Genomic DNA, 57,671 nt, shown 5'->3' on the forward strand with positions numbered 1-57,671 from the left:
AAGAGTTAAGTTTATTTATGAAGAAAGTTATAGTAATTGGGGCAGGATTTGCTGGACTCTCGGCAGCAACTAAATTGGCTGATGAAGGGTACGATGTAACCATTTTAGAAAAAAACTCAATGGCAGGTGGACGTGCAAGAGTTTTTGAAGAGCAGGGTTTTGTTTTTGATATGGGGCCAAGCTGGTACTGGATGCCTGATATTTTTGAAAGGTATTTTGCTGAGTTCAATAAAAAACCTTCTGACTATTATCAACTCACTAGGCTCGACCCTTCCTATAAAGTTATCTTTGATACGCAAGATGAGATTTCATTGCCTGCAAATATGACCGCACTCGAAAATCTATTTGAGAGTATTGAAAAAGGTAGTAGTAAACGTTTGGCTGATTTCCTTTCGGAGTCTAAATATAAATATGATGTAGGTATTGGTGAGTTTGTTTGGAAGCCAAGTATTTCGATTACAGAATTCTTTGACTTCCGTTTGGTTTCTAAAGCTTTTAGTTTGGATTTGTTTGCTTCTTTTGGAAAACACATTCGGAAATTTTTCAAAAATGAGCGTCTTTTAAAATTAATGGAGTTTCCGATTTTGTTTTTAGGAGCTACACCACAAAACACTCCTGCCTTATATAGCTTGATGAACTATGCCGAAATCGCTCTTGGAACTTGGTATCCGATGGGTGGCATGCACGAGATTATAAAAGGAATGGTAGCTGTGGCAGAAGAGAAAGGTGTGAAAATCAAATTAAACGAGGCAGTGACTCATATATCAGTAGAAAATGGCATAGCCAATAAGGTAATTACTGATAATGGTACATATAATATAGATGTAGTAGTTGGTGGGGCAGATTATCATCATGTTGAGCATAACCTTTTAAATACTGAGGATAGAAATTACAGCAAGAAATATTGGGATAATCGAACGATGGCTCCTTCTTCTCTTTTGTTTTATTTAGGAGTAAATCGTCGGGTTGAAAAATTGATTCATCATAATCTATTTTTTGACGAAGATTTCAATCTTCATGCCGATGAAATTTATGAAAATCCAAAATGGCCATCTAAACCTTTGTTTTATGCTTCGGCTCCATCAAAGACTGATGCGAGTGTCGCACCTGAAGGTTGTGAAAATCTATTCATATTAATACCAATTGCCCCCGACTTGGAAGACAATGAGGCTATTCGTGAGAAATATTATGACATAGTAATGAAACGCCTTGAAAAATATGTAGGACATGATGTCAGAAGTCATGTAGTTTATAAGCGAAGTTTTGCTGTGAGTAATTTCAAAAAAGAATACAACTCTTTTAAAGGCAATGCTTATGGTTTGGCAAATACACTTTTACAAACTGCTTTCTTGAAACCAAGTTTGAAAAGCAAAAAAGTCAAAAATCTTTATTATACTGGTCAATTAACCGTTCCTGGGCCTGGTGTTCCGCCGTCATTAATTTCTGGTTTAGTAGTGGCTCAACAAGTGATGAAGGAATTCAAAAATTCTTAATGTAAATTTATATAGTATAATTCAAAACAGTTTTGAATTTCTATTGTTTATAGAAATAAAGAATTAAATTAGAGCAAAAAAATATTTTACAATGATGCTCGTCATAAAAACTAACAATTCCGTTAGTTTCCTAACAGTTTTGAATAAGATATAATGTTTAATTTGTACGAAAAAACTACGTTTGGTTGTAGTAAGCTCATCACCGAGCTTTACAGTACTTCGTTTACGTTAGGAATAAAAACCCTTGACCGAAAATTTCATGGGCCAATTTATGCTATCTATGGCTTTGTTCGCTATGCTGATGAAATCGTAGATACCTTTCATGATTTTGACAAGAAAGTTTTACTCGATCGTTATAAAGATGAAACTTTTAGAGCCATTGAAGAAGGAATAAGTCTCAATCCTGTTTTGCATTCTTTCCAAAAGGTAGTGCGTCAATATAAAATTGAGCATGAACTAATTGCAGCGTTTTTGCATAGCATGGAAATGGATTTGTTTAATGTTGTTTATGATGATAGTGGCTATGATGAATACATATATGGTTCAGCGGAAGTGGTAGGCCTAATGTGCTTGCGTGTTTTTTGTGAAGGTAACGAAGTATTATATGATAAACTAAAAGCCGATGCTCGAAGTTTAGGAGCGGCATTCCAAAAGGTTAATTTCTTACGTGATTTGAAAAGTGACTTTTGTGACCGTGGGCGAGTATATTTCCCAGGTGTTGATTTCAATGAATTTGGCATTGAATCAAAGCTAATTATCGAGCAAGACATCCAGAAAGACTTTGATAATGCCTATCGTGGAATTATTGGACTCCCAGAAGGAGCAAGAAAAGGTGTATATCTGGCATATGTCTATTACTTAAAATTATTTGATCGTATTAAACGTACATCTGCTACTCGCATTCAACATGAAAGAATTCGTGTGCCTGACCGTATAAAGTTTGCTTTACTTGCCAAAACTTTAGTACAAAGTGGACTGAACGCTTTGTAGAAATGGCAATATTTCATTTGGGTAGATTCAGTTTTTTTGCTAACTTTGCTGACTTATCTCATGCTGAAAAACTTGGCATAGTTTTCGTGAATAAGTTTTTAAAAATGAAGTTTTAAAAGCAAACCCTGATATCAACAAATGAAATTTATTATTTCGTCCTCCTCTTTACTGAAACATCTTTCTACTATTAATGGTGTAATTGCCAGTAATCCAATTGTTCCGATTCTTGAAAACTTTATGTTTCAATTAGATAAGGAAACCCTAACTGTTACTGCATCTGATATGCAAACGGTCATGATTACTGAGTTTGAAGTTGAATCACGTGATAAAGGCTCATTTGCCGTACCTGCCCGCTTGCTGTTAGATACCTTACGTAGTTTGCCTGAGCAACCTATCCAGTTAAATATTGATGAAGAAACTTTCGGAACGGAGTTAGTAACTGCTAATGGCCGTTATAAATTGGCGGGTGAAAACCCAATGGATTTTCCTCGTGTGCCACAAGTAAATCGTAATTTTAGTATTGAAATGGACTCAGATATGCTGGGTTCGGCGATTGCAAATACTATTTTTGCTACAAGTACTGATGATTTACGCCCTGCTATGACTGGTGTTTTTGTGCAGGTGTCTGATAATTCAACAACTTTTGTAGCCACTGACGGTCATCGTTTGATTCGCTACCGCCGTGAAGATATCAAATCACCGAATGCAACTTCGATGATTTTGCCAAGAAAAGCTCTTAATTTATTAAAATCTTCACTTCCTGGTGAAATCTTACCTGTAAAAGCTGAATTTAGCAATTCTAATGCTTTTTTTAGTTTTGGAAACATCAAAATGATTTGTCGTTTGATTGATGAGCGTTTCCCTGATTATGAGAATGTTATTCCACAAAATAATCCAAATAAATTGAAAATTGAGCGGACAGAGTTATTAAGCACTTTAAAACGTATTTCAATTTATTCAAATAAAACTACGCACCAAATTCGCTTGAAGATTTCGTCCAACGAATTGGTTATTTCAGCCGAAGATTTAGATTACTCGAATGAAGCAACTGAGAAGCTTTCATGTGAATATGATGGTGAAGAAATGGAAATTGGTTTCAACGCTAAATTTTTGATTGAAATGTTGAATAACTTGAGTGTTAAAAATATTTCTTTGGAAATGTCACAACCTAATCGTGCAGGTTTGATTATTCCTGTTGAAAAAACTGAAAATGAAGATACTTTGATGCTTGTAATGCCTGTAATGTTGAATACTTATGCGTAAGATTAATGATTGAATGTGTATGTGATAGAATGAATATTTTCAAAACTATAATATCACAACAAAAATTTCATAAAAAAGTCCCGACTTCTCACGAAATCGGGACTTTTTATTTATATTCCTTATAAACTAACTCTTAGTTCGTAGAACCTAAGCTCGCTCCAAGGTACTCACGATTTAAGCGAGCAATGTTTTCAAGAGAAATCTCTTTTGGACATTCAGCAGCACAAGCACCTGTATTAGTACATGTACCAAATCCTTCCGCATCCATTTGAGCAACCATTTTCATTGCACGGTCTGCACGCTCTGGCTGTCCTTGTGGTAAAAGTGCTAATTGTGAAACTTTTGCCGAAACAAATAACATTGCTGACGCATTTTTACATGCCGAAACACAAGCTCCACAACCAATACAAGCAGCAGCAGCAAATGCTTTATCTGCATCATCTTTTGGAATTGGTAATGAGTTTCCGTCTTGGGCATTTCCTGTGTTTACAGAAATATAACCACCTGCTGCAATGATGCGGTCGAATGAGCTTCTATCAACAACCAAGTCTTTTACAACTGGGAATGCCACTGCTCTCCAAGGCTCAACAACAATAGTATCGCCATCTTTGAAGCTACGCATGTGTAATTGACAGGTTGTTACACCTTGCAATGGGCCATGAGGTTGTCCGTTGATGTACATACTGCACATTCCGCAGATACCTTCACGACAATCGTGGTCAAATGCAATCGGTTCAGTTCCTTCTGAAACGAGACGCTCATTTAAAACATCAAACATTTCTAAGAAAGACATATCTTCCGATATACCTGCGACTTGATAAGTCTCTAACTTACCATTTGTTTTTTTATTTTTTTGACGCCAAACTTTTAGCGTCAAATTCATATTTCCTTCAGACATAAAGTTAAATATTTTGAATTCATCTCTAGTAGAGACAAAAGGTTTTACTTATAACTTCTTTGAGCAATTTTGATGTTTTCGTAAATCAATGGTTCTGGATTAAGGCTCCATTTGCTTTCACCTTCATATTCCCATGCAGCTACATACATGTAGTTTTCGTCGTCACGAAGTGCTTCTCCTTCTTCGGTTTGATATTCTTCACGGAAGTGTCCTCCACAAGATTCATTTCTATTCAAAGCATCTACGCACATCAATTCGCCTAATTCGATAAAGTCAGCAACACGACCAGCTTTGTCTAACTCAGGGTTAAACTCATCAGCATCACCTAAAATACGGAGATCTGACCAGAATTCTTTTTTCAAGGCTTGAATTTCAACAATTGCTTCTTGTAAACCTTTTGCATTACGAGCCATTCCACATTTATCCCACATAATTTTACCTAAACGCTTGTGGAATGATTCTGGAGATTGTTTACCCTTAATATTTATCAATTTATTAATTCTTTCCTGAACCGCTTTTTCAGCTTCAACAAAAGCAGGATGGTCAGTTGGAATTGATTTTGTACGAATTTCGCTTGAAAGGTACGAACCAATTGTATAAGGAATAACAAAATATCCATCAGCCAAACCTTGCATCAAGGCACTTGCTCCCAAACGGTTTGCACCGTGATCAGAGAAATTAGCTTCGCCCAAAGCATAAAGACCAGGTACGTTTGTCATCAAATTGTAATCAACCCAAAGCCCACCCATTGTATAGTGAACTGCAGGATAAATACGCATTGGTACTTCGTAAGGGTCTTCACCAGTGATTTGCTTATACATATCAAACAAGTTACCGTATTTTTCTTTTACAACGGCCTTGCCCATTTCTCTGATTTCTTCTTTCGAAGGATTATGCATATTTTTCTTATTCGCTTCGATTTTTCCATAACGGTCAATCGCAGAAGCATAATCAAGGAAAACAGCCATTTTTGAAGCACCTACACCATAACCTGCATCGCAACGCTCTTTAGCGGCACGTGAGGCAATATCACGAGGAACTAAGTTTCCGAAGGCAGGATAACGACGCTCTAAGTAGTAATCTCTTTCTTCTTCTGGAATATCATTTCCTGCACGTTTATCATCTTTTTTCTTTGGAACCCAAATTCTACCATCATTACGCAATGATTCCGACATCAAAGTCAGTTTCGATTGGTGGTCGCCAGATACAGGAATACAAGTCGGGTGAATTTGAGTATAACAAGGATTAGCAAAATTTGCTCCTTTTTTATGTGCTTTCCAAGCGGCAGTTACGTTACTACCCATTGCATTGGTTGACAAATAGAATACGTTTCCGTAGCCACCTGTACAAAGCAATACTGCGTGTCCGAAGTGACGCTCTAATTCGCCAGTTACTAAGTTTTTAGCAATAATCCCACGAGCTTTTCCGTCAATCATTACTACGTCAAGCATTTCATGGCGAGTGTACATGGTTACATTACCGATACCCACTTGACGCTCAAGACCTGAATACGCTCCAAGTAATAATTGTTGTCCAGTTTGTCCAGCAGCATAGAAAGTACGTTGTACTTGTGTACCACCAAATGAACGGTTTGATAGAAGTCCACCATATTCACGAGCAAAAGGCACACCTTGAGCCACACATTGGTCAATAATACTTCCAGAAACTTCAGCTAAACGATGCACATTTCCTTCTCTTGCACGATAATCACCACCTTTAATGGTATCATAAAATAGACGGTAAACAGAGTCACCATCATTTTGATAGTTTTTGGCAGCATTGATTCCACCTTGTGCTGCAATCGAGTGAGCACGGCGAGGAGAATCTTGAAAACAGAATGCTTTTACTTTATAGCCCATTTCGGCTAATGTAGCGGCAGCAGATGCTCCTGCTAAGCCTGTACCAACCACAATAATCTCCAAACTACGCTTGTTAGCTGGGTTTACTAATGGCACAGTAGAACGATACTTTGTCCATTTGTCCGAGATTGGACCTTCAGGAATTTTGGCATCTAATTTATTTGACATCTTATTTCTATCAATTAGTCTATTAAAATCAATTACCCATTAAATGTTGTATGTAAAAATATATCGGCATGGCCGCAAATCCCAAAGGAATAGCAATGGCAAAAACCCAAGTTCCGATAAATTTCACTAAAGGCGTATATTTTGGGTGATTCCAACCTAAAGTTTGGAAAGCACTTTGAAAACCATGATATAGGTGATACGCTACGGCAAACATTCCCAAAATGTAGAAAATCACCAATAAAGGATTTTGGAAAGAAACACCTACCTCTTTGTATAAATCTTTGAGTACGACTGTATGTGTACCAGCAGCCTCATTGCTCATTTCCACCATTTTCACTTCTTGTGAATAAGTGCTTGGCATTTCTTCAGTGGTGACTACACCTGAAACAACATTTTCAGTATATTTTGCATAAGGAAGTGGCTCGTTATGAAATTTGTACCAAAAATCTCCCATGTGAACAACGATATAAACCAAAAGGATTGTTCCGAGAATTGCCATGTTACGACTTGAGAATGAAGATTGATTTCTAACAACCGCATAAGCTATAGGTCTAGCTTTGCGATTTTGGAATTCAAGGTAAAGTCCCCAAAAAGCATGAAATAAAATCAGTGCGTAATTAACATAAGAAATTACTTTAATCAATGGGAAGGTTGTCATAAATACAGCGTATTTATTAAACGCATAACCACCGTCGTTTTTGAAAAGTTGTAAATTTCCAATGAGGTGTACTAATAGAAAAGTACAAAGAAACAACCCTGTCAATGACATGAGAACTTTCTTTCCTATTGAGCTTGATAATGTTTTTGTTAGCCAAGACATAGCCTTATTTACGAATTTTGATTGACAATAGAGGAATTTGTAATTCCTTTGAAAAGTACAATTACTTTCAATGCCCAAAAGTAAGCCACAAATAGCTTAGAATCAATAAAACTTTTCACTTTTTTGATAATTTATTATCGAATTAGAAATTTAACTTCTTGTTTTGTAAAATTGTTTTCAAAAAATCTGTTGATTTATCACACAACGGCGTTGTTTTTTTCGTTTATATTTACAGACAATCCTAATCGTTTGCTTATGAAAGCTTTGAAGTTTACAATATTTACTTTTTTTATCTGCCTTTTGTCGATATTCCACGCAAATGCTACCCATTTAAGAGCAGGCGAAATTACCGCAAAAAGAATTTCAAATACTACTCTCACCTACCGGGTGACGCTCACCACCTATACCGACCAAATCAATGGTGTACAGGCAAATGAAGGACAAAACTTTGTCAAATTTTATTTCGGTGTCACGGGAGTGCCATTATATGATGTCAAACGTAAGAAAAAATTTCTTATCAATGCCTCGACCATGTGTAATGTTTATGATACAACATTTACATTTCCTGCTCAAGGTAAATATACCATTACTTGTGCTATCACCAATCGTAATGCCAATACTGTTAACCTTCCTGGAAGAACAGATGAGATTAGTTTTTTTGTCGAAACAACCATTGTTGTAAATGGTGCTTTAGGACTAAACAATACACCTGTTTTACTAAATATTCCTATTGATACTGCTGGTGTTGGCAAACGTTTTATTCATAACCCTGGTGCTTTTGATGCCGATGGCGATAGTTTGGCTTATCGATTAACGATTCCAAAAAGAGATTTTGGTGAAGGTTCGGGATTGGGAGAGTTTATTACTGGCTACAAAGATCCTGCCTCATTGGGACAACCTCTGCTCACCGAGGATGGTGCTGGAGCATCTATTTTCAAGATTGACCCCATTACAGGTGATTTGATTTGGGATGCCCCTGGTAAATGGACAACACCCCAATATCAAATAAATGTGGCTTTTATTGTGGAAGAGTGGCGGAAAGGCTTTGATGGTAAATATGCAAAAATTGGGGAAATTACACGGGATATGCAGATTATTGTTGTAGAAACTCCAAATAATCGACCCGTACTGACTGTGCCAACCCAAATTTGCGTGGAAGCTGGACAAAAGGTTGAATTTAAAGTTTCAGCAAGAGATAAAGACAATAACAACCTAAAAATAACAACCAATAGTGGGGTTTATAATCGTGATGCTAGTGGTGTAAATGCAAGTTATGTATTTCCGCTTGAAGCTAAATTTAATCCCTTAAATGCCACGCAAAAAAGCCCTGCCGAAGGCACATTTACTTGGGAAACTAACTGTAAGCATGTGCGAGGGCAGGCTTATGATGTATTATTTAAAGTCGAAGATTTCCCGGGGCGTTTTGCTGTGCAATTGACTGATACAAAGACTGTTAAAATAAAAGTTATTCCGCCACGTCCTCGTGGATTATTGGCAAAAAATACTGAAAGAGGGACAGAACTTCGTTGGCAGCTTTATCCTGACTGTAATATTCAGGATGCTGAAATTATTGTTTATCGAAAAGAGGGTTGTTCAAATTATATTCCTTCACAATGTGAACTGGGCTTACCTGCTTCATTAGGATTTGTTGAGGTGGCAAGGGTTTCTGTAAAGGACACTTTTTTCTTAGATAATAAAACTCAAAACGGTAAGATTTATAGTTATAGTATTGTAGCAAGTTTGGCCACTTCTGATTTTGTTTCCATTCCAAGTGTGCCTTCTAATGAAGCTTGTGTTGGAAGCGAATTGCCTCAACTTGCTCCTGTTATGACCAATGTAAGTGTTGATAAAACTGATGCACAGGCTGGTCAAATCACCGTAAAATGGACTCGCCCACTAAACTTTGATTCAACAAGTTTCAAAGGGCCTTATCAGTATAAATTATATCGAGCAACAGGTATTAGTGGAGGAGCCTTTCAACTCATATCTTCAATTAGTACAAAAGTTAATAAGGCTGCCGACACTGTCTTTATCGATAAAGGCTTGAATACCTTCCAAAATGGCTACACATACAAAGTAGCATTTTTGTATGAAGGCGACAAGGTATTAGCAGAAAGTCAGGCAGCAAGTAGTGTTAGACTTACCGTTGCTTCAGATGCTCAAAAAGTGAAATTATCTTGGCAAGCCAATGTACCTTGGAATAATGATAATCGTAAACACAGAATTTATCGAGAAGTCAAAGGCAAACCAGGTACTTTCAATTTGATAGCCGAAGTAGGCGTTCAAGCTGTCAATACTTATGTATATTTTGATGACGGTCTTGACCGTTTTCCAGATGATGGTACAAATACCATTCAGTTAATCATAGATTCGACTTATTGTTATAAAGTTGAAACAGTAGGAGCATACCTAAAACTACCACAATTAGGCCTTTTAAATAACTTATCTCAAGTATCCTGCGGTTCGCCAATTGATAATACACCACCTTGTCCGCCCAATTTAACTTCAGAAGAAATCAATTGTCAAACACTTGACCGCAAAGCTATTTGCGAGGCGAGCAGTTTATCAAATAAATTCAAATGGAGTACACCACTCAGTGCGGCGGGTATTCTTTGTAGAAAAGATATTGTGAAATATAATATTTATTATGCACGATATAAAGACGAAAAGCCTACGCTATTGGCAAGTGTTGCCTCACCCGAAACATCTTATACTCACGTAAGGCCTTTGCAAGATGGTTTTGCAGGATGTTATTATGTAACAGCCGTCAATGTTTTGAATATCGAAAGTGCTCCAAGTACCATGATTTGTAAAGATAACTGTCCAACTGTTGAACTACCAAATACTTTCACACCAAATGGAGATGGTAAAAATGACACTTTCACCCCAATGACTTGTACGGCTTTCATTAAAACAATTAGTATAGAAATATATGATAGGTATGGGACGAAAGTATATGAAGGAACGGGTGATAACTTGAGTTGGGATGGAAAATCAAGCAATGGTGCAGAACTTCCATCAGGCACCTATTATTATTTGGCAAAGGTGTTGATTCAACGATTGGATAAAAACGATGAAACACCAAGTACTATCAAGGGTTGGATAGAGTTGATAAGGTAACGAAGCTCATTTGTTTATAATTGACCATTGCATTGCTTTTTCAATTTTCGTACACTTTTAAAGTATAAAACCCTATCTTTGTGGCTTGATTCTTGGTATAGTTTTTGAGCGTTGATTCAAAAATACCTAAATATCAAGTCCTATGAAAACCATTTTGAATTTGCCAATGAACATTTTGCGTAGTTTTTTCAGTACAATTAACCTATTTTTAACGGCTATAAGTAAACAAATTGTTTCCTTTTTTCATGCTTTTAAACGCCCAATGGCTACTTCCATCAATTCGATGAGAGGCTTAGTTATTTCACTCTTAGTTGGTTTATTCGTTGCTATAGTTGCCGTTGGGGTTCAGCCTTTTGGGCTTTCTGATTTCAACCATGAATCAAAAACATTGTATTTAATTGGTTTTGGTGTGGTGGCTTTTATAGGAATGCTGGTTGCCAAATTTGCTTTACCACAAGTATTGAAAGGTTTTTATGATGACCAAAATTGGACTATTGGCAGGCAAGTAGTTCATTTGACAGTAGTGATGCTTATCATTGGACTTTTGATTCTTACTTATAACAATTATTTTAGTATTGCCTCATTTACATTGATTGAGGTTTTAAAGGTTGTGGCCGTTGGAGTTATCCCTGCAATTGTGATCACTTTTATTCAACAAAAATTATTTCATACCCGATTTACCTCTGCTGCTGATGACATCAATAGCAACCTAAGTTCATTGAATTTGCCAGCCTCTAAGCAAATATTACCTGTATTGGTCTTTGGTGAAAGTGGTCAAAAATTAAGTCTTTTGCCAAATCAATTGATTTATGCTGAAACCTCAAAAGATTCCACAGATTTTTATTGGCAAAATTTAATGGGTGTTGAAAAAACGACTGTCCAAACATCTTTGGATAATGTTGAGAAAGAACTTTCATCACATCCACAGTTTGTGCGTTTACACCGCAATTTTGTGGTAAATATGCGTGGTATTCACAAAGTAGAAGGCAATGCACGAGGGTATCATTTATATGTTGCTCGCAAAAAACATGCAATTCCTGTATCTTGGAAATTTCACAAAAAATTAGAAGAAATTGGCAAGTAACTAAAGAAGTATCTTATACAAAAGCAGCTTAAAGAATGACTTTAAGCTGCTTTTTCTTTATCAAATTTATCTTTAAAATCATAATCTTACATCTCCGCTATCATCTCCCCTACTTCTCTACCTGTTTGCATGGCTGCATTAAGCGAAGGGTATGCTAAATAATCGCCACAACGATAAAGATTGTCACTTAATTTCAAAGATTGTTTTGGAGTTTCTGCACGATATTGCACCAAAGATTCAGGAATATGATAAGTTTTTAAATGCTTCCAAACATTTACTTGAGCTCCAAACCAATCAAACAATTCTCGCTTGATTCTACTCGTAAGTTTTTGTTCATCCACTTTGTCTAATCCTTGTGTACTTACTGAAATTAATGATTTTCCTGCATTACCGTATTCTGGTGAAATATCACTTGGCACACATACGTTATGCACCACACCTCTACGATTAGGGTTCAGTGCTATCATTTTTTGTCCTTTCAATGGCGAAGATTCTGCCGAAAAATAAGTACAAGTGGTGGTATTATAAATTCGTTTAGCTGTTTCTCCCAAAAACATATCAGTTGTATGAGGGTCGGTTGCCAAAACGATTCGGTCAGTTGTTAAAATTTCGCCCCCCTCCAAAAAAACTTGATTATTTTCGATTCCTTTTACACGTGCATTGCGGCGAATCTTAGTACTTGAAATTTTTTCGGCAATTTGGTCAGGAATAGCTTGCATTCCTTCAAGCGGAATAGCTGCATCACCTCTAAAAAATTGTTTGAATGTAAATTGGAAGAAACTACTCGACGTAATTAATTCATTTTCAAGAAACACTCCTCCAAAGAAAGGCTTGAAGAAATTAGTAATCATTTTATCGCTCCAGCCATAATTCTTTAAGAAAGTTAATGTATCAGTGGCTTGCATCTTAAAAAAATCTTCGTCAGGAATTTCTGCTAAATCATTAGCAAATTTTCTGATTTTTAATTTATCACTAAATGAGCCAACCGAAGAGAAAGCCATTGTGAGATAAGCCATTTTTTTTCGGAAAGGATTCTCCATTTTCATAAAGCCTTTGTCTGCTTTAATCAATGACCCCGACTCAAAATACTTTAGGCGTAAATCGCTATAATTCAACGTTTTACGAGCTTCTGGATAATTTGTTAGTAAGACCTGAAAACCTCTATCAAGTTTAAATCCCTCAACTTTATCTGTTCTCACTCGCCCACCGAGTTCATCCGAACCCTCTAGTAGCATAAAACTATATCCTTTTTCATTGAGGTATTTGGCACAAGTTAGTCCCGAAATACCTCCACCAATGATTACTGTTGAAAAGTCATTCATAAACTTTTATGGAAGGTTTAACGTTTTTAAATTAAAAGTTTTGAAAATTCGATTTTAAAGCCCTATTTTGTTTTGTGCTTTTAGCAATTAGTCTTTAGTTGATAGCTATAAAACATTTTTTGTACATTTTCAAAGCTAAATGCTAACCGCTAATAGCTAAATGTTTTTTGCAAATATACACCCTTTTATAATCAAACGGTACATATAGAAATTTACAATTAACGAATGAATTACGAAATAAAACAACAAGGTGAATTCAAATACATTGACGAAGGTCAAGGTGATACTTTACTTATTTTACATGGTCTTTTTGGAGCATTGAGCAATTTTGATGATGTCATTGAAGGTTTCAAACACCGTTGTAGAATAGTTATTCCTGTAATGCCAATTTATGATATGCCCATGCGGGAAGCAAGTTTAGATGGTTTGCAGGCATTTATCGAAAGGTTTGTGGCTTTTAAACAATTAGATAATCTCATTATTTTGGGAAATTCTTTGGGTGGACATGTTGGTTTACTTTATACACTTGCTCACCAAGAAAATATCAAAGCTTTAGTTTTGACTGGCAGCTCAGGTTTATTTGAAAATACGATGGGTGGCTCATTCCCCAAGCGTGGCAATTATGAATACATACGTGAGCGTGTAAGTTATACTTTTTATGACCCAAATACTGCTACAAAAGAATTGATTGATGAATGTTTTGAAATTACTTCTAGCATTCCCAAATGTATGAATATTGTGCAGATTGCCAAATCGGCTCAACGCCATAATATGGCCAAAGATATTTTGAATATTAAAGTACAAACTTGCTTGATTTGGGGCTTGAATGATACCATTACACCTCCTCATGTTGGTTTTGAATTTAATCGTTTGATACAAAATTCAGAGTTGTATTTTATTGATAAATGCTGCCATGCTCCAATGATGGAACGCCCTGTCGAATTCAATATTTATCTCAAGAATTTTCTTGATAAAGTTCAAACAGAAGTAGTGGCATAAGATTTGTTAGTTTTAGGCTATAAGCATTAGGCTTTAAGCTTTTGAATAATAATTGATTTGCATTAAATAAGTATGTAGCCAATTTTTAATATGACAACTGCCGAAATCATCAACCATGAATTGCCCATTTTAAAACTTTCTGATACTGTTGGAGATGCTTTAAATTGGATGGAAGAAAACCGTATTGTGCAATTGGTGGTTGCTGATAAGGAAAAATATGCTGGAATAGTCAGCGAAGAAACACTGATGAATTATGACGAAAATATACAGCTATTTGATGTAATGCTGCAATTTTCTGAAATATATCTATTTGATTATCAGCATATTTATGAATCTTTAGGGCTCATCTCAAAATACCACTTAGATATACTCGGCGTGGTTGATGAAGAGCAAAACTTTGTTGGAACAATCACGGCTGTAGAAATATATAGCAAATTTGCCGAACTTTTGGGAAGTCAAGAACCGGGAGCTGTTTTGGTTATTGCTCTAAAAAGTCGTGATTATTCTTTAGCTGAAATCAGTCGTTTGGTTGAATCTGACAATGCAAAAATTACCAGTAGTTATTTCTCAGGAAGTAACTTCGCAAATGATGATTCAGCAAGGTTAACCTTAAAAATCAATCGAGAAAATATCAATTCTATCATTGCTACACTCGAACGCTTTGGCTATATTGTAGAAGCAAGCTACGCCCACGAACCCATCGAAAGCCTAGAACAAGAACGCTATGATATGCTTATGAAATATTTAAGCATTTAAGATGTATGTCCAGGATTCTTCTTTAAAGTTCTGATAATCAACAATAAACTTATCGCAGTTAAGATAGCTGCAGCCATGAAGGCTGCTCCTGGAAAATAAACAGGTGCATCTTTTGCCGTAAATTTATAAAAGAGAAAAGTCATTAAAATAGGCCCAATAATTGCTGCTACGCTGTTCAAACTTGTAAGTGAGCCTTGCAATTCACCCTGCTCATTGGCTGGTACTTGAGAAGAGATAATGCCTTGCATGGCTGGCCCAGCCAAGCCCCCCAAAGAAAACGGCACCATGATTGCATACATCATCCAGCCTTGGTTAGCAAAAGCATAAGCAAACGAGCCTAAAATTGAAAATGCAAATCCTACATAAATGGCATTTTTAGTTCCTAACTTTGGAATTGCTATTCGGGTAAGTCCACCTTGAACCAAGGCAATCATGACTCCAATAAATGTTAATGACCAGCCAATTTCTTTATTAGACCAATTGAATCTTTCTTTGGTAAAATAAGACCAAGTGCCTTGTGTAGAAAAATTTGAAATATATACTAAAAATAAAGCCGCTACCAAGCCAATCAACATAGGAAAACGACGTAGATTTACTAAAGCCCCAACTGGATTTGCTCTTTTCCAATCAAACTTCCGTCTATTTTCAAGTTTCAATGATTCTGGCAGTACAAAATAGCCATATAGCCAGTTTATTAATGTCAAAATACCAGAAACCATAAATGGTACACGTGTACCAAAGTCACTTGCAATTCCTCCGATGATTGGGCCAACAATGAATCCTAAACCAAAAGCAGCTCCAATCATACCAAAATTTTGAGCTCTTTTTTCGGGTGTACTTACATCCGCCATATAAGCAGCCGCTGTTGTAAAACTCGCACCCATGATGCCTGCTATCAAACGCCCTACAAACAACCAACCAATGCTTGGAGCAAAAGTAAGTAACAGATAATCAAGGCCAAAACCAAAAAGAGAGGCCAACAAAATTGGTCGTCGTCCGAATTGGTCACTCAAACCTCCTACAATGGGCGAACAAACAAACTGCATCACTGAATAAGCAGCAAATAAAAAACCTCCATACCTTGCCGCTCCACTGACATCGGTATGAGCCAATTCTGAGATTAACGAAGGCATGACAGGAATAATTATCCCAAAACCAATAGAGTCAATTAAGACTGTAATTAAGACAAAAGATGTTGCAGCACTACGTTTTTCAGACATTATTGATGTGTTTTTATTCTATTTTTAACTTATAAAGCTATGCTATCGGTTCTTCGTTGAAAGCTTTTCTTCCTTTTTTTTGCGTAAAGAAAAAAATACTATTCCAGCTCCCCAAATTAAAATTGAAAAGATTGAAACATACGTTCCTTCTCGAACATAAGGTGGTTCAAATTTTAATTCTATTTGGTGTTTTCCTCTATCTAATAAAATACCCATTAATCCTGCATCAACTTTCTCAATGGTTACATTTTTTCCATCTACAGTCGCAGACCAACCTTTATCATGTGGAATGGCAAGGAAAAGTATTTTTGAAATACCCATTTGAATATCTCCTTTAATCAGATTAGGCGAAAATTCCTTGATTTGTAAAGTATCTTGCTTTGCTTTATCTGTCCAATTTTTGAGTGCTTCAAGCGTAATCCCTTCTGGTGGTAAAGTGACAGATTTTACTTCTTTAAAATCTTTGAGTTTTGTTTGAAGCGTTTTGTTTACAGCCACCGCTTGCAATAAAATTGCCTGACGGCTCACCGAATCAAGTTTTTCAAAATTATCCTCCGAAATATAGCTGTCAAAAGTTACACCCAGAGGTAAAGTATCTTTTAATTTAAGTACTCGCACTTCTCCAAAGGCTGCAACAGAATCCATATTCATACCTCTATAAGCAGTAAAGGCATTTGGAGTCTTTGATAAGTAATATTTTACACCGCATAATCTCTGAAGTAAAGGTGAACCTATCAAACCAGCAATCCATCTTGAAGCTGTTTCATCTCTTGGATTCAACAACTTCACGCTTCTCATAAATCGTACATAATTGAGTTGATTAAACGACTGATAAGTTCTTGAACTGTAATAACCTTGTGCTTTTGCATCATTCATGCTTGCATGTATGGATGTGCCTGAAGCATACTCTTTCTCTATTCTATAAAAAGGTGAGGTATCTGTCTTTTTTAAGTATGCCACTGCATCTAAAGTTGCATCTTTAAAGCCACTGCCTACCTCATTCATTTCTTGTTTTGTTGCTTTACTTCTTTTATTTACTGTCGTATTGTTGGAAAAGAAAATCATTTCACTCATACACACTACTAATAAAGAAACGACTCCAACGCTTAACCATGCTTTTTTTGAAAGTAAAAATAAGATTCCTGCATAAAGTAGTATTAAAAAAGCAGCTGTTTTTTGCAAAGATTTATTGATATTCTCATTGGGAGCAAATCCAAAAAGTATAATCAGTAGAATAAGGATGGTTGCTAAAAGAACTATCACACCCATTTTCTTTTCTTCTACAATGCTTTGAATGGCTCTTAAATTCAAAAATAATAAAGCTAGCAATGTAAAAAGACCTAATGTTCGGTAATAATCCCCAGTAAATAGCCAAAAAGTATATCTGAAGTACGGAAATAGCATTACCCAAAAACACATACCTAACAAAATTCCATAGACAATTCTTGATTTTTTATTTCCAAAATAAAAAACTTGTGGGGCAGCAACCAAACTCAATAAACCGCAATAAAACATAGGAGCTTCCATATAATTATTCCAACCTCTGAAAGTTTCAGCATTCCCAATCATATTAGTCGAAAACAATCGCATGAAGTGAGTGCTACGCTGCAAGGAATCGGCCAATCCCAAAATTGGTTGCGAAAGCAATTGATTCGTATAAGCAAATTCTCCACTACCACGTGGACTTTCAAACATTTGGAACACATTACTTCCAAACATAAAAGCTCCAATGCCTACTCCCAAAACTGAAATGAGACCAATTGTGACGAGTCCAATAAACCATTTACCAAAATTCCATTGTTGAATTTCATTAAAACGAAGCGTATAATATATCACTATCAAAATCGTGTAGAGATACAAATAGAATGGCAAATGAATGGCAATCATTGCAATAGGAATTGGAATAAAATACCATTTCTTTTCGCTAATAAATTTTTCTAATGCAAATAAAAGTAATGCTGTATATACCACTTCTGTACCAAAAACAGACATTTGCCAAGTTGTACCAAGCACCATATACCCACTAAAAGCATATAGAAAACCACCTAAAACAGACAAAAACCCTTGAATTTTTAGTGTACGGAGGAATAAGTAGAAGAATATTCCTGCTAACAAGAGTTCAAGTAGAAAAACATAAATGAGATTATTGGCTACTTGTTCTTTTCCTCCTAAAACTAATAAGAATGTGAATGGATCAAACCAATAAGGGTGCATATTTTGCCCTAAACCTTGCTCAAATGACCAGCCAGGCGAACCAAATTTATCCCAATAATCAGCTAATTGATAAAGTTTAGGGTAGTCAAAATTATAAGAATCGCTCCCTATATCTTTAAATAAAAATACATTTTTACCAAAAAGAAAATCTTTATAAAGAATAGAAGCTATGAATAGTAATATAATTGGTAGAATAAAAGCACCATAGCGTTGAAAAAAAGCTAAAAGCGTATTTTCAGAAGTATCTATTATATCAGTGAGCGATGAAGCCATTTGATTGGTTGATACAGATTGAAGAGGAACGTTGGATGAGGCTTTGTTCTTTTTCTTACTCATTGTTTAAGATATTAGGGATTAGTTGCAATTTAAGAACAAGTTTTCAAATCTCATGCCATTTTACACCATGATTTAAAAATAGTAGGCATAAAAAAAGCCTTTGTTTATCAAAACAAAAGCTTTTTACCAGTAATTTTATGAAAACTACACTTTAATTTCCACATCAACACCGCTTGGTAACTCCAATTTCATCAAGGCATCTACTGTTTTCGGGCTTGCCGAGTAGATGTCAATTAGACGTTTGTAAGTACACAATTGGAATTGCTCACGAGCTTTTTTGTTCACGTGTGGTGAACGCAAAACAGTGAAGATTTCTTTGCGTGTTGGTAACGGAATTGGACCGCTAACAACAGCACCTGTAGATTTTACAGCTTTCACAATTCTCTCAGCCGATTTGTCCACCAAATTGTGGTCAAATGACTTCAACTTAATTCTGATTTTTTGTGACATTGGTTCAAGTATTTAAAGTGAGAAAAACCTTCGCCGAAAGAACCATTTGCTTCGACAAAGAACAAGATGCTATTTGCATCGGGGTGCAAAATTAGCTACTTTTTTTTTAATTTGAAAGTTTTCTTTATAAAACAGAATTTTCTGGTTTGCCACCGAGCTTATAAGGATAGTCAGTAGTAAAATGTAAACCTCTACTTTCCTTCCGTTTCATGGCACATTTGATAACCATTTCGGCACATTGAACTAAGTTTCTCAACTCACACAATTTCATTGAGAGCTTCGTTTTTTTATAAAATTCCTCCGTCTCATCTTTAATTAATTTCAATCTTCTCATAGCACGCTCCAAACGAAAATCTGAGCGAACAATTCCGACATAATCAGCCATCATTCTTTGTAATTCTCTGAGATTATGTGTTACCAAGACTTCTTCATTCGATTGTTCAGTACCAAATTCGTTCCAATCTGGCACGTTTTCCTGAAAACTCAAATTATCAAAATCATGCAATGCTTCTTGAGCAATTCTATGTCCAAAAACGGCCGCTTCGAGTAAAGAATTGGATGCCAAACGATTGGCTCCATGCAAACCTGTTGATGAACATTCGCCACAAGCAAACAAACGATTGATAGTAGAGCGTCCCATTTCATCAACCAAAATTCCTCCACATAAGTAGTGTGCTGCAGGAACTACTGGAATTTGGTCTTTGGTAATATCAAGACCAATGCTCAAACATTTTTCATAAATATTCGGAAAATGTTGTAGAATTAACTCTTTTGGCTTGAACGAAATATCTAAATACACATGGTCATCTCCCGTTTTTTTCATTTCTGCATCAATCGAACGAGCAACAATGTCACGTGGAGCAAGCGAGCCACGAGGGTCATAACCGTGCATAAATTCTTCGCCTTTTTTATTTTTCAACACACCTCCTTCGCCACGAACAGCTTCGGTAATCAAGAAACTTGGGTATTCTCCAGGGTTATAGAGTGAAGTTGGATGAAACTGAATCATTTCCATGTCACGTACTCTTCCTTTGGCACGGTAAACCATCGCAATACCATCGCCAGTGGCTATGACAGGATTGGTTGTGGCAGAATAAATATGCCCTGCTCCACCTGTTGCCATCACAGTCATTTTTGATAGGATTGTTTCTACCTCACCTGTTTGTAAATTTAGAGCATAGACACCATAACAAGTTACATCATTGGTTTCACGGTTTACTTCGATGCCCAAATGATGCTGTGTAATAATTTCCACCGCATAATAATGCGTCAAAATTTCAATATTTGGGTTTTTGCTCACCTCTTCGAGCAAAGCACGTTCGATTTCTTTACCCGTAATATCTTTATAGTGTAAAATTCGTTTTTCTGAATGCCCGCCTTCACGAGTGAGGTCATATTCTCCATCATGTTTATCGAAGTTTGTGCCATAATCAATTAATTCTTGAATACGATCAGGGCCTTCTTTCACAACAATCTCCACAATTTTTCGGTCGCAAAGTCCATCACCAGCAATCAACGTATCGCTGATGTGTTTTTCAAAAGAATCGGTATTGGGGTCAAAGACGGCAGCAATTCCACCTTGAGCATATTTGGTGTTGGTTTCATCGGCGTTTACTTTCGTTAAAACCAAAACTTTTCCTTTCGCCGAGGCTTTGAGTGCAAAACTCAAACCTGCAATGCCCGAACCTATAACTAAAAAATCTACTTTTGTCATTTTCAATGAGTGAATGAGCGAATATAATGAATGAGTGAATTATATGATTCAAAGTTAGTCGTAAATTTCCTCATTCTACATTCTTAATTCTAAATTCTTAACTACCAACCTACTTCTCCCAATCAAAAGACCTCTTAATGGCTTTCTTCCAACCTGTGTAAAGCTTTTTACGTTCGGCGGCTTTCATTTTTGGTTTCCAGGTTTTGTCTTTTCCCCAGTTTTTCAACAAATCGTCTAAATTTGCCCAAAAACCAACTGCCAAACCTGCCGCATAAGCTGCTCCTAAAGCAGTAGTTTCAATCATTTTGGGGCGAATAACTGGCACTTTAAGCATATCTGACTGAAATTGCATCAATAATTCATTCACAACCATTCCTCCATCAACTCTTAATGATGTAACCTCAATACCCGAATCTTTTTCCATTGCCTCCAATACATCTCTGGTTTGATAAGCTGTTGCTTCCAAAACCGCACGGGCAATGTGTCCTTTATTTACATAGCGAGTCAAACCTGCAATGACACCACGAGCCGATGATTTCCAATAAGGTGCATAAAGTCCCGAAAATGCAGGAACAAAATAAGCCCCACCATTGTCTTCAACAGTTTTTGCTAAAGCCTCAACATCGGTACTTTTCTCAATCATACCCATATTGTCACGTAACCATTGCACCAATGCACCTGCAATTGCCACCGAACCTTCGAGTGCATAATGCACCGGTTGGTTTTCAAATTGATAAGCAACTGTTGTAAGCAAACCTGCCTTTGAAGGAACGATCTCTGTGCCAGTATTCATCAACATAAAACAACCTGTACCGTAAGTGTTTTTGGCTTCGCCAGGTTGGTAACAAGTTTGTCCGACAAGAGCAGCTTGCTGGTCGCCCAAGATACCTGCCAATGGCACACCTTTCATAGCATCTGAAGTAATGTGGCCATAAACTTTACTACTTGGCTCTATTTTGGGCAACATTTGCAATGGAATATTCATAATTGCTGCCAATTCCGCATCCCATTGTACAGTTTCAAGATTCATTAATTGAGTGCGACTGGCATTGGTCACATCTGTAATGTGTAAACCTCCGTGAATACCTCCTGTCAAATTCCACATCAAGAAGGTATCCATATTACCAAAAATCGCTTCACCTTTTTCTGCGTCTTCACGCACACCAGACACATTATCTAAAATCCATTTGATTTTTAAGCCACTAAAATAGGTTGCCAAAGGCAAACCTGTACGGTCTTGAAAAAATTGTGAACCATGACTTTTGGTGAGAGCATTGACGGTTTCTCCCACACGTGTATCTTGCCAAACGAGTGCATTATAATACGCTTTCCCTGTACGTTTGTTCCAAATTACTGCCGTTTCTCTTTGATTTGTTATTCCGCAAGCGGCAATATCTTCGACCTTGATATTTTTATTGATGCGAGCCAAAGCGATTACTTCGAGGGTATTTTTCCAGATTTCTTCTGAATTATGCTCAACCCAACCTGGTTTTGGATAAATTTGCTCATGTTCTTTTTGTCCTACCGAAACGATATTTCCTTTTTTATCAAAAATAATGCAACGTGTGCTGGTAGTGCCTTGGTCAATTGATGCGATGTATTTCATAGGTTTTGTTGAATATGGTATTTTTATAGGGTTGAATTTCTTGGTCAAATATATGAATAAATATTTTTAATTTTTCATCTTGACGGATTAGGAAGTCCGTCGTACAAAAAGGTTACTTCCTTTGTATCAAAGCCATATAAAAACCATCAAAACCATCATTGGCTGGCGAAGTACGTTTTTCTTCGATTAATTGATATTCGGGATTTTGTGCAATGAACTTTTGTACTTGCTCTTCACTTTCAGAAGGTAAAATGCTGCACGTGGCATATACCATTTTTCCACCATGTTTGAGCATTTTTGAATAATTTGCAATGATTTCTGCTTGTGTTTGTTTAATTTTTTCTAGAAAATCGCTTTTCAGTTTCCATTTAGCATCAGGATTTCGGCGAAGTACACCTAAGCCTGAACAAGGCACATCTAGCAAAAGTCTATCAGCACTTTCTCTCAATCTTTTGATGGTTTTTGATTCTATGAGTTTGGTTTCTACATTACCAATGCCATTTCTTTTGGCTCGGCGTTGCAGTTCTTGAAGTTTATAATCTTCCACATCCATCGCAATGATTCGCCCTTTATTTTCCATCAAAGTTGCCAAATGAAGGGTTTTTCCACCTGCACCTGCACAAGCATCAATTACTCGCATTCCTGCTTTTACGTCTAAAAAAGACGCAATCAACTGACTACCAGCATCTTGCACTTCAAACATTCCTTTCTTGAAAAGTTCGGTAGCAAAAACATTTGCTCTTTTAGGAAGCACTAAAGCATCAGCCACATTTGGCAATGTTTCAGTTTCAACACCAATTTCTCGGAAAGCCTTTTTTAAATCTAACTTATTGATTTTCAATGTATTTGTGCGTAAAACCACATTGGCTTGATGATTCATCGCATGGAGTTCGGCCTCCCATTTATTACCCAGTTCTTGCTCGCCAATCGCATCCATCCAATCAGGAATTGATTCACGTACTTTTCTTATTTCTTTGGCTTCTTCTTTACGAGCTAAAATTTCTTTTGGATTTAGTTTAGAAAACTCGCTCCATTCGGGTAATTTATCACCTTGTAACACCCTCCACGAACCAAAAAGTTGCCAAAAGAGAGCTTCTTCCTCCACTCTTACGCAATTGATATTTGAGACGAATTTTAGTAAACGCCACCAACGAACAATCTCATAAGTATTTTCGGCAATAAAAGCCCTATCTCGACTGCCCCATTTTTTATTAGATTTCAAAACCTGCTCAATTACCTTGTCGGCTTGACGATTTTCGTTGAAAATCTGTTGCAAGGCAAAAACAATGGCTTCAACTAAAACTCTATGATATTTCATGTAAATGTTGTTTCTTTTAAACTTTGTCCCAAAATTAACCTTCTTTCTTGTAGCAATGAAAAAATATTTCAAATACGCCTTTTTGTTGATAGTTTTTATACGGATTTGCCAAACTTAACCTTAAATAGCCATGTATAACAGGTATATTTACATAGATGTGAATAAACACTAATTTCTTTGAACTAGCTTATAAATATTGAAAAAACTCACCTTTTACAAACAAATCTTCAATAAACCAATAATATCTTCAAAAACTCTTTTCTTTTTCAAAATAAAAGCCGTACCTTTGCAGCCCTAATTGGAAATTAGTATCTAAACGAAAACAATTTTTTAACAAAATGCCTACTATACAGCAGTTAGTAAGAAACGGCAGAGAACAAATGACTTGGAAGTCTAAGTCGCCCGCTTTGGATTCATGTCCGCAGCGTCGTGGCGTTTGTACTCGTGTTTATACTACGACCCCAAAAAAGCCAAACTCAGCACTTCGTAAAGTAGCTCGTGTTCGCTTAACAAATCAAAAAGAAGTCAATGCCTACATTCCAGGTGAAGGACACAACTTGCAAGAACACTCAATCGTATTGATTCGTGGTGGTCGTGTAAAAGACCTTCCGGGTGTACGTTATCACATCGTTCGTGGTGCTTTAGATACCGCAGGTGTAAACAACCGTAAACAAAGCCGTTCAAAATATGGTGCAAAACGTCCTAAACCAGGTCAAGTTGCAGCTCCAGTGAAAGGTAAAGGCGGTGCTAAGAAAAAGTAATTTCCAGTTGACAGTTTTCGGTTAGAGGTTAAACATTAGTTTTTCAATTAACAACAAATAACTTGACAACAGGGTAGTAATCTCGAACAGTTCGAGGTGAATTAGTTTTCTAAAAACGAAACCTTATTTATTTAAGAAAATGAGAAAATCAAAACCAAAAAAGCGTTACGTGCTTCCTGATCCAAAGTTCAGAGATGTAACTGTAACCAAATTTGTAAATAACTTAATGTATGACGGGAAGAAAAGTACCTCGTACAGCATATTCTACGGTGCTTTAGAATTAGTTGAAGCTCGTACAAAAGACAATGGTTTAGAGCTTTGGAAAAAAGCTTTGGCTAACGTTATGCCAACAGTAGAGGTAAAAAGCCGTCGTGTGGGTGGAGCAACGTTCCAAGTACCACAAGAAGTACGTGCTGACCGTAAGCAGTCAGTAGGTATGAAATGGTTGATTAGCTATGCACGTAAACGTGGCGAAAAAACGATGACTGAGCGTTTGGCAGGTGAAATTATCGCCGCAGCTAAAGGTGAAGGTGCAGCAGTGAAGAAAAAAGATGATACGCACAGAATGGCAGAAGCTAACAAAGCATTCTCGCACTTTAGATTCTAAAATAGTCGACAGTCCACGGACAACAGTCGATAGTTTTAATAATCATCAAAATATAAAAAAACCGCAAAAGCTTTTCAGTTTTTGCGGTTTTTTGTTTTTATCGGCAAACAAAACCTGCAAGGTCTTTTCAGACCTTACAGGTTTTAGACGCTAACGATTGATATATTTTTTACCATTAGAATATTTAAAATCAACCCCATTACTAAACTTTGTATTATCAAAATTAGTATCATCTTTAAAATCAGCATATTTAAAATCAGCTTGATTCTTAAAAGTTGAACTTTTGAATGTCACACGGTCATTGAAATTGCTGTATTTGAAGTCGGCATAATCATTGAAACGAACAGCGAAGAAATCGGCATCTTGCTTAAACTTTGAATATTTAAAATTGGCATATTCATTGAAATCGCATTTGGCAAAATTGATTTCTTGATTGAAATCGGCATATTTAAAATTAGCACTTTGGGCAAATTTTGTTCCTGAAAATGAGGCTTTCTCAGCAAAATCCGAATACTTAAATTCACTTTTTCCTTGAAAAGTACAGTTTTCAAAGATTACACTTTTCTCAAAATCAGTTGTATAGGTTGTCCCATCGCCGATACTCCAACTGATATTTCCGTTGCCCAGCTTTCTATTTTTTTCTTCTTCAATATTTTTGTAAGCAATAAAATTGCCTTTAAAAACACAATTTTTGAAAGAAACAGGCACTTCTACGTTACTTTTGAATTCTTCGTAATCAGACTTGATTCGTTTGATACGTTTTTTATTAGAAAGTTCGGTTAAATCCAAATCTCCAACAATTGTAGCATCTTGATAATCAACCGATTGTCCTTTATCAATCGCATCAAAGATAACTTTTGCAGAAATCTCTTTTTGAGCTGACACTTTCGTTCCTACGAAAGCACAGAGCATTATTATTAAAATCTTTTTCATCGTTTTAAGTAAATTTCTTTTTTCTATTGACTGGGCGGCATTCAGCCATCAACTAACTATTCATTGATGTAAATACCACCAGAGTTTGCATCCATTGATACTGCAACCCCACCACCATTAACTGAGCCTCTTACTCGGTCTTTTTCAACTCTGCCACTAAAATTTTTCAATTCAGGTATTCTTACACGGCTTCCATCTAAGTCCAAGTCCATTCCTTTGTCCATTGGCATTCTTACATGAATACTTCCTGCACTGGTCGAAAGAGAAAGGTATTTTCCGAGTGATTTTATATCGGCATCAATACCACCGCCCGAAGTTGAGGCTTTGATACTTGCCATCATATCTTCCAAATGAATCGAGCCACCCGACGTTGAAGTAACAAAATCGCCTTTGATATTCTCAGCCCTTACACCACCGCCACTGGTGGTAGCTTTTATAATGCCATCTAAGTTTTTAAGTACAAGTCCACCACCAGATGTACTGAGATGAATGTCTCCTTTGCAATCATCAGCATCAATGCCACCGCCACTTGTCGAAACATCAATCATATCACGACAACCATTGATATGAATACCGCCCCCTGATGTGCGTCCTTTCACATTTCCACCTAAATCTTGTAGTCGCAAACCGCCACCACTGGTAGTGAAATTCAAATTTCCTGTAAGGTTTTTAAGTGTAATACCACCACCGCTGGTTACTAAATCTGTCGAAATTTTTTCAGGAGAATAAATTTTAAATGAAATACTCAAGCCATTTCTCCAATTACCCCAATCGTTCTCATTTTTGCGTTTGGCAATACAATTAATGGTTTCTCCATCTTTTTTTACGCTTAATTCATAATCTTTCAAACGGTCTTCAATTTCTTCTTTGCTGAGTTTTGTAATACCATTATTTCCTTTTACATAAATCTCCACACGAGCTTCATCGCCTGCCATGCCCGTAACAGCAATACCTCCCCCTGAAGTACGGACATATAGATTCTTCATTTCTGAAGATTTGTAAGTTTTTACGAAGTAAGGTGTTTCTTTGTCTTGAGCAAAAGTAGTGTTGGTAAGTAATAGGCCTAAAACGAATAGTGAGAATAGCTTTTTCATAATTGATTGTTGTTAAGATGTCATAATTCTATGTAAACAACAATAAGATGCAGAATTCTATATCAGCGTTGCAAAAAGTAAAGAATAATTTTTAGCAAGACGCTTTTTCGTCTATTTCTCCAAAATAATCCAACGATTTAATATATTATATGGCATTTCTATGACAATTTTATAAAAAGAAGAAGGTATTTTACTCACATCAATCGTAGTTTTTTCAGACTCAACAGCGACTTCGTTCATCAATTGATATTTATCTTTTTCTCCAGTTTTAAAGTTGTTGGTTGTTGTTAACCAGATTTTGGCTTTTCCTTTCTTGTCAATAGCTTTCCATGACAAATCAATTTTCCCATCTTTAAATGTAGCTTTAGGTAAAATAGCTGAAGTTTTACCAGTCAATGAAACACCATCTATTTCAAATAATTGTTCACGAGGCAATGAAACCTTCAAAAAAGAAGCAATTGAAGGCATAATATCAACAATAGCTGGTTGGTTTTGGTGAAAATAGGTATTCAAATCTTTGGTATTTGTTACAATCCAAGTGGAACGTTCTCTGTCAGATTGACCACCATGACCTTTTCCTGTTTTGGCATCACGACCATGGTCAGTTGTAATATAGATTACCCAATCTTCTTTAAACTTATCTTGACGATATTTGATGGCTTGCCAGATTTTCCCAATCTGCTTATCCATTGTTTCGATGGCTGCATGAAACTCAGGGCTATCGCCGTACTTGTGTCCCATGTCGTCAGTAAATTCCAAATAAACCCAACTTAAATCTGGTGCATCATTTTTGATAGATTTTGCAGCAGCTTCAGTTACTTGTTCGTCAATCAAATGGATATATTTACTTTGTTTATCATGCGGATAGCGAGTTGTATCAAGCTCTAAACCATCAAAATGATAATCAGTCACAATTTTTCCAGTTTGGGGTAAGTTATCACCTACGAGTTTTGTACGATTATCAAGCCATGTAGAAAAAATGGCGGTTTTCTTTTGTGGATATTGTTCTTTAAAAAATCGAAAAATTGTCCAATAGTGATAATTAGGAGCTTTGATGTCATTTCCCCAAACATTGTGTTTATTTACCCAAGTGCCTGTCAATAAACTATTATAGCCTACTGCTGAAATTGTAGGTGTTTGAGAATACCCATTTTTCTCGCCACCTACATAAGCACGAGTATAAGCCCCTATATGAGCAATAGAATCAAGTGTAGGTTTGTTGATTTTTTCAATTACATCGGCTGGGATTCCATCGACAATAATAAAAACAGCCTTTTTCTTAACCTGAGCAGAAGCATTTAAAGCGAAAAAGACAAGAATTGAAAGAAATAATTTGTTCATTGTTTATGGAGAATATACTGTGTTATTATCTGCAAATATACATATACACATTTGCTCGTAGTGTGAAATATTTGTTAAATTAGTAAACAATCCTTTTGTAGTAACGAGTAACTTAAAATAATATTTATAAATTAATATCCTCATTTAAAGCTGATTTCTTGATGGTTTTTAATATTTTTATCAAAAATATCTTATTTAATGCGAATCCTGATTGCAGATGACCATGAAATCTTTTTAGATAGCCTTTCGCTATTAATTGCTACTTTTCCAGATGTAGAGGTGATAGGGAATTGCAAAAATGCTTCAGAAGCAATTCATTTTATTGAAAATAATGAGATTGATTTATTAATTACCGACTATAAAATGCCTCAAATGACTGGCACCGAACTAACCATATTTATTCGTCAGCATTATCCAGCAATCAAAGTTTTGATGCTTTCAGTATCGGAAGAAGCTGAGATGATTAGAGAAGCGTTTCAAGCGGGTGTGTGGGGGTATATGATGAAACGAGCAGGTAAGGCTGAACTACAAAAAGCGATACAGATAATTAGCAATGGACAAAAATATTTTAGTGAGTCTGTTGTATTAGAATTAATGCGTTTAGGTTTAACTGACAATATTCCAAGGGAAGAAATAAGCCAAGAACTAAGTCAACTTACTGAAAGAGAAATTGAGATTATTAGACTGATAACGAAGGAGTTATCTTCGCAAGAAATTGCCAAAAAGTTATTTATTGCCCCAAAAACAGTTGAAACTCATCGCCATAATATTTTAAAAAAACTGGCTGTAAAAAACACAGTTGGCATTATAAAATATGCGATCAAAAATGGCATTGTGGATTAAATGGGTATGCTCATTAATACATTCGTTCCTTCATCGCTTTCAATTTTGATGTTTCCTCTTAATGATTCGATCCTGGAACGAATATTCTTTAAGCCTAAATTATCAAAGCTAAATGCTTGATTATCAAATCCTTTTCCATTGTCTTTTACTGAAATTTTTAATACTTTTTCATCCTCTATAATCGAAATCATAGCATTTTCGGCGTGGGCATGTTTCAGCGTATTATTGACTAATTCAAGAATAATGCTGTAAATTTCATATTCCAGTCTTGCAGGAAAACGCTTTTGATGAGTCTGAATCTTAAAATCGAAGTGTGTTTTACCTATTAAATTGAGTTTTTTTACAAGATTTTCAATGGCTGTACCTAAACCATTTATCTCTAATTCTTCGGGTAATAAATTATGTGAAACCAAACGAATATCTGTGTAAACTTCTTCAATAAACCCTAAAGTAGCGTTATAATTAACCCTATCTTTTTCCGTAAAATGCTCATTTTCAAGCAATTCCACTCGCATTTTTACGCCCAAGATTTTGTTTGAAATATTATCATGCAATTCCGAAGCCATGCGTTTGCGTTCCATCGTTTGCCCTTGCAGCAATGCTTTTTGAATTTCTTCGTTTTTCTTTTTCAGTTTTTGGTTATTCCAAAAAATATAACCAATTATACCCAAGCCTAATAACCCAGCCAATAAAAGAAAGTTGCGAGTTTGCGTAAGTTGTTGATTTTCAAGATTTTGTATTCTATTTTTTTGTTTTTCATCTTCGTACTTTAGTTGCAAATCTAAAAATTTACTCATCGTTTCTTTGGTCTGTTCTTCTTGGTCATAAGCTTGCACTTTTTCAAAATACATTAATGCTTCCATTGGCTTTCCTAAGTTTTTATATGCTTGATAAAAAATCTTATTTAGGATATAATCAAAATTAGGAAGTTTTAAACTTTTGAGAGCTTGTTGCCCTATTTTAGCTTCTACGAGGGCATTTTGATACGCCTTTTTTTCGATGTAATAATTACCCAAATATAGCCCATTTGCTGCCAAAAGGTATTTTTCCATACCATCTTTTCGGGGGTGCTGACAAATTTCTTTTGTTTGATTAATTAAATAAATACCCTCTTTTTGTTTCCCCAAATAGAGTAAATTCAGTCCTTCAGCCCATTTACCTGCTTGGTAATAATAGAAATATTTTTCGGGGTTAGTTTGGGTTATTTTCCACGAATTAATGGCACATTTTTTTGCTTCTTCAAAGTTTTTGTGTTTTATATAATATTGCATCAAACACAAATTCATATTGGCAATTTGAATGGGATTTGCCTGTTTTTTTGCCAAAGCCAAGCCATCTGTTAAATAGTTTAAATATTTTCTCTCTGTGGCATCATCAGCCAAAGGTTTTACTAATAAGAAATTAGTAATAATAACCGCTAAACCAGAAAAGGCTGTAGCATACATTTTTTCGTTACAGAATTGCTTAAATAACCAAGCGGCAGCCTCGATTTCTTTAAAAGCTAATGTAGTAAACCCTTTAAAATGATAATTTCTGCTAATCGCTAAATGACTGTATGCTATGCTTTGTTGCCAAGTAGAAACTTTAGCAAACTTACTCAACGAATCCGTCCATGTTTGCCGAAGGCCTGGTTCTGCTAAAGAAATTGAGCTACAGATTTCGTACATAGTCGTTGTCAGAAGTGAATCTCGTTCTATCGAAAATGAACGTGCAGATTGCCGACTCAATACATTTTTGAGGCTATCTAATTTTGGCGACTGAGCCCAAATGTTAGTTGGCAGTATCAAGAGCAGTATGAGTATTGTTCTTCTCATTTTATACAAAATAATAGTCGAATGTAGGGGTATTTTGCAGAATTTTCCAAATTTTCAATAAAAATACAGATTTACCACTAAGCCTACTAAGGGTTTTTACTTAGATAAAATACAGACTTCTCCCGATTTACATTTGATTTTTTTACAAGGAAATTTGTGATGTATAAAAACATTTCTCCATGAAAAAGATACTCTTTTTGCTCATTTTTATTTCAATCCATTATAATCTATTCGCCCAAACAGCTACTTGGCAAAATCCTCTACCACAAGGAAATAAATTAAATGATGTTTATTTTATTGATACAAACGTTGGTTGGGCTGTTGGCGATGGTGGCGTTATTCTGAAGACCTCTAATGGTGGAACAAGTTGGTCGGTAACAAATCATACATCTTGTATCGGTTTAAATAAAGTTTTCTTTGTCAGTAACTTGGTCGGCTGGGCAGTTGGTTTTTATGGGACAATTATAAAAACTACCGACGGAGGGCAAACTTGGGTAGTACAAAATTCAGGAATACAAACCAATCTTTTTGGAATACAGTTTATAAATGCTTCTAACGGTATAGCAGTTGGTGATCTTGGAGTTACATTACGCACGAGCAACGGCGGAGCCACTTGGACGCTTGGTGGTTCGGTTAGCTTAAACCCAATATTAAATGATTTATATTCGGATAATTCAGGAAACTCATGGGTTGTAGGCACTGCTGGGCGAATTGCGAAATCAACCGATGGGGGTACTACATGGGAGGATATGGTAAGTGGTACTAACGTTACTTTGAAAGCCATCCAATTTAAAACCTCCTTGATAGGCTGGGCAGTAGGAAATTTGGGAGTGATTTTAAAAAGCGTAGATGGCGGAGCAACATGGACAAACTCAAATGTTGGTATTTCGAATGCTTATAATTTTGCAGATGTTACTTTTTTAGACCAAACCAATGGTTTTGCCTTAGATTTTAAGGGATTTATCTTTAAAACTACTAATGGTGGGGCTAATTGGAACATTGTGTTAAACGGAAATCTCTCATCGACTATTACTATTTTGGGAGCGGTTTCACTTCAAAATATAAATAATATTATTGCCGTAGGTAATCGTGGAAATATTCAGAAGAGTACCGATGCTGGAGTATCGTGGACTTCTATCTCTTCGGGTGTATCGATTAATAACACCAGTAGCTCTGTATTTTTTGTTGATGCCAACAATGGATGGGTTGTAAGTAGAGGGTCAACTAACGAAAAAGTATTGAAAACTACCAACGGTGGAAATACATGGACAACTAAATTGAGTAATGCGAACCTTCAACTCAATAAAGCTTTTTTTATAAACTCTACCACAGGTTGGGTTGTGGGGGATAATGGGGTTTCGGCTAATGGTAAAGTTTTTAAAACTATTGATGGCGGTGAAAATTGGTTCGAACAATCCCTTGTTGGTTCTTCAGTTGTGTCTTTATACGATATTCACTTTATCAATCCTACGACTGGCGTGATAGTCGGAGCAGGCGGAAAAATATTTTCCACTACCGATGGCGGAAGCACTTGGAATAGCCAGTCAAGTGGCATCACAGACCATATTTATTCAGTCTTTTTCTTAGATGCAAATACAACTTGGTGTACGGGTGCCAACGGGAAAATTCTGAAATCTACGAATGGTGGTATCAATTGGTCACAACAAACAAGTGGTATCGCCTCAAATATTAGGGATATATTTTTTTTAGATGCAAACAATGGATATGCAGTTACCGAAAATGGCAATTTCTTGAAAACAACTAATGGCGGTACTTCATGGACATCTCAAAATTTAGGTCCAAGTAGTATAGGTGGTACAATTACATTACTTAACATCAAATTTTTTGATACAAACAATGGTATTGCTCTTGGTTTTGATTATTTGAGGGGCATTTATTTTACAACAAACAATGGTGGTACAACCTGGACACCTAAATATATACCAATGCTAGGCGGTTTATCTCCAACAACTTCATTTATCAAAGATTATTTTGTTTTGAATCAAAGCACGTTTTTTATGACAGGAAATTTTAGCTCGATTCTTAAATATGGGATTACAAATTGCCCCAATACACTCACACCAACTGGCCCAATCACGAGTAATCAGAAAGCTGCCAATAGTGTTAGTACCACTGGCACAAATGCTATTCCTAATGCCTCAAATGTGATTTATCAAGGCGGAAATTTTGTGCAACTCAATGCTGGTTTTTCGGCTGTAAGCGGCAGTGTTTTTACAGCCAGAATCTTAGGAAATTGTCAATAACTAAAAATAACAAACAGCTAAAATAAAAAAGCCAATACCAAGAATCACCTATGGCATTGACTTTTCTCGATATCAAAAAAACTTTAAATTAGCAAAATCTCCATTAGAACTATCGCCCACCCATAGTCCAATTTTACCTGATTTTACATTTGGGTTGAGTGTTGGTACATCTAAACATGGTGTAGTAGCATTATTAACGAATACTTTTATTCGACCATTGCGAACTTCTACTTTTGCATGAAACCAATCGGTGGCTTGCACATTAGCAGGCTGAATTTCTTTCTCAAACTCACCGTTTCGGGTTTCACGCAACATTTTCCAAGCATATTTTGGGTGAGAAATATACTGTACCGCATGTATGTGTCGCACAGGGTCAGTAGTTTGAAAATTGAACGGGCGAAAGTAAATGGCCTCATAAGTGCTATCGTTTTGCCCATGAAAAGCCACGCCAATAAAACTTCTTTGTAGTTCGTCTCTTCCTTTGGCATCAAACTCAATTGTTCCCTCCGCAAATGTTTTACCATTTAACCACGCCAAGCCTTCTAATTTTGCTTCGCTAAATCGAATGATTGATTTCCCATTTTCACTCACTGTCGAAATGCTTCGATTGAAAACTGTAAAGTCAGAAACCTGCGTTTGAGCCATTAATCGACTTGATAATAGCCATGTAATAATGATAGCTTTTTTCATAATTTGAGTAATTTATTTTATTTTAAAACTGGCTGTTGCATTCTCCCAAGTCAATGAAACCACGCCTTTGTCAGATATTTCATAGGTCAATTTTTCTGTGAATGCTTTGGCTTTCTTTACGGGTACATTTACTCGCAATACATCTTCTTCTTGTTTGTAGCTGAACGCTCCCCATTTGATGGTTTTGTTGAAAATGATAGTCCACTCTTTTTCGTTTGGAATTACAAAAAAAGCGTATTTCCCAGCAGCTAATTTTTTCCCTTCCACCGTTGCATCAGCCGATAATGTAAAAGCAGTTGTTTCATTGGCTCCCGCACGCCATACTTTTCCATAAGGTTCGAGCTTACCCCAAATTTCACGACCTTTGACCGATGGCTGGCTGTAGTCGATTGTAATAGTTTTGCCGTTTATGGTAGCTGTTGCTTGAGCTGGTGGGCTTGGACGACTCGCTTTGTCTTGGGCAGAAAGATTAAACACCACAAATAATAAAGCAATAAAAAAAACAGTTCTTTTCATTTTAGTATATAATTTTGGTTTGTAAATATTTTGAACAAGCCAAAGTTGCGAAATTTATCAAAACTAAGCTTTTTCAAACCTTATTCAAGTTTGTTCAAATCATAACATACTGATTTTCAATGACTGACGAGCGTATCTACATAGAACAATGCAAAGAATTGATTGAGTCTCAATTGTCTTGGGGCAAAAGTGCCACATGGCAAAATCAAGATTTTGAGGAATTGAGCGAACGAATTTTCGAGAAAACGAAAGTCTCACTTAGCAGCAGTACACTCAAACGAATTTGGGGAAAAGTAAAATACGATAGCTCGCCCAATTTGGCTACGCTCAATGCTTTGGCTCAGTTTGTGGGTTATGAAAGTTGGAGAGAATTTAGAAACAACGGAGGCGAAAAAAAGAAAGGTTTCGACGACGAAATTATTATCAAAATCAAACCTAAAAGTATTTTTAAAAAATTTCAATGGTCGTTTTTAATTGTTTTTTGTTTGGGCCTAATAGGTATTTTATGGGCATTTCAAAGACAAGAAAAAAAACTCGAATTCAGCAATATTCATTTCACAAGTAAGTCCGTAACATTGGGTGTACCCAATACCGTTATTTTTGAATACAATGCTGTCAATTCTAATGCCGACTCGGTATTTATTCAACAAAGTTGGGACCCAAAACGCCGTTATAAAGTTGATAAAAACCTCCACGAATATACCAGCACCTATTACACACCAGGATATTTTAGAGCTAAATTGATTTTGAATGATTCGATTGTAAAAGACCATGATTTATTCATAGAATCAGATGGGTGGTTAGGTACGCTCGAAACAGAAAAAATACCAATTTATTTCCATAAAAATCAGATTCAAAAAGGCAATGTTGTTGGTATCAGTGAGGCAGATTTACGCAGTCAAAATATAGATTTACAAACCGAAAATATTTGGACAGATTTACATAATATTTCTACAAAAAATGTGGTCAATAGCAATGCTTTTGTGATGGAAACTGAACTGCGAAATACTTTTTCGAGAAGTAGTGGGGTTTGTAAGCAAAGTCGAATTTTATTGTTAGGTTCGGAGGGAATCATTGCCATTCCATTGAGTATTAAGGGTTGTGTGGGAGAATTAAAAATGACAATTGCTGATGAAGAAATCAATGGTAAAACACATAATTTATCAGCTTTTGGAGTAGATTACAGCACTTGGGTAAAAGTAAAATGCGTAGCCAAAAATCAGAAGATACAGATTTACATCAATGATGTACTTGCATACCAGAGTGATTATACAAAAAACATAGGCAAAATTGTAGGTACTCGTATACGCTTTATGGGTACTGGTGAAGTGAAACGTTTTGAATTAAAGCTATAAAAAAAGAGGCCATAAGCCTCTTTCAGTCTTAAATATCTTTGTTTATTCATCCAAAATACTCTCTTCCATTGTAGAGCTACGGTTGCCTCCGTGCATGATTTCGATGAGACTTTTTACATTATAAACTGAGCGATTGTAGCGATTATTGACTAAAATAATAACAAAATCTTCTCGTGGGTCGAAAAACATGATGGTATTATAACCTTTCCACCAGCCTGTATGATAGACGTATTCAGTCTGTTGTTTTGAATCGACCCAAAGACGAAAACCATAACCATAATTTCGTAGTCCAGGAAACTCAAAGCTACGTGGTGTAATCATTTCTCGAAAAGATTCTTTATTAATAATGGTATTGTTTTTCAAAGCTTTATACCAATTAAACAAATCTCCCACAGTTGAGTAAACCCCTTTATCTCCTGTAATATCATCATAATAATCTTTCGGTAAACGTTGCCCAAACTGGTAGCCAAAAGTTCGATTGATATTAATTGAGTCATTCTTGGTAGTCACAATAAATGAGTTTTTCATACCTGCTGGTTTGAAAAGGTTCTCTCTCATATATTCATCGAAAGGTTTGCCTGAAACCTTTTCTACAAGTGCTGCCAAAATAGCAAAGTTTGTATTATTATAGCCAAAATAATGGTCTGGCTGATTAAACATTTTAGGCGTTGGCTGTGTAGTAGCAAACCATTCCATCATTTGCTGATTGGTTGGATAAACTTTATTTTCTCGAACAACCTTATCGAAAGTATATTGATAGAATGGCAAACCCGAACGATGACAAAGCAAACTTCGAATCGTAATGCCATCATAAGGAAAATTTGTAAAATAGTCTTTTACGGTATTGTCTAAGCCTATTTTACCTTGCTCAGCAAGCTTCATTATGGCAACTGCCGTAAATGTTTTTGAAAGAGAAGCTAATTGAAATTTTGATTGGAGATTGTTTCTGATGGTATCTTTAAAATCAGCAAAACCATAGCTTTTTTGGTAAATAATTACTCCTTTTTGGGCAATTAGTACATTACCATTAAATCCTTCTGTGATTTTTTTCTGAATAACCTGCTCAATTAGAGCTGCTTTTTGGTCAGCATTTATTTCTTTTCTGATGCGTGCTTCTTCTTTCTTTAAAGCAACACTATCAACCTCAGTAATACCCGAAGAAGACGTTTTTTTACAAGAAAAAGTAAGTAAACAACAGAAGAAAAGTAAAATATAGCAAAAACTATGTAGGGAAAAGTAATTTCTTAATTTCATAATAATATCATCTCACAATACTCGTCGCTACGAATACTTCATATCCGTAGCGACGAGTATTCTTAATTCTTAACGCTCAATTCTAAATTACCATTCGCCATTGCGATATTTAAACATTTAATTTCCTCTCAAATATTGTAAAATTATAATCATAAACGTGGTAAACACAACGCTACAAATAATTTTCAATATGGTAATAAGAAAAAATTGAAAACCGCCAGCTTCTACAAAAAATAGGGTTGAATGATGTATCAATGTAAGTACTGCCACATAACGCACAAATCTTTCAGCTCCCATATCTTTGAGAGTAATAACGATTTCATTTTCGACTCCTTTGGTTGGAAACAAAAACTTGATGATATAACCTCTCAAATAACCAATCAGCACACTAGCCGAGGCGTGAATTCCAGCAGTATTATAAAAAATATCTACTAAAAGTCCAATCAAGAAACTTATTAAAATCACCCAAATAGGAGCAATTTCGTCGGGCAATAATAAAATACAGGCAATATACACAAAACAAAACGCCACATCGAAAAATACAAAATTGCGAATAACCACAATTTGCAAAATCAAATAAATGACGAAAGTCAGCACTAATCTTATGACAGTTTGAGAATTCATTTTTTAATTTCGGTGGTTGCTTGCTCTATTAATTCTTGTTCTTTTTTGAGCTTATTGTTTACAATATACACATAAGACAAATTTTGAAAATCGGTTGCTAATTCAACCTCAATATCAAAAAAAGCTTGGTCTTGTTTGGCACTTAGTTTACGAATTTTGCCCAGCATTGTTCCCGATGGAAAAATAACATTTTGCTCGGAAGTAATAACTGAATCGCCTTTTTTGATTGGTTTAAAACGGTCAATGGTAGTTAAATCAATTACGCGTGGATTCAGTCCACCCCATTTAGCAATTCCTAATGCTTTATCGTTTTTGGTACGAAGTATTTGGTTTTTAACCTCCGTAGAAACATTGAAATTGGCATGTAAGATTGAATACACACGAGAAAAATGTTCCGAACATTGCATCACTTGCCCAACAACACCTTGTGGACAAATAACACCCATACCAGGTTCAATACCATCCAATGTTCCTTTGTCAAGTGTTAAATAGTTATTTGTCAGGTTCACTGTATTATTGACAACTTTCGCAACTTTGAACTCAAATCGTTTAGCAAACGCCGAGTCAACTTTATAATAATCTCCTTCACGCCCTTTAAACTGCTGCATTGATACAACAATTTTCTTTAATTGAGCATTTTCAGCTATCAATTGATCATTTACACTCCCTAAATTCATGTAATTTTTTACATAATTTGAACTTTCAAGTGTTTTGGCAGCGTAATAATTGGAAGTATTAAAAAAAGACACATCCCAGTAAAGGTTGTTTTTTACAATCAACCAAAAACTGACAAGTTCTAAGATAACAAACAAAAGAAAATTTCGTATGCGAAATATAAGTCGGAAGAGTTGCGACATTTTTAAAGGAATTATGAATTATGAATTATAAATTATGAATTATGAAATTAAATGTATCCTCCTAATGGCATTAGGAATGCTACTCTCATAATTCATAATTCATAACTCATATCTCAAAAAATTATTGAACAATAACTGCTCTATACTTTTCGATATTTTTCAAAATCTCACCAGTTCCACGAACAACGGCACGAAGCGGATCGTCAGCAACGTGAATTGGCAATTTTGTTTTAATAGCCAAGCGTTTGTCTAAGCCATGAAGTAATGCTCCTCCACCTGTCAAATAAATACCATTTTCATAAATATCAGCCGAAAGCTCTGGTGGCGACATTTCTAAGGCACGCATGATCGCTTCTTCAATTTTTGAAATTGATTTGTCAAGAGCATAAGCAATTTCACTATAAGTAACTTTAATTTCTTTCGGAATACCAGTCATTAAGTCACGACCACGGATTTCAATATCAGCAGGAGGATTATCCAAATCTGGTAATGCAGCACCCACTTGAATTTTGATAAATTCGGCCGAACGCTCACCAATAAGCAAGTTATGCTCACGACGCATATAATCAACAATATCTCTCGTAAACAAGTCACCTGCGATACGAACCGACGCCTCACAAACAATACCCGAAAGGGCAATCACAGCAATCTCAGTAGTACCACCACCAATATCGGCAATCATTGAACCATTAGGCTGCTCAATGTCAATACCAATTCCAATCGCTGCAGCAATAGGCTCATGTACCATATACACTTCTTTTGCACCAGCATGTTCGGCTGAATCTTTTACCGCACGTTTCTCAACCTCAGTGATACCAGATGGAATACAAATGACCATTCGGTGTGAAGGAGAAAAAAACCAACTACGACCCGTCTCAATCATCTTAATCATGCCACGAATCATCAATTCAGCAGCAGTAAAGTCAGCAATTACACCATCTTTGAGTGGACGAATAGTCTTTATATTTTCGTTAGTTTTCTCGTGCATTTGCATTGCTTTGTGTCCTATCGCTAACACTTTTCCGGTAATCTTATCCAAAGCAATAATAGAGGGTTCATCTACAACTATTTGGTCTTTGTAGATAATGAGGGTATTTGCAGTACCCAAGTCAATCGCGATGTCACTCGTGAGGAAATTAAACAGTCCAGCCATTTTGAGCTTTATGGGTTAAAAAAATTGATTTGCCCGCAAATTTACAACTATTATTTGCAAAATATTCCTAAAAACTTGAAAAAGTATTGAAAAAGAAAAAAGTATTTAACTTTTATACCTTTACATATCAGTTCCACTTATAATAGTTGAGAGTAGTAAAAAACTATTATCTTTGCCAAATATCTTCCTGTATGCTATTTATTTTAGGCTTTTTATGAATATTTCTAAGGCCTCAATTATAATTATTTATTGAAAATGGGAATTCGTTCTATCCTTAGTAAACCATTAGCAGCATACGTTGTTGCAAAACAAAAAAAGTGGATTAGTCGCTCAGCAGAGGTACAAACCAAATGGCAACAACAACTTGTTAATCAAGCTGTTAATACAGCTTTTGGCAAAGACCATTATTTCAAAGATATTCATAATTATGATGATTTCAAACAGGCAATCCCTGTGCGTGATTATGAGGATTTAAAACCTTATATTAATCAAATTTTAGAGGGAAAGGAAAATGTTCTTTGGCAAGGAAAACCACTATATTTTGCTAAAACTTCGGGCACCACTTCGGGGACAAAATATATCCCCATCTCAAAAGATTCAATTCATAACCATATTGATTCTGCCAGAAATGCTCTGCTTAATTATATAAACGAAACAGGTAAGGCAAAATTTTTAGATAACAAACTTATTTTTCTTTCGGGAAGTCCTGAGATGCACGAAAATGCAGGAATTAAAACTGGACGACTTTCTGGAATTTCTACCCACCATGTGCCTGCCTACTTGCAAGCCAATCGTTTGCCTTCTTACGAAACCAATTGTATAGAAGATTGGGAAACAAAATTAGAGAAAATCATTGACGAAACGATTGACCAACCGATGAGTTTGATTTCGGGAATCCCACCGTGGGTACAAATGTATTTTGATAGAATTCAAGCACGTACAGGCAAAAAGATAAAAGATGTTTTCCCAACTTTCGATTTGTTTGTATATGGTGGTGTAAATTTTGAACCTTACCGAGCAAAATTGCTTGATTCAATTGGTAAAAAAATTGACTCCATTGAATTCTTTCCTGCATCCGAAGGTTTTTTTGCCTACCAAGATTCGCAAAACCATGAAGGGATGTTGCTCTTATTAGATACAGGTATTTTCTATGAATTTATTCCTGCCGAAGAGTTTTTTAATGAAAAACCTACACGTTTAAGCATTGAGCAAGTAGAAATAGGCAAAAATTATGCTCTTATCATTAATAATAACGCCGGACTTTGGGGCTACTCGATTGGGGATACAGTAAAATTTGTTTCGCTAAATCCTTATAGAGTGATTGTTTCTGGTAGAATCAAACATTTTATTTCAGCCTTTGGCGAACACGTCATTGGAGAAGAAGTAGAAAAAGCCATGAAGTTTGCCTGCCAACGACACCCAGAAGTAGAAATTGTAGAGTTTACTGTCGCTCCGATGGTTGCACCAAATGAAGGTTTACCTTACCACGAATGGCTCATCGAGTTTGCCGTTCCACCACGTGACATGCAACAGTTCACCAATGATTTAGACAACAAAATGACGGAGTTGAATGTTTATTATGATGATTTGATTGCTGGAAGTATTCTGAAAAAATTGGTCATCACCCCACTCAAAAAAAATGCTTTCATCGACTATATGCGTTCAGAAGGTAAATTGGGCGGTCAGAATAAAGTTCCTCGCTTGTCAAATGACAGAAAAATTGCCAATAAACTTTAAAGAATGTTGGGCTTAAAGTGCTGAATTATGAGTTACAATTAAGATTGCCACCCCCTAAACTCAACATTCAGCACTCAGAACTCAGAACTCATAACTTATATCCCCCTTTTATCAAACTCTTTAAAAAAATTACTGTATCTACATATATTTTTGTAGTCATAAAGAAAACTAAACTTATAACCGTATTATGTTACAATTTTTGAAATACGTTTTTGCTACTATTGTCGGAATTTTCCTGTTCACTCTTCTTAGCTTTTTCCTATTAATAGGAATCGGTGCTGCGATGTCGAGTTCAGACACTAAAACGACTGTCGCTTCTAATTCAGTTCTAAAACTTGACTTGAATCAAGTAATTAGAGAAAATGCTGCTGAAGAAGACCCATTTACTGAAATTTTGTCGGGCGGCAATTCTCCTGGGCAAATTAGCTTACCACAAATCAAAGAAGCCTTGGCAAATGCTAAAATCGACCCAAATATCAAAGGGATTTATTTGAAAGCAGAATATCCAATGGGCGGTTTGGCTACATTGAAAGAAGTCAGAGAATATCTTTTAGATTTCAAAAAATCGAAGAAATTTATCTATTCTTATGGAGAAACAATGACTGAAGGTGCGATTTACCTTTGTTCGGTTGCGGATAAAAGCTATCTAACTCCTCAAGGTGGTTTAGATTTTAATGGTTTAAGTGCTGAATACCCTTTTATGAAAGGTTTATTTGACAAAATTGGTGTGAAACCTGAGATTTTTAGGGTTGGTGAATATAAAAGTGCTGTTGAACCATTTTTCCTGACAAAAATGAGTGATGCCAATCGTGAACAAACACAGTCATTTATTTCTGACATGGCGAATAATTTTTATGGAGAAATTGCCCAAGCTCGTCAAATTCCGATGGCAGATTTGAATAATATTTTAAATAATGCCTTAATTCAAGAACCAGCAGATGCTGTCAAATATAAATTGATTACAAATGTGGGGTATTGGGATGAGTTTGAAAAAGAACTACGCAAAGCAATAGATAACAAAGACGACAAAAAAATAGAGTATATAGGCTTAAATAAATATTTGAAAGCTGATAAGTTAGTAAAAGAAGGTAATAATTCTAATAGAATTGCCGTCATCGTAGGAGAAGGAGATATTGTTTCGGGTGAAGGCAATTCCGAAAACATTGGTTCGGAGAAAATTGTAAAAGAACTTCAAAAAGCTCGTAAAGATTCAAAAATCAAGGCCATTGTACTTAGAATCAACTCAGGTGGTGGAAGTGCCTTGGCTTCTGATGTTATGTGGAGAGAAGTAGAATTAACCAAAAAAGTGAAACCTGTCATCGCATCAATGGGCGACTATGCTGCTTCGGGTGGGTATTTTATGGCAATGGGTTGCGACACGATTGTGGCACAACCAACCACATTGACTGGTTCGATTGGTATTTTTGGTGTAATATTCAATGCGGAGAAGTTAATGAACGAAAAACTTGGGATAACTTTTGATGGTGTTGTTTCACATAAATATGCTAATTCCCCATCAGCCACTCGTACCATGAATGATGCCGAAAAGAATATGATTCAAAATGGTGTGAATAAAGGTTATGAAAACTTTACCTCAAAAGCAGCAAAAGGTCGCCACATGAGTATCGAAAAACTAAAATCACTTGCTGGTGGCAGAGTTTGGACAGGAACCCAAGCAAAAGCCAATGGTTTGGTTGATATTTTAGGGGGAATAGATGTTGCAATTGAAGTAGCTGCTAAAAAGGCAAAATTGAAAGAGGGCGATTATAGAGTAAAATATTTGCCTATCAAAAAGTCAAGTTTTGAAACAATCATGGAGAAATTCAGCAATGACCAAGAAGAGTCAAAATTGAAAGCATATTTGGGTGACTTTGCTCCTTATGCTAAACAATTGAAAAATCTTCAAAATTTGGATAAAATTCAAGCAAGAATGCCTTTTGATGTAGTCATAAAATAAGATTCGAGAAGCGAGATAAAAGATTTGAGAAAACAGATTGATTAGCAATAGTCAATCTGTTTTTTTGTAACATTTCTATAAAATTAAACAAAAAAATACATTTAGAAACCTGTTTTATAAATTGAACTAATTTATTTGCAATGATGTTGCATATTTACTTTATCTTTGCAGCAGCATTGCAAGGGCATTACGTTTGTTTAAATTTCTATGCGAAAAATTATCACTCATTATCATACACTCAATAAAGTAGGCTTGTGGCTTTCCATTCTTTGTACAATTCATTGTATTGCTATGCCCTTTCTTATCACTGCTATTCCTTTTCTGAGTGGTAGCTTTATTAGTGAACGTTCGGAGATTTATTTGATAGGAGTCAGTGCTATTATCGCAGTTTTTTTATTGGTAAAAGATTATAGAAATCACCAAAACGCTTTACCGCTTATACTACTCGCTTTTGCTTTTTCTTTTAATCTAATCGGTTTATTTTTGGCAAAAGGTATTTATGAAATTACCTTCAATGTCATTGGAGCCTTGACAATGGCTACTGCCTATTGGATAAATTGGAAAGAACATCGCCGTGTTTTTCACAGCCACGACCACGCTCATTGATTAGCTCGTTTGTAGTAAAAATCAAGTGGGTTTTCATAAATGAATTGATAATCCGAATATTCTAACCACTTTTTAGGGCTAATTATTTTAAATGGCGGAGCTTCGTTTGGTGTTACAAATTCGGGCATTTCAAAGCCTAATTCTTCACAGTTTCTTGCATAAATTTCTTTTCTGGTGGGGTGAATTGGCGACACAATATTGAAGGTTTCATTCCAAATTTCTTTATCTATAATTGTCTCTACTACTTTTATCACATCATCACGATGCACATAATTTACTTGAATATCGCCTGTGGTGAGTCCTTTCCAGCCTGAAAAATATTTAGCTGGAATACGGTCATAACCCATCAAACCGCCGCAACGTAATATTGTCAAATTAATATTTGAATTTTTACAGAAATCTTTTAGTAAATTTTCGGCTTTCACCATTGTTGAGCTGGCTGATTGTTCGGGTGTTGTTACATCATCTTCAAATACTTCTCTATTCAATTCTGGGTAAACTGAAGTTGAACTTATATAAATGATATTTTTGATAAAAGCGTTTTTGATGAGTGAAAGCAAATTAGAAATTTGCTCTACATGGGCATCTGTTTTTTGTAAGCTGATGCGTGGCGGTATATTTATCAAAAGTGTTTGTGTGCTTAGAAAGTTATCCACATTTTCGCCAACAACTTGTGGATTAATTTGAATGCGAAACGCTTCGATGCCATTTTCTGTCAAAATAAGCAATTTTTCTTCGTTAGTTGTACTACCTTTTACGATATAATTGTTTTCAGAAAAGTGCTTCCCGAGGGACAAACCCAGCCAACCACAGCCAAGAATACTTATTGATGGTTTACTCATTTTGTTTTAAATAAATTATTGAAGGAATTATGCAAACCCAAACGTGGCACATCATTGCGATTGTTTTAAAAGTCGAAGTAACATATCAGATCTGCCATGTTTAAAGAATTGAAGGTTAAAATAGATTTATGGTTTACTATTGACTTGTGGGCTGCCGACTGTGGACTGTCTTTCCTCACTTTCAATCTCAAAAATCTTCACATCAACTACAAATCTAAACCAAAGTGCTTGCAAGAAATGAAAAATCAAACCTTCTTTTCCATCTAAAATCCCCAATTGAATAAAATATCTATGGAAAAAGTAGATAAATGGGCGAACAAAAAGAGGCATTCCCCACCAAATTTTCTTTAAAAATGCCGTACGCTGGTCTGGACTACCAAAAAACTTGGGTTGAATTGTTTGGTTACGTAGTTGCTTTTTTCGTTCAACTTCTTCTTTTGCTGTTTGGTCGCTATAACGGTTATGTTTTTCAATCCAAAAACTTATGCGATTTTCTTTGAGATTTTCTTCTTTTAAATAGCCCTTTTCCCAAACAATATTTTTTCCTGGGGCTACAAAACGATGATCCATGTTTTCATTCAAATCTGAAAAACCGATACCCGTGCGAAACATTTTCATTAAATATTTCGGAAAATATCCACCATGTTTGAGCCAACGCCCCTTGAAGTAATTTTTACGATTAAAGAAAATACCATTTACATCGGCTGGTGTTGTTGAATTTTTAAAATGCTGTAACATTTTTAATAATTCGGGCAAAACAATATGGTCAGAATCAAGCCCGATCGTCCAAGGCGTACTGACTGGGAAGTTTTTTAAGGCAAAATCCCATTGTTTTGGGTGATTTTCAAACTTATTATATTTTACAGTAGCTCCATAATTTGCTGCTATTTCGAGCGTGCGGTCGGTACTTCCCGAATCTAAAATATATGTTTGGGCATCAAGTGCCTTGATTGATTCAAGCAAGCGAGGAAGATGCTGCTCTTCATTGAAAGCTAGTATAATTATGGTAAATTCTGTATTCATTTTGTATTTCAGCCCCCTATATTTTCTTTTGATTTGTAGGCACAATTTAGAATCGGCGTTGCGAACAACATTGTGTTACATTAAAACTTAAATTTTTTGCTCAAACCCAAGCTTTTTCTTTCCAAAACAACAATACCAAATAAAAACAATAAACTTAGGACAATATGTAAAGGAATAGCAATGTATGGATTCTCTATTTTGATTTGCCAAGAAGCAAAAATCAACAAACCAGCAGCGATAAGATAAATGCTCACCGATTTGAGTTCATAAGGAATTGGATAATATTTTTGTCCATAATAATAACACAAAAACATCATTATGAATGAAGAGAAGGCGAAGGTAATAGCACAGCCAACATAACCCAAAATCGGAATCAAGATGATATTTAAAATAACCGTCAGAATCATTCCCAAAATGGTGAAATATGTCCCAAAATGAGTCTTATCGCTCAATTTGAACCACATCGACATATTTTGATAAACTCCAACAAATAGATTTGCCAATAGTAAAATTGGCACAACAACAATTCCTGAACGATAGTTTTTACCCAAAATCAAGCTAATCAAATCTATATTGATACTGACACCTACCCAAATCAAAATACAAGCAATCGTAAACCATTTGGTGGCCAAAGCAATCATCGAAGGCGAGTTTTTATCTTCAGCTTTTGAGAAAAAGAAAGGGTCGGCGGCATAGCGGTATGCTTGCACCACGAGCAACATAAAAATTGATAACTTATAGACATTTGCATAAATACTAAAAGCGTCGTCGGTACTAAAACCTTTGTAGAAACCTTCGGGGAGTATTTCTCGAAACATCACACGGTCGGCTGTTTGATTGATTGCTCCAGCAATGCCCATAATAAGTAGCGGATAAGCATAAACTAAAACAGGCTTAAATTTCTCGAAATCGAAACTAAATTTAAAGTCAACAAATTCTCGCCATAAAAGTAAAATTGTAATTAGGCTGGCAATGAAATTTGCCCAAACAATATAATCTGGGCCGATTGCAGGGTTATAGAAGAAGTCGGCAAAAGGTTTCCATGAACTAAGAAAAAGTCCTTCATGGATATATTTACAAAACATCAAATAAAAAGCATTGAGTCCGATATTGATGAAAATATTCGTTAATCGAATAAAAACAAAACGTTTTGCTCGATTTTCAGCTCTTAACTTCACAAATACAATAGCTGCGATGGCATCAGTTGCTAAAATAATAGCAAACCAAACAATCAGTCTTTCCTTGCCTGGAAAACCCATCCAATTGATAATAGGTGTAGCAAAGAAATAAATGATTGTAGAAAAAGCAACACTTGTCAGAATGATATATGAGAGAATAAGGTTATAATATTCTTGTCGATTTTCCTTTTTGTTGGCATATCTAAAAAATGCAGTTTCCATGCCATACGTGTAGAAAATATTCAGCAAAATTACATAGATATACAACTGATTATTATCAGCAAGAAGTTTGGGCTGATGAAAAACCCGTGTGTGAACTGCTACTAAAAGCCAATTCAAGAATCGCCCTGCAATACTACTAATACCATATAGAGCAGTATCGCTCGCTAATTTTTTTACTACGCTCATATATTAGTCGATGGTCAATAGACCGTAGTCGATAGTTTTTTCTTGAAGAAAAATGATGATAATTAACAAAATTCATAGTAGTCGAGTATCTGTGAAAAACACTCGACTATTAGAAATTTCCTGCAATTTCAGCACTTATGGAGTTATATGCAAGCGAAAGCATTAGAATCAACAAATTGCAAATAAATATTTGAGAAAAAATCAAAATAAATCAGGTAACGTATAACCTATATTATAATCAACAAAACCAGCATTTTTACAATCCCAAAGCGGAGCATCTTTGTAGCGAATATTATGGAAATTTGCATAAAACTGTACTTTTTGGAGTATTTCAGGAGTAATTGCATTAAATCTATCAACTGTTAGTCGTTGTTTTATAACGCCTCCAACCAGAAATATTCCCAAAACTTCTTGGCTTGCATTATTGGTACATTTCAAATTACCGATAATTTGAGCAGGAATTTTATCGAAAAGTCCTCCACCTATGACTCGTTGATCTTCTTGGCGTTTCCAATAATTATAAGTTTCTTTTGAAACTGAAAAAACATCCAATTGCACAACCCAGTCAGGAAAGTCTTGTAAATTTACGCTTCCGAGAGAAAGTGGTATATTTTTCCCATTTACCAAAAAATCATTGACTAAAATTGGTTGTGTATTGAGTGGAGCTCGCCAACATTTTGAATAACAAACAGGCGTTGGAGCAGGTGGTGGCGGTGGCTCAGGGCAAGTTGTCAGGAATTGAACAAAATCTTGGCGTTTAATAAAATAATAATCTTCGGTTTCTTTCGAATCTTTTATGGCTGCTTTCAAATCAAATCGCATATCTTCAACTTTTTCGGCATTGATAAATTTGTACGAAAACTCGCTCAAAGGTGTAGGTAATTTGAGTTCTTCAGGTGTTGACTCGATTTCTATGCCATCAGAAGTTTTAATTTTTAATTGGTATTTTTGGTTGGCTACCCCTTTAAACAAAGGGCTTGTTTGGTAAAAACCCGCACGAATTTCGGTCAATTGCGTCATTCTTCCTAAACCATCAACAATTTTCACATCGGCATTTTTGATAACCTGTCCTTGAAACTCGGTTACGTCATAAGGTGAGTACGAACTTGTGCGATTTAATCTTACGCTATATGGCCCATTTTGATTGGTCATTTCGCCATAAACAACAATGGCATTGCTTAAATTTTTTGTTTTGAAGTCATCTATTTCTGTTTCACAAGAAAAAAATAACGAACAAAGTATGAGAAAGAAAGCTATTTTTTTCATCAGAATTTAAAATTATAAGTTAGTGATGGAATGGCTGCTCCCAAAACGGAGAGTTTATAAGTACGTGCTAAGTTTCTTAAACCCGTTGATGAGCGAAAATAAATGGAATAGACATTCTGGCGATTCAAAATATTATAAATCGAGAAATTCCAACTGCTATTCATTTTGCTTTTTTCCTTGGGGTCGAGCGTTAGTCCTACATCTAATCTAAAATAGTCAGGTATTCTTTCGGCATTTCGGAGGGTAAAACTTGGCGAAGCATAGCCATCAAGGTTTTCAATAATGGTAGCATTTTCTAAAAAAACATACGTTTGACCATTATATACATAAGACCTTTTGTCAAGTCCTTGTCTTGGATTCAAACCTTTGGCAACCATGTAGTCATAAACATCATTATACGCATAAATTTTATAACGACCATTCGGGTAGGTGATTGGGCGACCAGTATTATAGGTAAAATTGGCATTAAACGTAATTCGCTTGCTCCAACGGTTATTCAACACAAATTTGATGTTATGTGGCGAATCAAAATTGGCAGGAAATCTAAGTCCAAAATTTGCTCCAACTTGATTTTCATTTGCCTCTATTTGACGGAATGTACGAGAGTAAGTATATGATAACCAACCTGTTAGCTTTTTTCCTCTTGCTTTTTTGATGAAAAACTCAGCACCATAAGCATACCCTTTTCCAACCAAAAGTTGTGTTTCTACAGTTGGATTGAGGTAAAGTGCCGCTCCATCCACATAGTCAATAACATTTTTCAGGTTTTTGTAATAAACTTCGACCGAAGTTTCAAAAGTACTATTTTGTGCATTATTGAAGTTTTTAAAAACACCAATCGAAAACTGGTCGGCAATTTGTTGTGGCAATTGAGCATTACTATTTTTCCAAATATCGGCAGGCGAAATCGCCATTGTATTGGAAAGTAAGTGCATAAATTGTTGCATCCGATTGAAACCTAATTTGACAGAAAAACTCGAATCAATCTTGAAGGCAAATGAGAAACGAGGCTCAAAACCACCATAAGATTTAATGACTGAGCCTTTTTTATAAGTCAATGTATCGGTAATTGTTTCGATTTCTCGGGGTTTTCCAAGTTGATAGTTATAGACATTGTCAGGGCCAACAAGTTGATAAAAAGCATATCTTAGTCCATAATCAATACTTATTTTTGGACTTAAAGTTAGGCTATGCCCTGCATAAACCGACATTTCTCTTGATTGCTGCACAGGCATTTTGAATGCCTCAATGATTGATTGCGGAGCATTTGGAAGTAAACTTCCTGCATCATTTCGGTAAAGGCTAAAATCACCACCAAAATCAATTCGGCTTTTATTAGATACTTCATAACTTAAATCTTCTCTAATAGATTTTTGTATAATCGAAGGTTGCCATTTGTATTCAAATTGAGGCTTTAGACCTGTAATGCCATATTGGTATTTGCTCAAAAAAACTGTTAAATTATGGGAGATTTTATTGCCAATCAACGCATTGTGTTTGAGGCTAACATTGCGTGTATTCCAAGAATAAAGTGTGTCTTGTGCAAATTTAAAAGCATCATCGCTAGTGTAGGCAGCCAAAGAAATGCGTTGATTTTTGCCAAATTTATGCGTGATTTTTGCATTGATGTCATAAAAATTTGCTTTACTTTGTTTCAAAGCAGGGTTATTGAAATATTTCAAATAAAAGTCTGATAATGAGGCTCTTGCACCAACAATAATAGACGTTTTTCCTTTAAAAATTGGTCCCTCCACAAGCAAACGGCTGGAAATTGGCCCTACACCACCTTGCAAACTCCATTTATCAAAATTTCCTTCTTTCAGTCTAACATCCAAAACTGAAGATGCTCTTCCGCCATACATTGATGGGATGCCGCCCTTAAAAAGGCTGACATCTTGCACCATATCGGCATTGAAACCTGTGAAAAAACCAAATAAATGAGAGGTATTAAAAAGCGGAATACCGTCTAAAAGTACTAGGTTTTGGTCAACATTTCCCCCTCTGACATTGAAACCAGAAGCCCCCTCTCCTACTGTTGAAACGCCTGGCAAAAGCATGATACTTCTGATGACATCTGCTTCACCCATCAAGTTGGGAAGTTTTTTTAAGGTTTTTCCAGAGATTTTTTCGACACCCATAATGGTCCGATTGACATTAGCATCGGCTTTTTCGGCAGTAATTACTACCTCATCAAGCAAGCGAGGGACTTTTTCTAAAAGAAAATCGAAATTAAGGTTTTGGCTAAGAGAAAATCTTTCAATTCTGATTTTATAGCCCAAAGTTCTGACAACAATTTGGTAAGATTTAGGCGGTAGCAATATCGAAAAATAACCTAAAGAGTCGGTAGAAACACCAACTGTCATACCCGAAAAAAGGATACTGGTATTTTCGAGTGGTGAGCCAGTTTCAGCATCTTTTACAGTTCCCGAAAGTAAGAATTGTTTTTTCTGTCCGAAAGCGTCTTGACTAAAATAAGTTGTGGCAAAGCTACATAAGCAAAAGAGTAATAAGCGTATTTTCATTTATAGGTTTTTAGTATTTTAACCATAAAGATAGATAGATTCAATTATTTTTTTAAGTTAAAATAGAAGAATGGTACATAATAATTGACAGACGGAGTAAGAAGTGCGATGAATCAGGCAAGTGTATTTAAGATTTGGAGTCCTGTTAAAAAGAAAGTTTTATTTTTTTCTTTGAAGTAAGCAAAAATAACAAAACTTTGTCTTAGAATTGTACAATAATATCGCTCTCAACAAGGAAGAGAATTTTATCTAATTACACATCACCAACAAATATATTAACATATCAACCACTCATGAATAGAAGAGATTTTGTAGCTATGGGAGCTACTTCCCTTTGTGCCGTACCTTTTATTGGCTTTAGTACTTTTCTCCCAAAAACAGATAATAAACCTATTTGGCTTATCGAATGGATAAAAATCCATGACCAACAACTTCCCAATTTTAAAGCACTAAAAGTTACAGACCCTAATCATAAGTATTGGGGAGGTTATATGGATGATGTTGAAATACCCAACCCTCATACAACCAGTGGTTTTATTGGCAAAGCCTGTATGCTCATGTCATGCCCAGAATCTTCATTTTATCAATCAAAAGATATATTGAAAGAAGTAGAAGATGCGACAAAGGCTATGTTAAAATTTCAGCACATTGATGGTACGATTGATTTATTGGCAACCAATTTCCACTCAACACCCGATACAGCTTTTGTTTTAGAAAACATCGTTCCTGCATACAAGTTTCTGAAACAATCAAATACAAAAGGCATTGAAAATACACTTGATTTGCTACAAAAATTCTTGAAAAATGCAGGTGAAGCTCTAATCGTTGGTGGAATCCATACGCCAAATCATCGTTGGGTGGTTTCGGCAGCTTTGACTAAACTCAATGAATTATTCCCTGATAAACGCTACATTACTCGCATTGACGAATGGTTGGCAGAACACATAGACCTCGATCCAGATGGGCAATATACCGAGAAAAGCACCAATAGCTATTCGCCTATTGTCAATCGTTCGTTGATAATAATGGCAAAAGGACTTAATAAACCTGAATTATTAGAACCTGTGCTTAAAAATCTCGAAATGACATTGTACTACGTTCATCCCAATGGCGAGGTTGTTACTGAGGCATCGAACAGACAAGATAAAGGTACAATAGGTAATATGTCGAAATACTATTATTGCTATCGTTTTATGGCTTTACGAAAAAATAATGGTGAAATGGCTGCAATGACTCGACAAATTGAAAAGACCAGCACCAAAGAACAATTGGCAGGCTTTCTTGATTATTTTTTAGAAGATCCTACACTTTGGAAAGAATTACCCGCCGATAAATCTTTGCCGACAAGCTACGCAAAGGCATTTCCATATTCAGGTGTGGTGCGTATTAGACGCAATAATTGGGATTCAACCATTTTATCAAATAATACCAGTTGGCTGACCTTTCACAAAGGCAATGCTGTTTTGCAGGCAATGCGTGTAGCGGCCTCATTTTTTGGAAAAGGGCAATTTGAGTCAGAAAAAATTGAGCAACAAGGTGATACATGGATTTTACGAAAATCACTCGAAGGGCCTTATTTTCAACCGCTTGATAAAGAAAAAATCTCACCCGATGGTGATTTCGATAAAATGCCAAGAACACTCAGGAAACAAAGTGAAATTCAACAACTTGAAACAATTGTAAAAATTAAAGAAGCCAACAATAGTCTTGAAATTGTAATAGACATGAGCGGAACTGAAGGTGTACCTGTTTCTTTAGAATTAATTTTTAGAGTAGGCGGTACTTTTTCGGGTGTTACAAAATCAAACAAAAAAGAAAATGCTTATCTTTTTTCAGACGAAAAAGGCACATACACCGTTGGCAATGATAGCATTAATTTTAGCTCAGGGAAAGTCGAGCATAAGAATATTCTGCTGAGAGGAGCTTTGCCTGCAATGGATGCTCCAACGGTTTATTTAACTGGTTTTACACCTTTCAAACACACCATAAAACTCTCTTGATAATTTAAAAATAAGTTGTTTTCAAAAAGAATTTCTAAGTCCTTGAGCAACTATTATCGACTTTCCGTTGATGAAATTTATAAGAAGTTGGGATATTCAACAGTATAAATTTTGATAAAACCCAAGTAACATATTTCCGATTGAGCAACGAAAATCCGCAAATTTTGCTTTTAATTTCAACAAAATTGACCTAAAATGCAATTTCCTTGTAAGAGATGTTTGGCAACTAAAAGATTTAGGTAATTTTAAAGATTCTTTTAAAACAAACATCCGTCCTCAAGGAGTTATTATATGACGAATGTTTCCTAAAAAAACAATTAAAAACCTTAACAGACATGACTACGAAAGTGCCATTCAAAATTGCATTTGCCTCACTATTAATGCTTTCCATCTTTATTGTTGGTTTCAAAATCATTTCTTTCAAAGAACCAAAAGTTTCGCTTGAAGGCTACCAAATCGAAGATGGCTTTGAACTTAGTGTAATTGCCTCTGAGTCTTTATTGAAAGCCCCTGTAAGCATGGATTTCGATAATAAAGGGCGAATGTGGGTCGTAGAAATGATTGGCTATATGCCCAACCTCGAAGGCATTGGAGAAGATGAGCCTAACGGTAAAATAATAATTTTGGAAGACCTTGATAAAAATGGTGTGATAGATCATTCGAAAACATTTTTAGATAAACTCGTTTTGCCTCGTGGTTTGGCTCATGTCTATGGTGGACTTTTGTACGTGGATGGACCAAAACTCTGGTTTGTTGAAATAAAAAACGATAAACCTGGAAAAAAAACATTGGTTGACCCTGTGTATGCAGAAGGTGGCAATGTAGAACACTCATCTAATGGCTTGATGATGAATATTGATAACTGGATTTATAACTCTAATTATAATTTTAGGTATCAGTTAAAAAATGGAAAATGGATAAAAGAACCTACAAGCTATCGTGGGCAATGGGGCATTACGAAAGACAATTTTGGACGACTTTATTATAACAATAACAGCGTCCAACTGCAAGGCGATTATGTTTTGCCAAATAAAGTTATCAGAAACAAATATTTTAAACCTTCCATTTCTGAGGGTCAAAAATTAACAAATAATAAGGTGTTCCCGATTCATCAAACATCAGTTAATCGTGGTTATCAAAAAGGTGTATTAGATGAAAGAGGGTTTTTAACAGAAGTTACGGCTTCTTGTGGTCCATTGATTTATCGAGGTGGAGCATTCCCCAATGCTTATGATCAAAACGCTTTTGTGTGCGTGCCAGAAGCTAATCTTATCAAACGAAACATATTAAATTTTGACAATACGCAAACCCTTGCAAATCAAGCCATTGCGGGCAAAGAATTCATTGCTTCAACCGACGAAGGTTTCCGCCCAGTCAATTTATTTAATGGGCCTGATGGTGCCATGTATATCGTAGATATGCACCGAGGTATTATTCAACACAAAGCTTATATCTCACAGTATTTAACAGAGCAATTGGCCAATAAGAAGTTAGACACTTTGCAGAATGCAGGACGTATTTTGAAAGTCGTCAACAAAACAAGCAAACTCAACTCGATTCCAGATTTGACAAAAGCGACTAATAAAGAATTACTGGCTTTATTAAGTAGTCCAAATGGTTGGTTGAGAGACAGATGTCAACAAATATTGATTCAGAAAAAAGATCTAACTATTAGCAAAGATTTGATTACTTTGGCAAAGAGTAACAATGAGTTTTCAAAGGCTATTCATGCACTTTATGTTTTAGAAGGCTTAAATGCTCTTCCTTTTAGCGTCCTTTCTGATGTTATTGAGCAATCAAAACAACCCGAAACTATTGCTCATGCTTTAGGACTTTTAGAACGTTTTGCAACACCTCAGTTGCAAAGCAAAATGATGGCTATTAGTACAAAGTTATTAGCTCAAAATAATGAAGCCATTGATCTTTATTTAGCATTTTCTTTAAATAATTGGCTAAAATCAAGTGATGCTTTCTTGCCTATTCTTGCTCAAATTGAAAAAAAATATGCTGATAAAAAAGTATTTCAAGAAGCAATCGTGAGTAGTCTTGATGGAAAAGAAGAACAATATCTAAATACTCAAAATCCATCAGCTTTGCTCAAAAACAATTTGACTTTGGCTATTACCAATCATCAGAAAAAAGAGTTAAATCCAATTTTTGTTAAGGAGAAAAATGTAGTTGATAATCGAACCAAAGGCTTACAACTATTCCGCTCGATTTGTGCAACCTGTCACGGTGCTGATGGTAAAGGTATCCAAGATTTAGCACCGCCACTCAAAGGCTCAGAGTACGTGGATGGTTCAATGAAACGCTTAGCATCTATTATTTTACATGGTTTGAGTGGGCCTATTAATGTAAACGGGAAATTATATCAGTTAAACAACGAAATGCCTGGTTTGATTAATAATAAAGATGTCAGCGATGAAGACATCGCTGATGTTATTAGATTTATCCAAAACGCATTTGCAAAAGAAGGGAAAGGTATCTCGGCAAGTGAAATCAAAAAATTGAGAGATAAAAAACCGATAGGTGGCTTATTCAACGAAAAACAATTGCTCGAAACTGATTTTGAGAAATAATTTTAAATCTATGACCAAGCAATTATTTCTCAAGTGTCTTATCAAATCATTCATTTTTACCATCATCATGATAGTGATTTGGATGGGCTTAAATACTTTTTTAAATGGACATATCTGGGACGGAATGACAATTAGTAAATCGGCCCTAACCGTTGAATATTGTGAGTTTAATAATGTAGAAAAGCTTTTTCACCAGTCAATGAATACTTATTCCAACCTGACGTATTTCTTTTTTGGAATGTTGATTATTCAAATTGCTTGGGAAGATTTCAAAAATAAAGCAGCAATCACACAAAATCTGCTTGAAAAGTTTCCAATATTGTCAGGTTTGATGGGTATTTGCTTTATTTATTTGTGTTTTGGAAGTGCTTTTTTTCATGCTTCGCTTACCTATTTGGGACAGAGGGTTGATATGAATGGTACTTATAGTATTTCTATCTCTTTATTGGGAATAGGCTTTTATCATGTTTTTCATCAAATAGACTTTTCCGAAAGGGCAAAAAAACTTTGGTTTGGAACTTTAGTATGTATCATTATTGGTTTTTTAAAAATTGCTTTAATGATTTCAAGTAGTCAATTGCTCCCAGCCATGATTTTACTTTTGATGATACTCATAGCCACCCATTTTTTTCAATTTAGAAAAGAAAAGTCGCTAATTTTGGGCATTTTGGGCTTTATATTAATGTTTGTAGCTGTTAAGATTCGTACTTTAGATGTACAAAAAATAGGCTGCGACCCTTATTCATGGTATCAAGGGCATGCTGTTTGGCATTTGCTTACGGCAATGAGTAGCTTTTGTAGTTACGCCTTTTTTAGGTTTTCAAAAAAATAAAAATTCAACCTTTAAAGTGTTTTTTTTAACCATCTATCAAATGAAAACAAACAACTGGCTTTGAGTGGTCTACAAAGTTTTTAAAGCAACTTTCTACCATTGCATTCAATAAAATATTTTCCATAAATACTTCTTAAAAATGAACCTTAACCGAAGAAAATTCATACAAAGTTCGACCCTTGCAAGCATGGGATTGTTTTTCAATGCGAAAGCTTTTGCCACGCCATTTCCTTCCGTCAGAGTATCGCTCGAAAAAAGAAATTTCAATAGCCCAATTATTGAAGCCACTATTGAGCGAATGAAAAACAAAATAAAAGACCCTGAATTGGCTTGGCTTTTTGAAAACTGTTTTCCTAATACTTTAGATACAACGGTTGAATTTAAAATGAAAGGCAACCGACCTGATACTTTTGTGATTACAGGCGATATTCACGCCATGTGGTTGCGTGATAGCACCGCCCAAGTAACGCCATATTTGTCTTTAATAAAAGAAGATAAAAAACTCAAACAATTGATTGCTGGAGTCATTAATCGTCAGTCGGAGTGCATTTTGATTGACCCTTATGCCAATGCGTTCAACGATGGAGCAGGGAAATCAGAATGGTTAAGCGACCATACAGATATGAAACCGGAACTCCATGAGCGTAAATGGGAGTTGGATTCTCTATGCTACACCGTTCGTTTAGCATATAATTATTGGAAAATATCGAATGATACAAGTGTTTTTGATGAAAAATGGTTAAAAGCTGCTCAAACAATCATCGCCACTTGTCGTGAACAACAAAGGCTGAATGGCAGAGGAAAATATAAATTCGGACGAACAACTTCATGGTCAACTGATACTGTTCCCGGAAATGGTTATGGAAATGTTACGAAACCTAATGGCTTGATTCATAGCATTTTTCGCCCTTCTGATGACGCTACAGTTTATCCATTCTTAATTCCATCTAATTTGTTTGCCGTTGTTTCTTTTCGACAAATCGCT

General features: G+C 35.7%; 45 protein-coding genes (1 of these 45 running past the window's edge). 20 read left to right on the forward strand and 25 right to left on the reverse strand.

The genetic code is table 11. The features are described 5' to 3' along the window. Nucleotides 1-17 precede the first annotated feature (17 nt). The 3 genes from ACQUQZ_RS22440 (at nucleotide 18) to dnaN (ending at nucleotide 3,746) form a co-directional block, all read left to right on the forward strand. Nucleotides 18-1,493, forward strand: coding sequence for a phytoene desaturase family protein (locus tag ACQUQZ_RS22440; protein ID WP_435357324.1), 1,476 nt, complete (start codon nucleotides 18-20; stop codon nucleotides 1,491-1,493). A 153-nt stretch (nucleotides 1,494-1,646) separates the two neighbouring features. Next, entirely contained in the window at nucleotides 1,647-2,483 is an 837-nt protein-coding gene (locus tag ACQUQZ_RS22445) for a phytoene/squalene synthase family protein (protein WP_435357325.1), read from the forward strand. A gap of 138 nt (nucleotides 2,484-2,621) precedes the next feature. Further along, nucleotides 2,622-3,746: a DNA polymerase III subunit beta gene (dnaN, locus tag ACQUQZ_RS22450; protein WP_435357326.1), complete on the forward strand. Its 1,125-nt coding sequence runs from the start codon at nucleotides 2,622-2,624 to the stop codon at nucleotides 3,744-3,746. A 133-nt stretch (nucleotides 3,747-3,879) separates the two neighbouring features. On the opposite strand, the gene ACQUQZ_RS22455 is transcribed toward dnaN, so the two are convergent. The 3 genes from ACQUQZ_RS22455 to ACQUQZ_RS22465 are packed head-to-tail and all read right to left on the reverse strand — an operon-like array spanning nucleotide 3,880 to nucleotide 7,491. Continuing rightward, a complete protein-coding gene (locus tag ACQUQZ_RS22455) occupies nucleotides 3,880-4,629 on the reverse strand; it encodes a succinate dehydrogenase/fumarate reductase iron-sulfur subunit (protein WP_435357678.1) in 750 nt (249 codons plus the stop codon). Between the two features lie 59 nt (nucleotides 4,630-4,688). After that, entirely contained in the window at nucleotides 4,689-6,671 is a 1,983-nt protein-coding gene (locus ACQUQZ_RS22460) for a fumarate reductase/succinate dehydrogenase flavoprotein subunit (RefSeq protein WP_435357327.1), read from the reverse strand. Between the two features lie 28 nt (nucleotides 6,672-6,699). Continuing rightward, nucleotides 6,700-7,491, reverse strand: a complete 792-nt coding sequence (locus ACQUQZ_RS22465; RefSeq protein ID WP_435357328.1) for a succinate dehydrogenase cytochrome b subunit — start codon at nucleotides 7,489-7,491, stop codon at nucleotides 6,700-6,702. 255 nt (nucleotides 7,492-7,746) lie between these two features. Here ACQUQZ_RS22465 and ACQUQZ_RS22470 point away from each other — a divergent pair, with 255 nt between their 5' ends. Together ACQUQZ_RS22470 and ACQUQZ_RS22475 are read left to right on the forward strand one after the other, a co-directional pair. Beyond that, nucleotides 7,747-10,611: a gliding motility-associated C-terminal domain-containing protein gene (locus ACQUQZ_RS22470; protein WP_435357329.1), complete on the forward strand. Its 2,865-nt coding sequence runs from the start codon at nucleotides 7,747-7,749 to the stop codon at nucleotides 10,609-10,611. A 142-nt stretch (nucleotides 10,612-10,753) separates the two neighbouring features. Further along, a complete protein-coding gene (locus ACQUQZ_RS22475) occupies nucleotides 10,754-11,695 on the forward strand; it encodes a LytTR family transcriptional regulator DNA-binding domain-containing protein (protein ID WP_435357330.1) in 942 nt (313 codons plus the stop codon). Between the two features lie 86 nt (nucleotides 11,696-11,781). Here the strand turns inward: ACQUQZ_RS22475 and ACQUQZ_RS22480 are convergent, their stop codons facing one another. Continuing rightward, the gene (locus ACQUQZ_RS22480) at nucleotides 11,782-13,017 is read right to left on the reverse strand and encodes an NAD(P)/FAD-dependent oxidoreductase (protein ID WP_435357331.1); all 1,236 of its coding nucleotides are present in this window, start codon (nucleotides 13,015-13,017) and stop codon (nucleotides 11,782-11,784) included. Between the two features lie 225 nt (nucleotides 13,018-13,242). Here ACQUQZ_RS22480 and ACQUQZ_RS22485 point away from each other — a divergent pair, with 225 nt between their 5' ends. Together ACQUQZ_RS22485 and ACQUQZ_RS22490 are read left to right on the forward strand one after the other, a co-directional pair. Continuing rightward, nucleotides 13,243-14,016 (forward strand): alpha/beta fold hydrolase, encoded by a 774-nt coding sequence (locus tag ACQUQZ_RS22485; RefSeq protein ID WP_435357332.1) that lies wholly within the window; start codon nucleotides 13,243-13,245, stop codon nucleotides 14,014-14,016. A gap of 90 nt (nucleotides 14,017-14,106) precedes the next feature. Continuing rightward, nucleotides 14,107-14,772 carry a CBS domain-containing protein gene (locus ACQUQZ_RS22490; RefSeq protein ID WP_435357333.1) on the forward strand — a complete coding sequence of 222 codons (666 nt, stop codon included), beginning with the start codon at nucleotides 14,107-14,109 and terminating at the stop codon, nucleotides 14,770-14,772. Here ACQUQZ_RS22490 and ACQUQZ_RS22495 read toward each other — a convergent pair. The 6 genes from ACQUQZ_RS22495 to ACQUQZ_RS22520 form a co-directional block, all read right to left on the reverse strand. Further along, a complete protein-coding gene (locus tag ACQUQZ_RS22495; RefSeq protein ID WP_435357334.1) occupies nucleotides 14,769-15,992 on the reverse strand; it encodes a TCR/Tet family MFS transporter in 1,224 nt (407 codons plus the stop codon). The two genes, ACQUQZ_RS22490 and ACQUQZ_RS22495, sit on opposite strands and share 4 nt — an antisense overlap. 42 nt (nucleotides 15,993-16,034) lie before the next feature. Next, nucleotides 16,035-18,542, reverse strand: a complete 2,508-nt coding sequence (locus tag ACQUQZ_RS22500) for a YfhO family protein (protein ID WP_435357335.1) — start codon at nucleotides 18,540-18,542, stop codon at nucleotides 16,035-16,037. Nucleotides 18,543-18,686: 144 nt separating this feature from the next. Then, nucleotides 18,687-18,992, reverse strand: a complete 306-nt coding sequence (gene rpsJ, locus ACQUQZ_RS22505; protein ID WP_015028736.1) for a 30S ribosomal protein S10 — start codon at nucleotides 18,990-18,992, stop codon at nucleotides 18,687-18,689. Nucleotides 18,993-19,116: 124 nt separating this feature from the next. After that, complete coding sequence (gene nadB / locus ACQUQZ_RS22510) at nucleotides 19,117-20,706, reverse strand: L-aspartate oxidase (protein ID WP_435357336.1); 1,590 nt, start codon at nucleotides 20,704-20,706, stop codon at nucleotides 19,117-19,119. A gap of 109 nt (nucleotides 20,707-20,815) precedes the next feature. Continuing rightward, on the reverse strand, nucleotides 20,816-22,312 hold the full coding sequence (glpK, locus tag ACQUQZ_RS22515) for a glycerol kinase GlpK (protein ID WP_435357337.1): 1,497 nt from the start codon (nucleotides 22,310-22,312) through the stop codon (nucleotides 20,816-20,818). A 112-nt stretch (nucleotides 22,313-22,424) separates the two neighbouring features. Further along, the gene (locus ACQUQZ_RS22520) at nucleotides 22,425-23,630 is read right to left on the reverse strand and encodes an RsmB/NOP family class I SAM-dependent RNA methyltransferase (protein ID WP_435357338.1); all 1,206 of its coding nucleotides are present in this window, start codon (nucleotides 23,628-23,630) and stop codon (nucleotides 22,425-22,427) included. Between the two features lie 338 nt (nucleotides 23,631-23,968). On the opposite strand from ACQUQZ_RS22520, the gene rpsL reads away from it, so the two are divergent. Both rpsL and rpsG read left to right on the forward strand, forming a co-directional pair. Beyond that, a complete protein-coding gene (rpsL, locus tag ACQUQZ_RS22525; protein ID WP_435357339.1) occupies nucleotides 23,969-24,391 on the forward strand; it encodes a 30S ribosomal protein S12 in 423 nt (140 codons plus the stop codon). A 139-nt stretch (nucleotides 24,392-24,530) separates the two neighbouring features. Then, nucleotides 24,531-24,998, forward strand: coding sequence for a 30S ribosomal protein S7 (gene rpsG, locus ACQUQZ_RS22530; RefSeq protein WP_435357340.1), 468 nt, complete (start codon nucleotides 24,531-24,533; stop codon nucleotides 24,996-24,998). Nucleotides 24,999-25,148: 150 nt separating this feature from the next. Here the strand turns inward: rpsG and ACQUQZ_RS22535 are convergent, their stop codons facing one another. The 3 genes from ACQUQZ_RS22535 to ACQUQZ_RS22545 form a co-directional block, all read right to left on the reverse strand. Next, a complete protein-coding gene (locus ACQUQZ_RS22535) occupies nucleotides 25,149-25,931 on the reverse strand; it encodes a pentapeptide repeat-containing protein (RefSeq protein WP_435357341.1) in 783 nt (260 codons plus the stop codon). A 56-nt stretch (nucleotides 25,932-25,987) separates the two neighbouring features. Then, complete coding sequence (locus ACQUQZ_RS22540) at nucleotides 25,988-27,025, reverse strand: DUF4097 family beta strand repeat-containing protein (protein WP_435357342.1); 1,038 nt, start codon at nucleotides 27,023-27,025, stop codon at nucleotides 25,988-25,990. A 111-nt stretch (nucleotides 27,026-27,136) separates the two neighbouring features. Then, entirely contained in the window at nucleotides 27,137-28,366 is a 1,230-nt protein-coding gene (locus ACQUQZ_RS22545) for an alkaline phosphatase family protein (protein WP_435357343.1), read from the reverse strand. A 198-nt stretch (nucleotides 28,367-28,564) separates the two neighbouring features. On the opposite strand from ACQUQZ_RS22545, the gene ACQUQZ_RS22550 reads away from it, so the two are divergent. Next, on the forward strand, nucleotides 28,565-29,209 hold the full coding sequence (locus tag ACQUQZ_RS22550) for a response regulator (RefSeq protein ID WP_435357344.1): 645 nt from the start codon (nucleotides 28,565-28,567) through the stop codon (nucleotides 29,207-29,209). On the opposite strand, the gene ACQUQZ_RS22555 is transcribed toward ACQUQZ_RS22550, so the two are convergent. Further along, a complete protein-coding gene (locus ACQUQZ_RS22555) occupies nucleotides 29,206-31,023 on the reverse strand; it encodes a sensor histidine kinase (protein WP_435357345.1) in 1,818 nt (605 codons plus the stop codon). The genes ACQUQZ_RS22550 and ACQUQZ_RS22555 overlap by 4 nt on opposite strands. A 179-nt stretch (nucleotides 31,024-31,202) precedes the next feature. Here ACQUQZ_RS22555 and ACQUQZ_RS22560 point away from each other — a divergent pair, with 179 nt between their 5' ends. Then, entirely contained in the window at nucleotides 31,203-33,287 is a 2,085-nt protein-coding gene (locus ACQUQZ_RS22560; RefSeq protein WP_435357346.1) for a WD40/YVTN/BNR-like repeat-containing protein, read from the forward strand. A 72-nt stretch (nucleotides 33,288-33,359) separates the two neighbouring features. Here ACQUQZ_RS22560 and ACQUQZ_RS22565 read toward each other — a convergent pair whose 3' ends face one another. Continuing rightward, nucleotides 33,360-33,977, reverse strand: a complete 618-nt coding sequence (locus ACQUQZ_RS22565) for a hypothetical protein (protein ID WP_435357347.1) — start codon at nucleotides 33,975-33,977, stop codon at nucleotides 33,360-33,362. A gap of 12 nt (nucleotides 33,978-33,989) precedes the next feature. After that, nucleotides 33,990-34,493 carry a DUF2911 domain-containing protein gene (locus ACQUQZ_RS22570; protein WP_435357348.1) on the reverse strand — a complete coding sequence of 168 codons (504 nt, stop codon included), beginning with the start codon at nucleotides 34,491-34,493 and terminating at the stop codon, nucleotides 33,990-33,992. Nucleotides 34,494-34,612: 119 nt separating this feature from the next. On the opposite strand from ACQUQZ_RS22570, the gene ACQUQZ_RS22575 reads away from it, so the two are divergent. After that, nucleotides 34,613-35,848: a hypothetical protein gene (locus ACQUQZ_RS22575; protein WP_435357349.1), complete on the forward strand. Its 1,236-nt coding sequence runs from the start codon at nucleotides 34,613-34,615 to the stop codon at nucleotides 35,846-35,848. Nucleotides 35,849-35,890: 42 nt separating this feature from the next. Here the strand turns inward: ACQUQZ_RS22575 and ACQUQZ_RS22580 are convergent, their stop codons facing one another. The 4 genes from ACQUQZ_RS22580 to ACQUQZ_RS22595 all read right to left on the reverse strand — a co-directional run bounded on the left by ACQUQZ_RS22580 (nucleotide 35,891) and on the right by ACQUQZ_RS22595 (nucleotide 39,736). Next, nucleotides 35,891-37,102, reverse strand: a complete 1,212-nt coding sequence (locus ACQUQZ_RS22580) for a serine hydrolase domain-containing protein (RefSeq protein WP_435357350.1) — start codon at nucleotides 37,100-37,102, stop codon at nucleotides 35,891-35,893. 117 nt (nucleotides 37,103-37,219) lie between these two features. Then, on the reverse strand, nucleotides 37,220-37,726 hold the full coding sequence (locus ACQUQZ_RS22585; RefSeq protein ID WP_435357351.1) for a hypothetical protein: 507 nt from the start codon (nucleotides 37,724-37,726) through the stop codon (nucleotides 37,220-37,222). Continuing rightward, nucleotides 37,723-38,583, reverse strand: a complete 861-nt coding sequence (gene mreC / locus ACQUQZ_RS22590; RefSeq protein ID WP_435357352.1) for a rod shape-determining protein MreC — start codon at nucleotides 38,581-38,583, stop codon at nucleotides 37,723-37,725. Before mreC ends, ACQUQZ_RS22585 begins: the two co-directional genes overlap by 4 nt. Before the next feature lie 121 nt (nucleotides 38,584-38,704). Continuing rightward, a complete protein-coding gene (locus ACQUQZ_RS22595; RefSeq protein ID WP_015028530.1) occupies nucleotides 38,705-39,736 on the reverse strand; it encodes a rod shape-determining protein in 1,032 nt (343 codons plus the stop codon). 255 nt (nucleotides 39,737-39,991) lie between these two features. On the opposite strand from ACQUQZ_RS22595, the gene ACQUQZ_RS22600 reads away from it, so the two are divergent. The 3 genes from ACQUQZ_RS22600 (at nucleotide 39,992) to ACQUQZ_RS22610 (ending at nucleotide 44,036) form a co-directional block, all read left to right on the forward strand. Then, nucleotides 39,992-41,473, forward strand: a complete 1,482-nt coding sequence (locus ACQUQZ_RS22600) for a GH3 auxin-responsive promoter family protein (RefSeq protein WP_435357353.1) — start codon at nucleotides 39,992-39,994, stop codon at nucleotides 41,471-41,473. A gap of 187 nt (nucleotides 41,474-41,660) precedes the next feature. Further along, complete coding sequence (gene sppA / locus ACQUQZ_RS22605; protein ID WP_435357354.1) at nucleotides 41,661-43,430, forward strand: signal peptide peptidase SppA; 1,770 nt, start codon at nucleotides 41,661-41,663, stop codon at nucleotides 43,428-43,430. Nucleotides 43,431-43,637: 207 nt separating this feature from the next. After that, a complete protein-coding gene (locus tag ACQUQZ_RS22610; RefSeq protein ID WP_435357355.1) occupies nucleotides 43,638-44,036 on the forward strand; it encodes a MerC domain-containing protein in 399 nt (132 codons plus the stop codon). On the opposite strand, the gene ACQUQZ_RS22615 is transcribed toward ACQUQZ_RS22610, so the two are convergent. The 5 genes from ACQUQZ_RS22615 to ACQUQZ_RS22635 all read right to left on the reverse strand — a co-directional run bounded on the left by ACQUQZ_RS22615 (nucleotide 44,030) and on the right by ACQUQZ_RS22635 (nucleotide 51,275). Next, nucleotides 44,030-44,878, reverse strand: coding sequence for an NAD-dependent epimerase/dehydratase family protein (locus ACQUQZ_RS22615; protein ID WP_435357356.1), 849 nt, complete (start codon nucleotides 44,876-44,878; stop codon nucleotides 44,030-44,032). The two genes, ACQUQZ_RS22610 and ACQUQZ_RS22615, sit on opposite strands and share 7 nt — an antisense overlap. Nucleotides 44,879-45,004: 126 nt before the next feature. Beyond that, a complete protein-coding gene (locus tag ACQUQZ_RS22620) occupies nucleotides 45,005-45,901 on the reverse strand; it encodes a glycosyltransferase family 2 protein (protein WP_435357357.1) in 897 nt (298 codons plus the stop codon). 80 nt (nucleotides 45,902-45,981) lie between these two features. Beyond that, nucleotides 45,982-47,487: a lipopolysaccharide biosynthesis protein gene (locus tag ACQUQZ_RS22625; protein WP_435357358.1), complete on the reverse strand. Its 1,506-nt coding sequence runs from the start codon at nucleotides 47,485-47,487 to the stop codon at nucleotides 45,982-45,984. A gap of 201 nt (nucleotides 47,488-47,688) precedes the next feature. Further along, a complete protein-coding gene (locus ACQUQZ_RS22630; protein WP_435357359.1) occupies nucleotides 47,689-48,753 on the reverse strand; it encodes a DUF4249 domain-containing protein in 1,065 nt (354 codons plus the stop codon). Further along, nucleotides 48,753-51,275 carry a TonB-dependent receptor gene (locus tag ACQUQZ_RS22635; RefSeq protein ID WP_435357360.1) on the reverse strand — a complete coding sequence of 841 codons (2,523 nt, stop codon included), beginning with the start codon at nucleotides 51,273-51,275 and terminating at the stop codon, nucleotides 48,753-48,755. The genes ACQUQZ_RS22630 and ACQUQZ_RS22635 overlap by 1 nt, the downstream gene beginning before the upstream one ends. 293 nt (nucleotides 51,276-51,568) lie before the next feature. Here ACQUQZ_RS22635 and ACQUQZ_RS22640 point away from each other — a divergent pair, with 293 nt between their 5' ends. The 5 genes from ACQUQZ_RS22640 to ACQUQZ_RS22660 form a co-directional block, all read left to right on the forward strand. Further along, nucleotides 51,569-53,275, forward strand: a complete 1,707-nt coding sequence (locus ACQUQZ_RS22640; RefSeq protein WP_435357361.1) for a hypothetical protein — start codon at nucleotides 51,569-51,571, stop codon at nucleotides 53,273-53,275. A gap of 139 nt (nucleotides 53,276-53,414) precedes the next feature. Next, nucleotides 53,415-53,570 carry a hypothetical protein gene (locus ACQUQZ_RS22645; RefSeq protein ID WP_435357679.1) on the forward strand — a complete coding sequence of 52 codons (156 nt, stop codon included), beginning with the start codon at nucleotides 53,415-53,417 and terminating at the stop codon, nucleotides 53,568-53,570. Between the two features lie 40 nt (nucleotides 53,571-53,610). Further along, the gene (locus ACQUQZ_RS22650) at nucleotides 53,611-55,854 is read left to right on the forward strand and encodes a PVC-type heme-binding CxxCH protein (RefSeq protein WP_435357363.1); all 2,244 of its coding nucleotides are present in this window, start codon (nucleotides 53,611-53,613) and stop codon (nucleotides 55,852-55,854) included. Between the two features lie 10 nt (nucleotides 55,855-55,864). Beyond that, on the forward strand, nucleotides 55,865-56,686 hold the full coding sequence (locus tag ACQUQZ_RS22655) for a ceramidase domain-containing protein (RefSeq protein ID WP_435357364.1): 822 nt from the start codon (nucleotides 55,865-55,867) through the stop codon (nucleotides 56,684-56,686). Nucleotides 56,687-56,825: 139 nt separating this feature from the next. Next, nucleotides 56,826-57,671, forward strand: the 5' portion of a protein-coding gene (locus ACQUQZ_RS22660; protein ID WP_435357366.1) for a glycoside hydrolase family 125 protein. It continues 576 nt past the right edge of the window; only the first 846 of its 1,422 coding nucleotides appear in the window; the start codon lies at nucleotides 56,826-56,828; the stop codon falls past the right edge of the window.

The organism is Emticicia sp. SJ17W-69, from assembly GCF_051209875.1.
In the GTDB taxonomy this organism is placed as follows: domain Bacteria; phylum Bacteroidota; class Bacteroidia; order Cytophagales; family Spirosomataceae; genus Emticicia.

What these genes read in the sequence shown, in the direction of transcription:
- ACQUQZ_RS22440 (WP_435357324.1), top strand. Translation starts at nt 18, where the DNA reads ATGAAGAAAGTTATAGTAATTGGGGCAGGATTTGCTGGACTCTCGGCA.
- ACQUQZ_RS22445 (WP_435357325.1), top strand. Translation starts at nt 1,647, where the DNA reads ATGTTTAATTTGTACGAAAAAACTACGTTTGGTTGTAGTAAGCTCATC.
- dnaN (WP_435357326.1), top strand. Translation starts at nt 2,622, where the DNA reads ATGAAATTTATTATTTCGTCCTCCTCTTTACTGAAACATCTTTCTACT.
- ACQUQZ_RS22455 (WP_435357678.1), bottom strand. Translation starts at nt 4,629, where the DNA reads ATGAATTTGACGCTAAAAGTTTGGCGTCAAAAAAATAAAAAAACAAAT.
- ACQUQZ_RS22460 (WP_435357327.1), bottom strand. Translation starts at nt 6,671, where the DNA reads ATGTCAAATAAATTAGATGCCAAAATTCCTGAAGGTCCAATCTCGGAC.
- ACQUQZ_RS22465 (WP_435357328.1), bottom strand. Translation starts at nt 7,491, where the DNA reads ATGTCTTGGCTAACAAAAACATTATCAAGCTCAATAGGAAAGAAAGTT.
- ACQUQZ_RS22470 (WP_435357329.1), top strand. Translation starts at nt 7,747, where the DNA reads ATGAAAGCTTTGAAGTTTACAATATTTACTTTTTTTATCTGCCTTTTG.
- ACQUQZ_RS22475 (WP_435357330.1), top strand. Translation starts at nt 10,754, where the DNA reads ATGAAAACCATTTTGAATTTGCCAATGAACATTTTGCGTAGTTTTTTC.
- ACQUQZ_RS22480 (WP_435357331.1), bottom strand. Translation starts at nt 13,017, where the DNA reads ATGAATGACTTTTCAACAGTAATCATTGGTGGAGGTATTTCGGGACTA.
- ACQUQZ_RS22485 (WP_435357332.1), top strand. Translation starts at nt 13,243, where the DNA reads ATGAATTACGAAATAAAACAACAAGGTGAATTCAAATACATTGACGAA.
- ACQUQZ_RS22490 (WP_435357333.1), top strand. Translation starts at nt 14,107, where the DNA reads ATGACAACTGCCGAAATCATCAACCATGAATTGCCCATTTTAAAACTT.
- ACQUQZ_RS22495 (WP_435357334.1), bottom strand. Translation starts at nt 15,992, where the DNA reads ATGTCTGAAAAACGTAGTGCTGCAACATCTTTTGTCTTAATTACAGTC.
- ACQUQZ_RS22500 (WP_435357335.1), bottom strand. Translation starts at nt 18,542, where the DNA reads ATGAGTAAGAAAAAGAACAAAGCCTCATCCAACGTTCCTCTTCAATCT.
- rpsJ (WP_015028736.1), bottom strand. Translation starts at nt 18,992, where the DNA reads ATGTCACAAAAAATCAGAATTAAGTTGAAGTCATTTGACCACAATTTG.
- nadB (WP_435357336.1), bottom strand. Translation starts at nt 20,706, where the DNA reads ATGACAAAAGTAGATTTTTTAGTTATAGGTTCGGGCATTGCAGGTTTG.
- glpK (WP_435357337.1), bottom strand. Translation starts at nt 22,312, where the DNA reads ATGAAATACATCGCATCAATTGACCAAGGCACTACCAGCACACGTTGC.
- ACQUQZ_RS22520 (WP_435357338.1), bottom strand. Translation starts at nt 23,630, where the DNA reads ATGAAATATCATAGAGTTTTAGTTGAAGCCATTGTTTTTGCCTTGCAA.
- rpsL (WP_435357339.1), top strand. Translation starts at nt 23,969, where the DNA reads ATGCCTACTATACAGCAGTTAGTAAGAAACGGCAGAGAACAAATGACT.
- rpsG (WP_435357340.1), top strand. Translation starts at nt 24,531, where the DNA reads ATGAGAAAATCAAAACCAAAAAAGCGTTACGTGCTTCCTGATCCAAAG.
- ACQUQZ_RS22535 (WP_435357341.1), bottom strand. Translation starts at nt 25,931, where the DNA reads ATGAAAAAGATTTTAATAATAATGCTCTGTGCTTTCGTAGGAACGAAA.
- ACQUQZ_RS22540 (WP_435357342.1), bottom strand. Translation starts at nt 27,025, where the DNA reads ATGAAAAAGCTATTCTCACTATTCGTTTTAGGCCTATTACTTACCAAC.
- ACQUQZ_RS22545 (WP_435357343.1), bottom strand. Translation starts at nt 28,366, where the DNA reads ATGAACAAATTATTTCTTTCAATTCTTGTCTTTTTCGCTTTAAATGCT.
- ACQUQZ_RS22550 (WP_435357344.1), top strand. Translation starts at nt 28,565, where the DNA reads ATGCGAATCCTGATTGCAGATGACCATGAAATCTTTTTAGATAGCCTT.
- ACQUQZ_RS22555 (WP_435357345.1), bottom strand. Translation starts at nt 31,023, where the DNA reads ATGAGAAGAACAATACTCATACTGCTCTTGATACTGCCAACTAACATT.
- ACQUQZ_RS22560 (WP_435357346.1), top strand. Translation starts at nt 31,203, where the DNA reads ATGAAAAAGATACTCTTTTTGCTCATTTTTATTTCAATCCATTATAAT.
- ACQUQZ_RS22565 (WP_435357347.1), bottom strand. Translation starts at nt 33,977, where the DNA reads ATGAAAAAAGCTATCATTATTACATGGCTATTATCAAGTCGATTAATG.
- ACQUQZ_RS22570 (WP_435357348.1), bottom strand. Translation starts at nt 34,493, where the DNA reads ATGAAAAGAACTGTTTTTTTTATTGCTTTATTATTTGTGGTGTTTAAT.
- ACQUQZ_RS22575 (WP_435357349.1), top strand. Translation starts at nt 34,613, where the DNA reads ATGACTGACGAGCGTATCTACATAGAACAATGCAAAGAATTGATTGAG.
- ACQUQZ_RS22580 (WP_435357350.1), bottom strand. Translation starts at nt 37,102, where the DNA reads ATGAAATTAAGAAATTACTTTTCCCTACATAGTTTTTGCTATATTTTA.
- ACQUQZ_RS22585 (WP_435357351.1), bottom strand. Translation starts at nt 37,726, where the DNA reads ATGAATTCTCAAACTGTCATAAGATTAGTGCTGACTTTCGTCATTTAT.
- mreC (WP_435357352.1), bottom strand. Translation starts at nt 38,583, where the DNA reads ATGTCGCAACTCTTCCGACTTATATTTCGCATACGAAATTTTCTTTTG.
- ACQUQZ_RS22595 (WP_015028530.1), bottom strand. Translation starts at nt 39,736, where the DNA reads ATGGCTGGACTGTTTAATTTCCTCACGAGTGACATCGCGATTGACTTG.
- ACQUQZ_RS22600 (WP_435357353.1), top strand. Translation starts at nt 39,992, where the DNA reads ATGGGAATTCGTTCTATCCTTAGTAAACCATTAGCAGCATACGTTGTT.
- sppA (WP_435357354.1), top strand. Translation starts at nt 41,661, where the DNA reads ATGTTACAATTTTTGAAATACGTTTTTGCTACTATTGTCGGAATTTTC.
- ACQUQZ_RS22610 (WP_435357355.1), top strand. Translation starts at nt 43,638, where the DNA reads ATGCGAAAAATTATCACTCATTATCATACACTCAATAAAGTAGGCTTG.
- ACQUQZ_RS22615 (WP_435357356.1), bottom strand. Translation starts at nt 44,878, where the DNA reads ATGAGTAAACCATCAATAAGTATTCTTGGCTGTGGTTGGCTGGGTTTG.
- ACQUQZ_RS22620 (WP_435357357.1), bottom strand. Translation starts at nt 45,901, where the DNA reads ATGAATACAGAATTTACCATAATTATACTAGCTTTCAATGAAGAGCAG.
- ACQUQZ_RS22625 (WP_435357358.1), bottom strand. Translation starts at nt 47,487, where the DNA reads ATGAGCGTAGTAAAAAAATTAGCGAGCGATACTGCTCTATATGGTATT.
- ACQUQZ_RS22630 (WP_435357359.1), bottom strand. Translation starts at nt 48,753, where the DNA reads ATGAAAAAAATAGCTTTCTTTCTCATACTTTGTTCGTTATTTTTTTCT.
- ACQUQZ_RS22635 (WP_435357360.1), bottom strand. Translation starts at nt 51,275, where the DNA reads ATGAAAATACGCTTATTACTCTTTTGCTTATGTAGCTTTGCCACAACT.
- ACQUQZ_RS22640 (WP_435357361.1), top strand. Translation starts at nt 51,569, where the DNA reads ATGAATAGAAGAGATTTTGTAGCTATGGGAGCTACTTCCCTTTGTGCC.
- ACQUQZ_RS22650 (WP_435357363.1), top strand. Translation starts at nt 53,611, where the DNA reads ATGACTACGAAAGTGCCATTCAAAATTGCATTTGCCTCACTATTAATG.
- ACQUQZ_RS22655 (WP_435357364.1), top strand. Translation starts at nt 55,865, where the DNA reads ATGACCAAGCAATTATTTCTCAAGTGTCTTATCAAATCATTCATTTTT.